Below are 56709 nucleotides of genomic sequence, written 5' to 3'. Positions count from 1 at the left end.
CGGGGAGGGATCATGACGACGACCGGCACACCGACAGGACGGGCGCATCCCTGGGGCCGCCGGGGCCGACACCGCCGGCCGCGGCCCCGCAAGGTGCTGCTGGCCGCGGGCGGCCTGGCGTTCGCGGCCGGCGCCCTGAGCCTCGTGCGCCTGCTGCCCGGGCCGGGCGGCGACGCGGGCGGCTACGGCGCCGAGGCCGCGCCGCGCGTGGACCCGGGCGGCGGCGGGGAGACCGCGAGGGACCGGGCGGGGACGCCGGGCGCCGCCCGCACCGCCGGTCCGTCCGACGTGAGCCCTTCGGCGACGTCCGCCATGGGCGGCCTGAGCGGCTCCGCGGCGGGCGGACCGATACCGGCCCCGTCCACGCCCCACCCCGCGGCCTCGTCCTCGTCCTCGTCCTCCGGTACGACGACCGTCCCCGACGCTCCGAACCCGCCCGAAGACCGCGCCGACGCCGGCGCCACGGCCGCGCCGCACACTCCACGGCCGCCCGGCTCCACCCACGCCCCACGGCCCCCGCGCTCCGACGCCCCGCGCCCCGCGCCGACCTCGCCCCCGGACCGCGGCACACCGTCGGCACCCGCCCCGGAACCCCACGATCCGGGGCTGTGCGTGCCGGTCATCGGCCTCTGCGTGGACCTGCTCGGCGACGACTGACGGCCGCCGGACGGCCTCCTCGGGCCCTAACCCTCGTCGCCGTCGTCGCCCCGGCGGGTGAGCAGCCAGGGCTCGACCACGCCGAGACCGCGCACCGGGCGCTGCCACATCGGCTGGAGCGCGAAGCGGTACGACGGCGGGTCCTCGCCCGCCTTCTCCGCGGCGGCGGCCTCCTCGGCCGCGACCGCCTCCGAGGCCGGCGCGTCCTGCGTGCGGATCAGCTCCTCCGCGAGCGCGGCGTCGACGAGGACGGCGTCGCGGGGAGCTATCGAGGTCAGCCGGGAGGCCAGGTTCACGGTCGAACCGAAGACGTCGCCCATCCGGGTGGTGACCGTGCCGAAGGCGATGCCGACGCGCAGTTCCGGCATGGTCTCGTCGTTCGCCATCGTCTCGACGAGGAGCAGCGCGATCTCCGCGGCCGTTCCGGCGTCGTCGGCGGCGTAGAGCACCTCGTCGCCGAGGGTCTTGATCAGGCGCCCGCCGCGCGCGGCGACCAGGTCGGCGGCGGTGGTCTCGAATGCCTCGACCAGCTCGCCGAGTTCCTCCTCCTCCATCCGGCGGGTCAGCCGGGTGAAGCCGACCAGGTCGGCGAAGCCGACCGCGAGCCGCCGGTCCACCATCTCCTCGTCGTCGGCGGCCTGCACGACCCGGCCCGCCGAGGCGGCGAGCTGGCGGCGCCAGACGTAGACGAGAAACTCCTGCAGCTCGGGCAGGAGCAGCTCGACGATCGGGTACGTCACCTCGGTGCGCGTCATCCCGGGCTCGGGGGGCTCGGTCAGGCCCTCCAGGAAGGAGTCGATCTGCCACTCGGCCAACCGGGCGGTGGTCTGCCCGGTGGACCGGGCCACCTGCACGGCCATCGCCTCGCTGAGCAGGCCCGCCTCCACCAGACCGGCCAGCCGCCGCAGGGCGAGGACGTCGGCCTCGGTGAGCGCCCTGGCCTGGCCTATGTCGGCGAAGCCCATGGCCCGCCAGAACCGGGACGCCAGCTCCATGGAGACGCCCGCGCTGCGGGCGGCCTGGAAGGGGGTGTAGCGGCGCTCGGCGCCCAGGATGAGCCCTTCGAGGCGCAGCGCGAGCGGGTCCTCGCCGGAGTCGGCGGAGTCCGGGGCGGGCTCGGGGTCCACCCGGCCGTCCCCGTCCGCGCCGGAGCCCGTGTCGTCGACGCTCAAGCCTGCTGCCCTTCCGATCTGCCGCGGTCAGATATCGACCGGCCACAACTTTACGTCAGGTGTGCCCCAGCTCACTGCCGTGCGGCCGCACTCCGAGTCCGCCGTCCCCGGGCCCGGCCCGCACCGCGGATCCCGCACGAAGGCCACCGCTCTCCCACTCGGCGCAAGCCCAGCCGCCCCTCTCCGTACGACCACGGGCCGGAGCCCGCACCGAACCCTGTTCGCCCGAGCCTGCGCCCCGAACCGCGCTCACGCCACCCGCGGCCGCACGCGGTCCCCCGCCCTCACGGACTCCCGCGTCCCCGGCCCTCGTCCTGCAGCCGGCGCGCTCCCGCGCGGTGGAAGCCCGACCTCGCCCCGGACCCGAGCGTGCCCCTGACCGAGGGGCACACCAACGGCAGGCGCACGATGCCCCGCCCCACGGGCTCCCGCGCCCCGCCCTGCAAACCAGCGCTCCCGTACGCCCGCGGGCCCGACCCCGCCCCGGACCGTGCCCGCCCCGTCCGGCCTCGCGCCGAGCTCCGCTCACGCCAGCCGCAGGTGCACGATGTCCCCCGCCCCCACCGGCTCCTGCACCCCCGCGCCCGTGGCCAGTACCAGCCGTCCGTCGCCGTCCACGGCCACCGCCTCCCCGACCAGTGACCGGTCACCCGGCAGCTCGGCCCGGACCACGCGTCCGAGCGTCGCGCAGCCCGCCGCGTACGTCTCCTGGAGTCCGCTGGCCAGCGGGTCGCCCTCCGCCGACCGCCACCGCCCGTACCAGTCCTCCAGCGACCGCAGCACGCCCCGCAGCAGCGGGTCCCGGTCGGTGTTCGCGGCGCCGGCCAGCGCCAGTGAGCCGGCCTGCGGGACGGGCAGCTCGTCGGCCCGGAGAGTGACGTTGACGCCTACGCCGACGACGACCCCGTCGCCGGCCCGCTCGGCGAGGATGCCGCCGGCCTTGCGCTCCTCGTCGCCGACGGTCACCAGCAGGTCGTTGGGCCACTTCAGCGCCGTGTCGACGCCCGCCACCCGGGAGAGCCCGGTCGCCACGGCCACGCCGGTCAGCAGCGGCAGCCAGCCCCAGCGGGCCACCGGCACCTCGGTGGGGCGCAGCAGCACGGAGAAGAAGAGCCCGGAGCGGGGCGGTGCCGTCCACTGCCGGTCCAGGCGGCCCCGGGCGGCGGTCTGCTCCTCGGCGACCAGGACGGCCCCCTCCCCCAGCTCCTCCTCGGCGGCGCGGGCCACGAGGTCGGAGTTGGTGGAGCCGGTCCGCTGCACCACGTCCACCCGCCGCCACAGCCCTCCCTGCCGCACCAGCGCCCGGCGCAGCGCCGTGCCGTCGAGGGGCGGCCGGTCCAGGTCGGACCAGCGGTTGTTCGGGGAGCCAGAGGCATCGCGCGGCGTCATGCAACCCACCCTAGGTGTGGGAAAGACCGCACTGCCGAACGGAAGACCCCCTACTACTCTACGAACGAGTAACCGTCCCCCCTTTTGAGCAGGCAGGGAGCCGCATCCCGATGTCCGAGCCGGAAGAGCAGCAGCCCGACATCCACACGACCGCGGGCAAGCTCGCGGATCTGACGCGCCGTATCGAGGAGGCGACGCACGCCGGTTCCTCACGTGCCGTGGAGAAGCAGCACGCCAAGGGCAAGCTGACGGCCCGTGAGCGTATCGACCTCCTGCTCGACGAGGGCTCCTTCGTCGAGCTGGACGAGTTCGCCCGGCACCGCTCCACCAACTTCGGCCTGGACGCCAACCGCCCCTACGGCGACGGCGTCGTCACCGGCTACGGCACCGTCGACGGCCGCCCCGTCGCCGTGTTCTCCCAGGACTTCACCGTCTTCGGCGGCGCCCTGGGCGAGGTCTACGGCCAGAAGATCGTCAAGGTCATGGACTTCGCGCTGAAGACCGGCTGCCCGGTCATCGGCATCAACGACTCCGGCGGCGCCCGCATCCAGGAGGGCGTCGCCTCGCTCGGCGCCTACGGCGAGATCTTCCGCCGCAACACCCACGCCTCCGGCGTCATCCCGCAGATCAGCCTGGTCGTGGGCCCCTGCGCGGGCGGCGCGGTCTACTCCCCCGCGATCACCGACTTCACGGTCATGGTCGACCAGACCTCGCACATGTTCATCACCGGGCCCGACGTCATCAAGACCGTCACCGGCGAGGACGTCGGCTTCGAGGAGCTGGGCGGCGCCCGCACCCACAACTCCACCTCGGGCGTGGCGCACCACATGGCGGGCGACGAGAAGGACGCCATCGAGTACGTCAAGCAGCTGCTGTCGTACCTGCCGTCCAACAACCTGTCCGAGCCCCCCGCCTTCCCGGAGGAGGCCGACCTCGCGGTCACGGACGAGGACGCCGAACTGGACGTGATCGTCCCGGACTCGGCGAACCAGCCGTACGACATGCACACGGTCATCGAGCACGTCCTCGACGACGCGGAGTTCTTCGAGACCCAGGCCCTGTTCGCGCCGAACATCCTGACCGGCTTCGGCCGGGTCGAGGGCCGCCCGGTCGGCATCGTCGCCAACCAGCCGATGCAGTTCGCCGGCTGCCTGGACATCACCGCGTCCGAGAAGGCGGCCCGCTTCGTCCGCACCTGCGACGCCTTCAACGTCCCCGTGATCACCTTCGTGGACGTCCCCGGCTTCCTGCCCGGCGTCGACCAGGAGCACGACGGCATCATCCGCCGCGGCGCCAAGCTGATCTACGCCTACGCCGAGGCCACCGTCCCCCTCATCACGGTCATCACCCGCAAGGCCTTCGGCGGCGCCTACGACGTCATGGGCTCCAAGCACCTGGGCGCCGACCTCAACCTGGCCTGGCCGACCGCCCAGATCGCCGTCATGGGCGCCCAGGGCGCGGTCAACATCCTGCACCGTCGCACGATCGCCGAGGCCGGTGACGACGCCGAGACCACCCGCGCCCGCCTGATCCAGGAGTACGAGGACGCCCTCCTCAACCCCTACACGGCGGCCGAACGCGGCTACGTCGACGCGGTGATCATGCCGTCCGACACCCGCCGCCACATCGTCCGCGGCCTGCGCCAACTGCGCACCAAGCGCGAATCGCTCCCCCCGAAGAAGCACGGCAACATCCCCCTGTAAGGAGCCGCTGTGATCAAGGTCGTACGGGGCAACCCGACCCCGGAGGAACTGGCCGCGGCGCTCGCGGTGGTCCGGGCCCGCGCGGTGGCGGCGGAAGCGGCGCCCGCGGCCGCGCCGGGCGGCAGGGACGCGTGGTCCGACCCTGCCCGTATCGCCGCCCACCGATTGCCCCAGCCGGGCCCGGCGACATGGGGCCGCACCTACTGGCCCGCCTGAGGGTGAACGCCCAGGGGCGCGAGGAACCGCGCACGGCGGCGGAACCCCGCGCCCCGATCTAGGTACCCGTACTCAAGCGCCGCCTCCTCCCGAGGCCGCACGCTGGTGCCATGCTCTGGTCCGACCCGAAGAACGAGCCGCCCGAGGAACTGCGCGACATGCAGCACAGGCTGCGGCGACTGGGCGTCTTCCTGGCGCTGGCGATGGTTCTCGCGATGCTGGTCGCCGGCCTGCACTGAGCGCGCCCGGCGATCCCCCGCGCCGCCGATACCCTGGTCCCATGACCGACCAGCAGCCGCGTCGCCGACTCGTCCTCGCCTCCCAGTCCCCGGCCCGACTGGGCCTGCTCCGCCAGGCCGGCCTGGCTCCCGAGGTCCTCGTGAGCGGGGTCGACGAGGACGCCGTCACCGCCCCCACCCCCGCCGAGCTGGCCCTCGCCCTGGCCGAGGCCAAGGCCTCCGTCGTGGCCGCGAAGCCCGAGGTGCACGGTGCCCTGGTGATCGGCTGCGACTCGGTGCTCGACCTGGACGGCCAGGCCCTCGGCAAGCCGGCGGACGCCGAGGAGGCGACCGCCCGCTGGAAGGCGATGCGCGGCCGGGCGGGCACTCTGCAGACCGGCCACTGCGTGTGGGACACCGCCTCCGGCCGCCACGTCTCGGCCACCGCCTCCACCGTCGTCCGCTTCGGCGAGCCGACCGACGAGGAGATCGCGGCCTACGTGGCCTCCGGAGAGCCGCTGTACGTCGCCGGGGCGTTCACCCTGGACGGCCGCTCCGCCCCGTTCATCGACGGCATCGACGGGGACCACGGCAACGTCATCGGCCTGAGCCTGCCCCTGCTGCGGCGGCTGCTCGCCGAGCTGGGGACCGGCATCACGGAGTTGTGGGCGCCGGCGGCGGGCTGACCGGCGTACCGTCGTCGCCCGTGCCGCCCTCGGGCCGCGTCGCGGGCGCGGGCCGCTCGTGGGCGTCGTAGGTCATCAGCAGCAGCACGATGAGACCGAGTACGACGATCATGAAGACGAAGGCGCCGGGGCCCACCAGTCCCCAGGTGAAGGCCCCGAGCAGCCCGTGCACCACGGCCGCGCTGATCAGCAGGACCCGGCCGAGCCCGGCCGGCGCGCGGTCGCGGAGCGCCACCAGCAGGGCGACCAGCCCGCACAGCGCGAAGTAGAGCCCGAAGACCACTCCGCCGATCTTCGACGACACGGACATCGCGTCCGGATCGAGACCGGCCAGGGACATGTCCTGCCGGTCGACGACGATCCCCAGGAACCAGTTCAGCGCCGCGACGCCGACCGCCTCCAGGAAGAGCACGATCGCCACGATCCACGCCACCGGCCTGCGCACTGACACCGGTCCCCACCCACTTTCGACCGCTGCCGCACAGGACAGCTGTTACCCCAAGTACGTTCGAGACAGCCAGAACGCTACTAACGGGTAAACCTCGCGACAAGGGGTCTGCCGCGAGCAAAGAATCATTGGGCCATTAGTAGGGACTCGACAAAGAAACGGAGTGGCCCGCAGCACGCTCTTACAGAGACCTTGACCACACGGGAGAGCTAGGGTTTCCCCCATGAGTCCTGCGTAGCGCGGTACTACAAGGGCTTTCGCGGGTCGAGCGAGCCTCGAATCACGCTCCGTGTGGGCAAGCTCACCATTGGGGACGGGTCGAAGTGCCGTGTCGGCAGTCCCTAAAATCGGCTTGTTTCAAGGAGGGAGCCTCAATCGTGCGCAAGGTGCTCATCGCCAATCGTGGCGAAATCGCTGTCCGTGTGGCCCGGGCCTGCCGGGACGCGGGGATCGCGAGCGTGGCCGTCTACGCGGACCCGGACCGGGACGCTCTGCACGTCCGTGCCGCTGATGAGGCGTTCGCCCTGGGTGGTGACACCCCCGGCACCAGCTATCTGGACATCGACAAGGTCCTCAAGGCCGCGCGGGAGTCGGGCGCGGACGCCATCCACCCCGGCTACGGATTCCTTTCCGAGAACGCCGAGTTCGCCCAGGCGGTCCTGGACGCGGATCTGATCTGGATCGGTCCGCCCCCGCACGCCATCCGCGACCTGGGCGACAAGGTCGCGGCCCGGCACATCGCGCAGCGCGCGGGCGCCCCGCTGGTCGCGGGCACCCCCGACCCGGTCTCCGGCGCGGACGAGGTCGTCGCGTTCGCCGAGGAGCACGGCCTGCCGATCGCGATCAAGGCGGCCTTCGGCGGCGGCGGACGCGGTCTGAAGGTCGCCCGCACCCTGGACGAGGTCCCCGAGCTGTACGAGTCCGCCGTCCGTGAGGCGGTGGCCGCGTTCGGCCGCGGCGAGTGCTTCGTCGAGCGCTACCTCGACAAGCCCCGCCACGTGGAGACCCAGTGCCTGGCCGACCAGCACGGCAACGTGGTCGTCGTCTCCACCCGTGACTGCTCGCTGCAGCGCCGCCACCAGAAGCTGGTCGAGGAAGCCCCCGCCCCGTTCCTGTCGCAGGCGCAGATGGACGAGCTGTACTCGTCCTCCAAGGCGATCCTGAAGGAGGCCGGCTACGTCGGCGCCGGAACCGTGGAGTTCCTCGTCGGCATGGACGGCACGATCTCCTTCCTGGAGGTCAACACCCGCCTGCAGGTCGAGCACCCGGTCACCGAGGAGGTCGCCGGCATCGACCTGGTCCGCGAGATGTTCCGCATCGCCGACGGCGAGAAGCTCGGCTACGACGACCCGGAGCTGCGCGGCCACTCCTTCGAGTTCCGCATCAACGGCGAGGACCCGGGCCGCGGCTTCCTGCCCGCCCCCGGCACCGTCACCCTCTTCGACGCGCCCACCGGCCCCGGTGTCCGCCTCGACGCCGGCGTCGAGTCCGGCAGCATGATCGGCCCGGCGTGGGACTCCCTGCTGGCCAAGCTCATCGTCACCGGCCGCACCCGCAAGGAGGCCCTCCAGCGCGCCGCCCGCGCCCTGGACGAGTTCACCGTGGAGGGCATGGCCACGGCCATCCCGTTCCACCGCACGGTCGTGCGTGACGCGGCGTTCGCACCGGAGCTGACCGGCTCCAGCGACCCCTTCACGGTCCACACCCGGTGGATCGAGACGGAGTTCGTCAACGACATCAAGCCCTTCAACGCGCCCGCCGACACCGAGGCGGACGAGGAGTCGGGCCGCGAGACGGTCGTCGTCGAGGTCGGCGGCAAGCGCCTGGAGGTCTCCCTGCCCTCCAGCCTGGGCATGTCCCTGGCCCGCACCGGACTGGCGGCCGGCGCCCGGCCCAAGCGCCGCGCGGCGAAGAAGTCCGGCCCCGCGGCCTCCGGCGACACCCTCGCCTCGCCGATGCAGGGCACCATCGTCAAGATCGCCGTCGAGGAGGGCCAGGAGGTTCAGGAGGGCGACCTGATCGTCGTACTCGAGGCGATGAAGATGGAGCAGCCCCTCAACGCGCACAAGGCCGGCACCATCAAGGGCCTGGGCGCCGAGATCGGAGCCTCGGTGACCTCCGGCGCGGCGATCTGCGAGATCAAGGACTGAGGCACTCGAAGTAAGCATCCGGGGCGCCCGGCGGACCGAAGCAAACGGTCCCGCCGGGCGCCCCCACCGTTCTCGGGGGCGCGACCGGGACCGGCGACGGCGGCCGGGATCGTACGACGGCGGCCGGGACGGTACGGCGGCCGCCGGGGCCGTACGACGGCTAACGTCGGCGCATGTCGGCGACGCGCGCCCGTTCCGGTCCGGCCGGCTGTTCACCCAGGGCGGTCGCCGAGCGCAGCCCCGTCGCCGCGCCGGGAACCTGTCGGCGCGGCCCCGGAAGCGGCACGTCGCGGCGCTGCTGACGCGCCGGGACGGCTTCACCCCCCGGGGCCCCGGTGCCCCCCGGACCGGAGGCCGCACCGCCGGACGCCCCCGCCACGGCGATCTGCACCCCTTGGTCGGCAAGGGCCTGCAGCTCGGTGGCGGCACGGTCGTCGTGGGCCGGCGCCTCGTCGGTGACCAGGCGGGTGATGAGGTCCGTGGGCACGGTCTGGAACATGGTGTCCGTGCCCAGCTTGGAGTGGTCGGCGAGGACGACGACCTCGGCGGCGGCCTGCACCAGGGCGCGGTCGACGGACGCCGACAGCATGTTGGAGGTGGACAGCCCCCGTTCGGCGGTCAGCCCGCTCCCGGACAGGAAGGCCTTGGAGACCCGCAGCCCTTGCAGGGACTGCTCGGCACCCGACCCGACCAGGGCGTAGTTGGACCCGCGGAGCGTGCCGCCGGTCATCACGACCTCGACCCGGTTGGCGTGCGCGAGGGCCTGGGCCACCAGCAGCGAGTTGGTGACGACGGTCAGCCCGGGCACCCGCGCGAGCCGGCGGGCCAGCTCCTGGGTGGTCGTCCCGGCACCCACCACGATGGCCTCGCCCTCTTCGACGAAGCCCGCGGCGAGATCGGCGATGGCCGTCTTCTCGGCGGTCGCGAGATGGGACTTCTGCGGGAAGCCGGACTCTCGCGTGAACCCGCCCGGCAGTACCGCACCGCCGTGTCGGCGGTCGAGGAGTCCTTCTGCCTCCAGTGCGCGCACGTCCCGCCGTACGGTCACTTCGGAGGTCTGGACGACGCGGGCGAGCTCACGGAGCGACACGGCCCCGTTCGCGCGCACCATTTCGAGGATCAATTGGCGACGTTCTGCAGCGAACACGAAACTGACAGTAACCCCAACGACCGTCTGCTTTCAGCAGTATGCGCCGAATAACAGAAGTTGTTCGCAAGGCAGTACCAGAAGTGGTATAAGCGCCTACTCTGCCCGCCTATGCCACCCGCAAGCGCCACAACTCCCCGTGACCAGCGGGGAGTCGATTCCAGCCGCGCCCCGGCCCTAGCCTTCGCCGCCCGCCTTCCGCGTGTGCAACTGCCGGGCGACCTCCGCGATCGAGCCCGAGAGTGACGGATACACGGTGAAGGCGTTGGCGATCTGTTCGACCGTCAGGTTGTTGTCGACGGCGAGGGAGATGGGGTGGATCAGCTCCGAGGCACGCGGCGCCACGACGACACCGCCCACCACGATCTCGGTACCGGGCCGGCAGAAGATCTTGACGAAGCCGTCCCGGATGCCCTGCATCTTGGCGCGCGGGTTGCGCAGCAGCGGCAGCTTCACCACGCGGGCGTCGATCTTGCCGGCGTCGACGTCGGCCTGGGAGTAGCCGACGGTGGCGATCTCGGGGTCGGTGAAGACGTTGGCGGAGACGGTCTTGAGGTTCAGCGGAGTGACCGCGTCCCCGAGGAAGTGGTACATGGCGATGCGCCCCTGCATCGCCGCCACCGAAGCCAGCGCGAAGACCCCGGTGACGTCACCGGCGGCGTACACACCGGGAGCCGAGGTCCGCGACACGCGGTCGGTGCGGATGTGCCCGGAGTCCTTGAGCTTGACCCCGGCCTCCTCCAGCCCCATCCCGTCGGTGTTGGGGATGGCGCCGACGGCCACCAGGCAGTGCGACCCGGTGATGACCCGTCCGTCGGCGAGCGTGACCTCCACCCGGTCCCCCACCCGTTTGGCGGACTGGGCCCGGGACCGCGACATGACGTTCATGCCGCGCCGCCGGAAGACGTCCTCGAGCACGGCGGCGGCGTCGGGGTCCTCACCGGGCAGCACCCGGTCCCGCGACGACACGAGGGTGACCCGCGACCCGAGCGCCTGGTAGGCACCGGCGAACTCGGCACCGGTCACACCGGACCCGACCACGATCAGCTCTTCCGGCAGCTCGTCCAGGTCGTACACCTGGGTCCAGTTCAGGATGCGCTCCCCGTCGGGCCGCGCGTCCGGCAGCTCCCGCGGGTGCCCGCCGGTGGCGATCAGCACGGCGTCCGCGGTGAGCGTCTCCTCGCTCCCGTCGGCGGCGCGCACGATCACCTTCCGGGACCCGTCGAGCGCCTGCATCCCCTCCAGCCGCCCGCGCCCGCGCATGACCCGCGCGCCGGCCCGCGTCACGGAGGCGGTGATGTCGTGCGACTGGGCGAGCGCGAGCCGCTTGACCCGTCGGTTGACCTTCCCGAGGTCGACGCCCACGACCCGGGCGGCCTGCTCCATGGGCGGGGTGTCGTCGGCGACGATGATCCCCAGCTCCTCGTAGGAGGAGTCGAAGGTGGTCATCACCTCGGCGGTGGCGATGAGGGTCTTGGACGGCACGCAGTCGGTCAGCACCGACGCCCCGCCCAGACCGTCGCAGTCGACGACGGTCACCTCCGCACCGAGTTGCGCGGCCACCAGCGCCGCTTCGTATCCGCCGGGTCCGCCGCCAATGATCACGATCCGAGTCACGTACTCCATTGTCCCGCACCCTTCAACGGGCGGCTGCCCGGGGGCACCACCGTTACGAACGTGATGCGCGTGACGCCTGTCGTACCCTTCCCCCATGTCGCTCTACGCCGCTTATGCCGGCAACCTCGACGCGCGGCTCATGACCCGCCGCGCCCCGCACTCGCCGCTGCGCGCGACCGGCTGGCTGAACGGGTGGCGGCTGACCTTCGGGGGCGAGCACATGGGCTGGGAGGGCGCGCTGGCGACCCTGGTCGAGGACCCGATCTCGCAGGTCTTCGTGGCGCTCTACGACGTCGCCCCGATGGACGAGGACTCGCTCGACCGCTGGGAGGGCGTGGGTCTGGACATCTACCGCCGCACCCGGGTGCGCGTCCACACCCTGGAGGGCGAGGAGAAGGCCTGGACGTACGTCCTGAACGCCTACGAGGGCGGCCTGCCCTCCGCCCGCTACCTGGGCGAGGTGGCGGACGCGGCGGAATCGGCCGGCGCCCCCCACGACTACGTGATGGAACTCCGCAAGCGCCCCTGCTGACGCCCCCCTGTCGGATCCTCCAACCCAACAATCACCATCCCGTGACCTCTGTCATCTACGCGCGTAGGCGGAAACCGGATACCCTCTTCGGCGTGAACGCATCTCTTCTTCCGGACGACATCCAGGGCGCCACCCCAGTTGACCCGGGGGTCGCCGCCGACGCCGCCGCGGCCCGCCTGCGCGAACTCACCGGCGCCGAGACCCACGACGTCGCCCTCGTGATGGGCTCCGGCTGGGCACCGGCCGTGGACGCCCTGGGCGCGCCTGAGGCCGATCTCCAGGTCACCGACCTGCCGGGCTTCCCCAAGCCCGCGGTGGAGGGTCACGGCGGCAAGATCCGCTCGTACTCGATCGGCGACAAGCGCGCACTGGTCTTCCTGGGCCGCACCCACTACTACGAGGGCCACGGCGTCGCCGCCGTCTCCCACGGCGTCCGCACCGCGGTGGCGGCCGGCGCCAAGACGATCATCCTGACCAACGGCTGCGGCGGCCTGCGCGAGGGCATGCGCCCCGGCCAGCCGGTCCTGATCAGCGACCACATCAACCTCACCGCCACCTCCCCCGTCATCGGCGCCAATTTCGTCGACCTCACCGACCTCTACTCCCCCCGCCTGCGGGCCCTGTGCAAGGAGGTCGACCCCACGCTGGAGGAGGGCGTCTACGCCCAGTTCCCCGGCCCGCACTACGAGACCCCGGCCGAGATCCGCATGGCCCGCGTCATCGGGGCCGACCTGGTGGGCATGTCGACGGTCCTGGAGGCGATCGCCGCGCGCGAGGCCGGCGCGGAGGTACTGGGCATCTCCCTGGTCACCAACCTCGCCGCGGGCATGACGGGCGAGCCCCTCAACCACGAGGAGGTCCTCCAGGCAGGCCGCGACTCCGCCACCCGGATGGGCGCGCTGCTGACGCAGGTCCTGGGCCGCCTGTAGGACCCGGCGTTCCCGTGGGCACCCGGCGCGGGGGCGGGCCCGGAGACGGGTGTCGCGGCCCGGCGTAGCGGGGTGCCGCCGCGCCCCCCGTGCCGCCCCGGCGGCACGGGGGCCCGCAGCTACGCGGGAGAGCCGCGTACGGCGAGAAGGGGTCGTGTCGGGGGGGGGGCCGCCCGCAGCGGTTGGCGCGTCAACGAACGTCACTTCTGCGGCCGACCGATTCCGCGCCGTTCCGAGGACGGACACCCCCCGGCGCGACCCCGCCCACAACGCAACGCACCGCGCTACGCGCACCCCCACCCATCCCGCACAGGCCGCCGCAGGCACCCCACCCCCCAGAACCACCGACACACGAGAGGCTGACCGACGTGCAAGACGACCTCCTCGCACGGGCCAAGGCATGGCTGGCCGAGGACCCCGACGCGGACACCCGCGCCGAACTCGCCAAGCTCATCGACGCCGAGGACCACGCAGAGCTCACCGCACGCTTCTCCGGCACCCTCCAGTTCGGCACCGCGGGCCTCCGCGGCGAGCTAGGCGCCGGCCCGATGCGCATGAACCGCTCCGTGGTCATCCGCGCCGCAGCGGGCCTCGCCGCCTACCTCAAGAAGCAGGGAACCCCCCACGGGGACGACACGGCCGGCCTCGTCGTCATCGGCTACGACGCCCGCCACAAGTCACGGGACTTCGCGGCGGACACCGCCGCGGTCATGACCGGCGCCGGCCTCAGGGCGGCCGTCCTCCCCCGCCCCCTCCCCACCCCCGTGCTCGCCTTCGCCATCCGCCACCTCGGCGCGGTCGCCGGCGTGGAGGTCACGGCCAGCCACAACCCGCCCCGGGACAACGGCTACAAGGTGTACCTGGGCGACGGCTCCCAGATCGTGCCCCCCGCGGACGCCGGCATCGCCGCGGAGATCGACGCCGTGGCCTCCCTGCACGACGTCCCCCGCCCCACCACCGGCTGGCAGACCCTCGGCGACGACGTCCTCGACGCCTACCTCGCCCGCACGGACGCGGTCCTCTCCCCAGGCTCCCCCCGCACGGCCCGCACGGTCTACACCGCGATGCACGGCGTCGGCAAGGACACCCTCCTCGCCGCCTTCGCCCGGGCCGGCTTCCCCACCCCCGCCCTCGTCACCGAGCAGGCGGACCCCGACCCGGACTTCCCCACCGTCGCCTTCCCCAACCCGGAGGAGCCCGGCGCGATGGACCTCGCCTTCGCGAGGGCCCGCGAGACCGCCCCCGACCTGATCATCGCCAACGATCCGGACGCCGACCGCCTCGCGGTGGCGGTACAGGACGCCACGGACGACTGGCGCATGCTCCGCGGCGACGAGGTCGGCGCCCTCCTCGCCGCCCACCTGGTCACCCGCGGAGCGCAGGGCACGTTCGCGGAGTCGATCGTGTCGTCGTCCCTCCTCGGCCGCATCGCCGAGAAGGCGAACCGCCCGCACGTCGAGACCCTCACCGGCTTCAAGTGGATCGCGCGCGTCGACGGCATCCGCTACGGCTACGAGGAGGCCCTCGGCTACTGCGTGGACCCGGAGGGCGTCCGCGACAAGGACGGCATCACCGCCGCGCTCCTGATCACGGAGCTGGCCTCCACGCTCAAGGAGGACGGCCGCACCCTCCTCGACCTCCTCGACGACCTGGCCGTGGAGCACGGCCTGCACGCCACCGACCAGCTCTCGGTCCGCGTGGAGGACCTGTCCCTCATCTCGGCCGCGATGGACCGGCTGCGCCGGCAGCCCCCGGCCCACCTCGCGGGCCTGCCGGTCACGGACGCCGAGGACCTCACCCGGGGCACGGCCACGCTCCCGCCCACGGACGGCCTGCGCTACACCCTGGACGGCGCACGCGTCATCGTCCGCCCCAGCGGCACGGAACCGAAGCTGAAGTGCTACCTGGAGGTGGTCGTCCCGGTCGGCGAGCACGCCGACCTCCCCGCGGCCCGCACGAAGGCGACGGACCTGCTGACGACGCTCAAGCGCGACCTCTCGGCAGCGGCAGGCATCTGACCCACCCGGGGGGTGCGACGACGCACCCCCCGGCCGGCCCTCAAGACCACCGGGCCACCCGGGCGAGCCGACCTCCCGGCCACCCGGCCACCCGGCCACCCGGCAAATTGACCTCCCGGCGACCCGGCCACCCACTCACCCAGTCCCCAGCAGCACCGCCAGCCCCACGGCCCCCACCACCACCGGCACCACAACCTCCCAGGCCCACCGCACAGCCACCTCACCCCGCGAGGTCTCGGCGTCCTTCCGCGCCTCCCACAGCTCCCGCAGCTCGTCCATGACCTTGTCGGCCTCGGCCCGCACCGGCGCTCCGTCCACGGCCCCGCCGGAACCGGCCCCCCGGCCGCCCCCGAGCAGACCGCCCCGCCCCCGGCCACCCCCGGCCACCCGCCGGGACTCCTGCCGCGCCGCCTTCTTGCGCCCGCGCAGCGAGACCGGAAGGGCCCACAGCTGGTACTTGTCGCCGGCCTCGCTGAAGACCTCGTTGGAGTAGGCGGACCGGAACGACTCGACCTGCCCCCAGGGCAGCACGATCACGCGGAAGGGATTGCGCACCCGCATCCGGTCCTCGCCGGCGAAGACGGCGGGCCGCACCGTGTAGGCGGCGATCAGCGGTACCAGGAAGAGCAGCGCCGCGGCAGCCGTCCACGGAGTGCGCCCCTCGCCCGCGACGACGGCGTCGATACCGAGCCACAGGGCGAGCGCGAGCAGCAGCACGCCACCGGCGATGCCCGCGGGCGAGCGGTAGACGCGGTCCTTGGACGCGGGCACCGGAGGCTGCGGCGAGGGGGACTGGGGATCCGGGGTCGTCATGCTGCCGATTGTGCACGACCGGTTGTCGCCGACGGCCGCCGGGACGCTCATGGGCGATGCCGTCAGGACGAATGAGCGCCCGGGACTGTACAGCCGCTACGCGCGTAGATATGCTCGCCTGGTGACCATGCCCACCACTGCACCTGCTGCATCCGCACACGGACTCGCCGACGTCACCGCGTCCGACAGCACGCTGCGCCGCTTCCTCCACGGACTGCCCGGCGTCGACACGGTCGGCCTGGAGGCGCGCGCCGCCTCGCTCGGCACCCGTTCCATCAAGACCACCGCGAAGGCGTACGCCCTCGACCTCGCCATCTCGATGGTCGACCTGACGACGCTGGAAGGCGCGGACACCCCCGGCAAGGTCCGGGCGCTCGGCGCGAAGGCGGTCCGCCCCGACCCGACCGACCGCACGGCCCCCGCCACGGCGGCCGTCTGCGTCTATCCCGACATGGTGCCCGCCGCGAAGGCGGCCGTCGCCGGCTCGGACGTGAAGGTCGCCTCGGTCGCCACCGCGTTCCCGGCGGGCCGCGCCTCGCTGGCCGTCAAGCTGGCCGACGTGCGCGAGGCCGTGGCTGCGGGCGCGGACGAGGTCGACATGGTCATCGACCGCGGGGCGTTCCTCGCGGGGCACTACATGAAGGTGTACGACGAGATCACCGCCGTACGGGAGGCCTGCGGGACGTCCGCCCGCCTCAAGGTCATCTTCGAGACCGGCGAGCTGTCGACGTACGACAACATCCGGCGCGCCAGCTGGCTCGGCATGCTGGCCGGGGCGGACTTCATCAAGACCTCGACCGGCAAGGTCGCGGTCAACGCCACGCCCTCCAACACCCTCCTGATGCTGGAGGCGGTCCGCGACTTCCGCGCGCAGACCGGCGTCCAGGTCGGCGTGAAGCCGGCCGGCGGCATCCGCACCGCCAAGGACGCGATCAAGTTCCTGGTCCTGGTCAACGAGACCGCGGGCGAGGACTGGCTGGACAACCACTGGTTCCGCTTCGGCGCCTCCTCGCTGCTGAACGACCTGCTGATGCAGCGCCAGAAGCTGGCCACCGGCCGTTACAGCGGCCCCGACTACGTGACGGTGGACTGAGACCCCATGACCATGGAAACGCAGACACCCGCATTCGAGTACGCACCGGCGCCGGAGTCGCGCGCGGTCGTCGACATCGCCCCGTCGTACGGCCTGTTCATCGACGGGGAGTTCACCGAGGCCGCCGACGGCAAGGTCTTCAAGACGGTCTCCCCCTCGACCGAGGAGGTCCTCTCCGAGGTCGCCGAGGCCGGCGAGGCGGACGTGGACCGGGCCGTCAAGGCCGCCCGCAAGGCCTTCGAGACGTGGTCGGCGCTCCCCGGCGCCGAGCGCGCGAAGTACCTCTTCCGCATCGCCCGGATCATCCAGGAGCGCAGCCGCGAGCTGGCCGTCCTGGAGACCCTGGACAACGGCAAGCCGATCAGGGAGACGCGCGACGCGGACCTCCCCCTGGTCGCCGCGCACTTCTTCTACTACGCGGGCTGGGCCGACAAGCTCGACCACGCCGGCTACGGTGCGAACCCGCGCCCGCTGGGCGTCGCGGGCCAGGTCATCCCCTGGAACTTCCCGCTCCTGATGCTGGCGTGGAAGATCGCCCCGGCCCTGGCGACCGGCAACACGGTCGTCCTCAAGCCCGCCGAGACGACCCCGCTCTCCGCCCTGTTCTTCGCGGACATCTGCCGTCAGGCGGGCCTGCCCCGGGGCGTCGTCAACATCGTCACCGGCGACGGCCGCGCCGGCGCCGCGCTGATCGCCCACCCCGACGTGAACAAGGTCGCCTTCACCGGCTCCACGGCCGTCGGCAAGGAGATCGCGCGCACGGTCGCGGGCACCCGCAAGAAGCTCACCCTCGAACTGGGCGGCAAGGGCGCCAACATCGTCTTCGACGACGCCCCCATCGACCAGGCCGTCGAGGGCATCGTGAGCGGCATCTTCTTCAACCAGGGCCAGGTCTGCTGCGCGGGTTCCCGCCTGCTGGTCCAGGAGTCGATCCACGACGAGCTGCTCGACTCCCTCAAGCGCCGCCTGGCCACCCTGCGCCTGGGCGACCCGCTGGACAAGAACACCGACATCGGCGCGATCAACTCGGCCGAGCAGCTGGCCCGGATCACCGCGCTGGCGGACCAGGGCGAGGCGGAGGGCGCCGAGCGCTGGTCCCCGGCCTGCGAACTGCCCTCCTCCGGATACTGGTTCGCGCCGACGCTCTTCACCAACGTCACCCAGGCGCACACCGTCGCCCGCGACGAGATCTTCGGCCCGGTCCTGTCGGTCCTCACGTTCCGCACCCCGGACGAGGCGGTCGCCAAGGCCAACAACACGCCGTACGGCCTGTCCGCGGGCATCTGGACGGAGAAGGGCTCGCGCATCCTGGCGGTCGCGAACAAGCTCCGCGCGGGTGTGATCTGGTCCAACACGTTCAACAAGTTCGACCCGACGTCGCCCTTCGGCGGCTACAAGGAGTCGGGCTTCGGCCGCGAGGGCGGCCGCCACGGCCTGGAGGCGTACCTCGATGTCTGAGCGACTCAACGTGCTGAAGACCTACAAGCTGTACGTCGGCGGGAAGTTCCCGCGTTCCGAGAGCGGCCGGGTGTACGAGGTGACCGACGCAAAGGGCAAGTGGCTGGCGAACGCCCCGCTCTCCTCCCGCAAGGACGCCCGTGACGCGGTGGTCGCCGCGCGCAAGGCGTTCGGCGGCTGGTCCGGCGCGACGGCGTACAACCGCGGCCAGATCCTCTACCGCGTCGCCGAGATGCTGGAGGGCCGCCGCGAGCAGTACGTCGCGGAGGTCGCCGGCGCCGAGGGCCTGTCGAAGTCGAAGGCGGCGGCGCAGGTGGACGCGGCGATCGACCGCTGGGTCTGGTACGCGGGCTGGACCGACAAGATCGCCCAGGTGGTGGGCGGCGGCAATCCGGTCGCGGGCCCGTTCTTCAACCTGTCCTCGCCGGAGCCGACGGGCGTCGTCGCCGTCCTGGCCCCGCAGGAGTCGTCCTTCCTGGGCCTGGTCTCGGTCCTCGCCCCGGTCATCGCGACGGGCAACACCGCGGTCGTGATCGCGAGCGAGAAGTCCCCGCTCCCCGCCCTCTCCCTCGGCGAGGTGCTGGCCACCTCCGACCTCCCCGGCGGCGTGGTCAACGTCCTCTCCGGCCGTACGGCGGAGATCGCCACCCCGCTCGCCGCCCACCAGGACGTCAACGCGATCGACCTCGCGGGGGCCGACGAGGCGCTGGCGAAGGAGCTGGAGATCGCGGCGGCGGACAACCTCAAGCGCGTCCTGCGTCCACAGGCTGTGGACAACGCGGACTGGTCCGCGGCACCGGGCACCGACCGCATGACGGCGTTCCTGGAGACGAAGACGGTCTGGCACCCGACGGGCGCGCTGGGCGCGTCCGGGTCGTCGTACTGAAACAGCCGCGCCACCGCGCGCACCGAGAGCGAGCCGCGCCCTCCCTCCGTCCGGGGAAGGCGCGGCTCTTCGCGTGCGGGCGCGTCAGCCCAGCAGTTCCGTCGCCTGCCCCAGCACCGGCACGGCGCCCAGCGACTCGGCCTGGGCGACGGGGCCCGTCAGGGCCGTGGAGGTCAGCGGCTGGAAGTCGGCGACCTTCGTGCCGACGCCGTTGTCCAGCGGGTCGACGCCCGTGCCGGCCAGCGGGTTGGGCTTGAGGTCGGAGACCGGCCCGGTGACGTAACCCACGGTTCCGGTCAGGGCCTCGGCCCCGGCCTGCGGATCGATGTTGCCCAGCGAGGTGGGGCGGGTGTGGGCCAGGCCGGCGATCGTCTCACCGCTGTCCGCGGAAGCCGTCGCCGCTCCTGCCGCCAGGGCGGCCCCGGCGGTCGCGAGGGCGACCAGGGCGCGCTGTGCGTGCGGGGTGCGGGGGGACGCGTGTCGGGCCATCGCTGCTGCCACCTCTTGGTGTGGATTGCTACGGACTGCCCTGATAACAGCGCACACCGCGATCAGGTCACCGCACAACGCAACCGAGATGTGACGCGCACTGCAAAGTCCACCCGCGGGGTCGTACGGCGGTCGGGGGATGCCTCAGACTGGTGTCCCGTGAGCTCCCATCCGTTCATACCGACCCGAGTCGTGCTGCTCTGCGGCCCCTCCGGCTCCGGCAAGTCCCTCCTCGCGGCCCGCTCCGGTCTCCCGGTGCTGCGCCTCGACGACTTCTACAAGGAGGGGACCGACCCGACGCTGCCGACGGTGCCCCAGAGCTCCGACATCGACTGGGACCATCCCGGGTCGTGGGACGCGGACGCGGCCGTCGCCGCCATCGCGGAGCTGTGCCGCACGGGCCGCACCCGGGTGCCCGTCTACGACCTCTCGCTGAGCGCCCGCACCGGCGCGGAGGCGGTCGACATCGGGCGGACGCCGCTGTTCCTCGCGGAGGGCATCTTCGCCGCCGAGCTGGTGACGCGCTGCCGGGAACTGGGCGTGCTGGCCGACGCCCTGTGCCTGAGCCGCGGGCCGGTGACCACCTTCCGCCGCCGCTTCGTGCGGGATCTGCTCGAGGGGCGCAAGTCCGTGCCGTTCCTGCTGCGCAGGGGCTGGCGGCTGATGCGGCAGGAGCGGTCGGTCATCGCCCGGCAGACGACGCTGGGCGCCTACGCGTGCGACCGCGACGAGGCGATGGGGCGGCTGGCGGACGCCGCGGCCGGACGGTGCGCGACGGCGCGTACGGCCGCGTAGGCGCCCGCGCGCACGCCCGGACGGCACGCACGCACGGACGGACGGCACGCACGCACGCACGCACGCACGGACAAACGGAAGAGCGGGACTGGACGGACCCCCCGGCCCTCCAGTCCCGCTCATTTCCCACTCCCCCGTGGGTCCCCCGTATCCCCCGTGACCCCGTGGTTCCGTTCCCCCGTGTCCCCCCGGAGCGGCCCCCCGTTGTTCCCCCGTGGTGCCTCCCCGTGAGTAAGAGCCCGGCATCCTCCCCCTGATACACCCCGGCTCGTACTTTTTTTCGCGGGCCCCCCGGCCCCCCAGCCCCGCTGCCTTCAGGCGACGAGTTCGCCGAAGGCGTCCTCCCGGTCACGGCCGAAGCTGAGGACCTCGTCCTCGCGCAGCCGGCGCAGCGAGCGCCAGATGCTGGACTTCACCGTGCCGACACTGATGTCGAGGATGTCCGCGATCTCCGGGTCCGTGCGGCCCTCGTAGTAGCGCAGGACCAGCATGGTGCGCTGGAGTTCGGGCAGCCGGGCGAGCGCCTGCCACAGGACCGTGCGCAGCTCGGTGCCGCGCATCGCGTCCATGTCGCCGGGCGTCTCCGGCAGTTCCTCGGTCGGGTACTCGTTGAGCTTGCGGCGCCGCCAGGCGCTGATGTGCAGGTTGGTCATGGTGCGGCGGAGGTAGCCGCCGACCGCCGCCTTGTCACTGATCCGGTCCCACGCCCGGTAGGTCGAGAACAGCGCGCTCTGCAGCAGGTCCTCGGCCTCGAAGCGGTCGCCGGTCAGGTGGTAGGCGGTGGCGAACAGGGAGGCGCGGCGCTCCTGGACGTAGGCGGTGAACGCCGCTTCGGCATCCACGGCCTCCGACAGGGAGCGACGCTCCCCCTCTGCCTCCCCGTGCGCGGTTCCCCCGTGTGTCTCCCCCGGGCGGGCGTCGACCACCGTCATGTACCCGGTGTGCTGACGCCCGGCGCCGCGAGCGCACCCCCGCCCGCTCACAACGCCGGACTTCTCTGAACCCCGGTGTCCGTGCACGTCGTGCAGACGCGTGACCACTGCGCTGGTGGTGCCCTTCAGCGTGTTCATCTCGCGCCCCCCGTCGTGGACTTCCGGTGTTCGGCTCACTGTGCTGACCAAAAGCCTGCCGGGGCGACTTCATGGCCGTGTCCGTCGACTGTCACAGACCTGTCACAGGGGTCCGTCACGTCTGGATCACCGTTCCTTCACAGGGTCCGGCGGCGCGCTGGGCCCGCTTCCGCACCCACAGGTCGAACACCGGCCCCTCCATGGGCCAGAATGAGCCCGTGCCTTCCCTGTTGCTGATCGAGGACGACGACGCCATCCGCACGGCCCTGGAGCTCTCGCTGAGCCGCCAGGGCCACCGGGTGGCCACGGCTGCCAGCGGTGAGGACGGTCTGAAGCTGCTGCGCGAGCAGCGGCCGGACCTGATCGTGCTGGACGTGATGCTGCCCGGCATCGACGGCTTCGAGGTGTGCCGTCGCATCCGGCGCACCGACCAGCTGCCGATCATCCTGCTGACCGCGCGCAACGACGACATCGACGTGGTCGTGGGCCTCGAGTCGGGCGCCGACGACTACGTCGTCAAACCGGTCCAGGGCCGGGTCCTCGACGCCCGGATCCGGGCCGTGCTGCGGCGCGGGGAACGGGAGTCCAGCGATTCGGCGAGCTTCGGCGGCCTGGTCATCGACCGTTCGGCGATGACCGTGACGAAGAACGGCGAGGACCTCCAGCTGACGCCGACCGAGCTGCGGCTGCTCCTGGAGCTGAGCCGGCGGCCGGGGCAGGCGCTGTCCCGTCAGCAGTTGCTGCGGCTGGTGTGGGAGCACGACTACCTCGGTGACTCCCGGCTGGTGGACGCCTGCGTGCAGCGGCTGCGCGCCAAGGTCGAGGACGTACCGTCGTCCCCGACCCTGATCCGTACCGTGCGGGGTGTCGGCTACCGGCTGGACCCGCCTCAGTGACGGAGGAACACCAGGGGGGTTCACGCGGCTGGACCGCGGCTCGCAAGGGAGTCTGGTCCTGGCTGCGCTTCACCAGCCTGCGGCTGCGGCTGGTCCTCGTCTTCGGACTGGTCGCGCTGACCGCCGCCGTGTCCGCGTCCGGCATCGCCTACTGGCTGAACCGGGAGGCGGTGCTCACCCGCACCCAGGACGCCGTGCTGCGCGACTTCGAGCAGGAGATGCAGAACCGGGCGGGCGCGCTCTCCGAGCACCCCACGCAGGACGAGTTGCAGCACACCGCCGGGCAGATGGCCAACAGCAGCCAGCGGTTCGGCGTCCTGCTGGTCGCCGAGAACGCCGACGGGGACACCGTGTACGGCAGTTCCGGCGGCCTGGACGGCTTCGCGCTGTCCGACGTGCCCGAGTCGCTGCGCACCGCGGTGAACAAGGAGCAGAAGCTCACCTCCGCCAACAAGCACCCGTACCACCTGTACTGGCAGCGGATCACCGATGACGACACCCCGTATCTGGTGGCCGGCACGAAGGTGATCGGCGGCGGGCCGACCGGCTACATGCTCAAGTCGCTGGAACCGGAGGCCAAGGACCTGAACTCGCTGGCCTGGTCGCTGGGGATCGCCACCGCGCTCGCCCTGCTCGGCTCCGCGCTGCTGGCGCAGGCGCTGGCGACGACCGTGCTCAAGCCCGTGCACCGGCTGGGGGTCGCGGCGCGGCGCCTGGGCGAGGGCAGGCTGGACACCCGGCTGCGGGTGTCCGGCACCGACGAACTGGCCGATCTGTCGCGGACGTTCAACAGCGCCGCCGAGAACCTGGAGAAGCGGGTCGCGGACATGGCGGGCCGCGAGCAGGCCTCCCGCCGCTTCGTCGCGGACATGAGCCACGAGCTGCGTACGCCGCTGACGGCGCTCACCGCCGTGACGGAGGTCCTGGAGGAGGAGCTGGAGTTCGAGGGCGAGGGCGGGAGTTTCGACCCGATGGTCGAGCCCGCGGTCCGGCTGGTGGTGAGCGAGACCCGGCGGCTCAACGACCTGGTGGAGAACCTGATGGAGGTCACCCGCTTCGACGCGGGCACCGCCCGGCTGGTCCTGGACGACGTCGACGTCGCCGACCAGATCACCGCCTGCATCGACGCCCGCGCCTGGCTGGACGCCGTCGACCTGGACGCCGAGCGCGGCATCCACGCCCGTCTCGACCCGCGCCGGCTGGACGTGATCCTGGCCAACCTGATCGGCAACGCGCTCAAGCACGGCGGTTCGCCGGTCAGGGTTTCGGTGACACGGGCGGACGACGAGATCGTCATCCGGGTGCGGGACCACGGACCCGGCATCCCCGAGGACGTCCTGCCGCACGTCTTCGACCGCTTCTACAAGGCGAGCGCCTCCCGGCCGCGGTCCGAGGGCAGCGGGCTCGGCCTGTCGATCGCCCTGGAGAACGCGCACATCCACGGCGGTGGGATCACTGCCGAGAACTCGCCCGAGGGGGGTGCGGTGTTCGTACTGCGGCTGCCGCAGGACCCGTCGCCGCCCACGGACGAGGACGCCGGCGACGGCGACGACGGCGGCACCGGGGGCGTCCCGGACGACGGGAGCAGGGGCAAGGACGCGAAGGGACAGGTCTGATGACCGTACGCCGCCTGCCGGCACGGCCCGGGCTCGCGGTGCTGGCCGCGCTGACCGCACTGCTCGCCGGGTGCGGCATCCGCGCCACGGAGGTGCCCACGGACTACGGTCCGGCGCCGTCGCGGGTGCGCTGCTCGCTCGCCGAGCCGGACGGGTCGGCGCAGGACGCGACCGGCGTACCGGCCCAGGTGTTCCTGCTGTGCGGCTCGTCGCTGGTGGCGGTGGACCGCACGGTGCGGGTGCCGGACGGCACGTCCGACTCGGGGCGGCGGGTGCTGGTGGCGCAGGGGCTGCTCGACCAGCTCGCGGCGTCGCCGTCGGCCGCCGAGAAGGAGGCCGGATACACGACGGACGTCCGTCGCGGGATCGCCGTGACCGGCCCGCGCTCCGGCGACCCCGACGACACGCTGCGGCTGAGCACCGCGCCCGACGACCTGACCTCGTACGCCCTCGCCCAGGTCGTCTGCACGTTCTCCGACTCGGCGGCGGCCGAGGGGGACGGCTCGGTCGTCCTGGCCGGGCCCGACGACCGGCCCGCACGCCGCTACGCCTGCACGGACGAGGTGCGCGCCCGGCCGGGCAGCAACGAGCCGCCGGCCACCGAGGTCAAGGACGGCTGACCGCCCCGCGTGGGGGCCGTGTGGCGCAAGCCTCATCCTCGCGTGGGAGAGACCGGAACCGCGCGTGGCGGAGGCCGCGTCTAGGGGGACGTGCAGCGTCATGGGTTCCTCGGCGGCAGCGCCGCGCTCCGCATCCGTGTGACAGGAAGTGTTCTCCTGGTCGCACATCTCGCGTTCGTCGCCTGGTACACGCTGCGCCCGCTGGACGTCCCCTGGGTACTGCCGCCCAACCTGCGCCCGTTCGACGGGATCCGCGCCGACGTGGCGCTGGGCTGGCCCGGGGCGGCCCGTTCGCTCGGCGGGGCGCTCGCGCTGCTGGCGCCGCTCGGCGCACTGCTGCCGATGGCCGGGGGGCGTCTTACCGGTTCGCCGCTGGCCTCGCTCCTGCGCACCACGGCCGCGGCCATCCTGCTGTCGCTGGGCATCGAGCTGCTGCAGACCGGGGTGCCCGGGCAGGTCGTCGACGTCGACTCGCTGCTGCTGAACACGGCGGGCGTGGCCCTCGTGCACCTGGCCGTCGTTCCGGCGGGCCGCGCCCGGCTCCGCCGCAGGTACCGGCGGGAGGGCCGGGAGGACGTCCCCCGGGAGGAGCCCGCTCAGGGTCGGACCCCGACGATTCCCAGGGTCGGGATCGCCCCGTAGAGCGACGCTATGTTCTGTTCGTCCCCGTAGCGTGGAGGGCAGATGAAGGGGAAGCCGAACGGCAGCCCCACCCACACGCTCACGAAGGAGCCGCGATGTCCCGCCTCGCCCGCCCCACCCACGGCCGCATGATCGGCGGAGTGTGCGCCGCGCTGGCCCGGCGCTTCGGCACCTCCACCACCACGATGCGGGTGATCTTCGTGGTCTCCTGCCTGCTGCCCGGCCCGCAGTTCCTGCTGTACCTGGCCCTGTGGCTGCTGCTTCCCTCCGAGGAGAAGGCGGCGCGCACGGCCTGGTGATGTACACACCTCCCTTCTGGTACGCCGACGGGGCGCACCCGGTGTCGCCGGGTGCGCCCCGTCGGCGCGTGCGGGGAGGGCGGGACTCAGCCGCCGAGCGGGAGGCCGTTGACCGGCAGGCCCTTGGTGGGCAGTCCCTGCACCGGGACCCCGCCGAGCTGCTTGGCGACCGGCTCGGTCGGGCCCTCGGCGAGCTGCTCGGCGACCACCTGCTCGACGACCGGCTGCGCGGCGGTCAGGCCGGTGCCGGAGACGCGACGGCCCTGCTCCAGCACGTTGCCCGTGCCGGGTGCCACCTGTGAGACGGTCTCCGCGGGGAGGGTGCGGGCGACGGAGTCCACCGTTTGCGCGGTGTTGGGGAGCTCGGGGGCCGCGGTGGCCGCGCCGGCACCGGCGGCGGCGAAGACGGCGCCGAGTGCGGCGACACCGAGGGTCTTGACAGCAGACTGCTTCATGAAATGCGTCCTCGTATTGCGGGGATGTGAGCGGTGCTCGACCGTAAACACGCCCTGCCCCGCGCGGCAAACATCGAAATGCGGACGGATTGTGAACGCCGGTCCGCTCTCCCGTATTACCGTGCGGCCCCGTTCAGCGCTCATCCTCCGAATAGTCGCTGGTCGAAGCGGTCTGCCGGAACAGCCATTCGGACTTCAGCTCGGCATATCCGGGCTTGACGACGTCATTGATCATGGCCAGTCGTTCATCGAAAGGAATGAACGCTGATTTCATCGCATTGACGGAGAACCACTGCATGTCGTCGAGCGTGTAACCGAATGCGTCGACCAGGTGCTCGAATTCCCGGCTCATACTCGTGTGGGACATCAGCCGGTTGTCGGTGTTGACGGTGGCGCGGAAGTGCAGCCGGCGCAGCAGGCCGATGGGGTGTTCGGCGTAGGAGTCCGCGGCGCCGGTCTGGAGGTTGGAGCTGGGGCACAGCTCCAGCGGGATGCGCTTGTCCCGCACGTACGAGGCGAGCCGTCCGAGCTTGACCGTGCCGTCCCCGTGGACCTGGATGTCGTCGATGATGCGCACGCCGTGGCCGAGCCGGTCGGCGCCGCACCACTGGAGGGCCTGCCAGATGGACGGCAGCCCGAAGGCCTCGCCGGCGTGGATGGTGAAGTGGTTGTTCTCGCGCTTGAGGTACTCGAAGGCGTCCAGGTGCCGGGTGGGCGGGTAGCCGGCCTCGGCGCCGGCGATGTCGAAGCCGACGACACCCAGGTCGCGGTAGCGGTTGGCGAGTTCGGCGATCTCCAGGGAGCGGGCGGCGTGCCGCATCGCGGTGAGCAGGGCGCCGACGCGGATGCGGTGGCCGTTCTCCCGGGCGCGCCGCTCGCCCTCCCGGAAGCCCTCGTTGACGGCCTCGACGACCTCTTCCAGGGTGAGCCCGCCCTCCAGGTGCTGCTCGGGGGCGTACCGCACCTCGGCGTAGACGACGCCGTCCTCGGCGAGGTCCTCGGCGCACTCGGCGGCGACCCGGACCAGGGCGTCGCGGGTCTGCATGACGCCGACGGTGTGCGAGAAGGTCTCCAGGTACCGCTCCAGCGACCCGGAGTCGGCGGCCTGCCGGAACCAGGTCCCGAGCAGGTCGGGGTCGGTCTCGGGCAGGTCCGGGTACCCGGTCGCCCGGGCGAGGTCGAGGACCGTGCCGGGACGCAGCCCGCCGTCGAGATGGTCGTGCAGCAGAACCTTCGGCGCCCGGCGGATCTGGTCCGGCGTCGGCGCCTTCCCTGCCTTCGCGGTGTTCGCCGCGGCGCTCTGCGCGGTGTTCTGGCTCGTCATTTCCGCACTCTAACTCCTACGCGCGTAGAACGCGGGGCGAACGCACAGGAACGTGAATGCGGGCGGAACGCGGCGCCCCGGTGTACAGCTCCGCCGATATGTAACGGTGATTGCACGGACAGGTGGCGTACACCCGGTCTTCTGAGAATGTTCTGCCATGGCACAGCAAGCGACGCCGGTCCGACAGGCCCGGCTGGGGCGGACGCTCGGCCCGGAGGGGACGGCGGTGAGCGGAGTGGTGCTGCTGCTCCCCGGCGGCGACGAGGTGTCCGGCCGCAGACCCTCTCCGCTGCTGGCGGCCGCGTCCGTACGGGCGTTGGGGCGCCGGGTGGCGCGGGCGGGGCGGGTCGAGGGGCTGGCCGCGCATGTCGTGCACTACCGCTACCGCGGCTGGAACGGCACCGAGGCGCACCTCGCCCGGGACGCCGACTGGGCCGCCGAAGAGGCGGTACGGCGCTACGGCGACGTACCCGTCTGCCTGGCCGGCATCGGCATGGGCGGCCGGGCGGCCCTGCGCGCGGCGGGGCACGAGGCCGTCAACTCGGTGCTGGCGATCGCTCCTTGGCTGCCGGAGGAGGACGTGGCCGCACCGCCCGAACCGGTGAAGCAGCTGGTCGGCCGGCAGGTGCTGATCGTGCACGGCACGAACGACGAACGCAGCGACCCCGAGCTGTCGTTCCGGCTGGCCTCGCGGGCGAAGAAGGCCAACCGCGCGGTGTGCCGCTTCGAAGTGCACTCCGACGGCCACGGATTGCGCCAGTACCGGGAGGAAGTCGCCGCGCTGGCGGAGGACTTCGTGATGGGCACCCTCTTCGGGCAGTCCTTCTCGCGCCCGGTGGAGGACGCGCTGGCCGCTCCGCCGCCGCTGGGGCTGCGGATGCCGCTGGCGGTGGGGTTCGGCAAGTCGTTACTGCGGTAGGGCGAGCGCAGGGTGTCGGATGCCGGATGCCGGGTGCCGGGTACTGGATGCCGGGTGCCTGGGTCAGGACGGCAGCAGGCTCCCCCTCCTGGAGAGCAGGAACCTCTTGAACGCGGCCACGGGCGGGGTGTCCGCGCGGCCCGCCAGCCAGGCCACGCCGATCTCCCGGGCCGCGCGCGGGGCGGTGACCGTCAACTCGACCACGCCGGGTCGGGGAACGGCGGGCGGGGGCAGCAGGGCGACGCCGAGCCCCGCCGCGACCAGGCCGCGCAGCGTCTCGGCCTCCTCCCCCTCGAAGGCGACCTTGGGGCGGAACCCGGCCTCCGCGCACAGGGCGTCGGTGATCCGGCGCAGGCCGTAGCCGGGCTCCAGGGTCACGAAGTTCTCGTCGGCCGCCTCGGCGAGGCGGATGCGCCTGCGGGCGGCCAGGGGGTGGTCGGCCGGGACGACCAGGCGCAGCTTCTGCTCGTCGAGGCGGCGGGCGACCAGGTCGGGGGCGTCCGGGACCGGAGAGGTGAGGCAGAGGTCGAGCTCACCGGCGCGCAGGCGCTCCAGCATGGCCTCGCCGTAGTTCTGGACGAGGCTGAAGCGGACGCGGGGGTGGTCGGCGCGGAAGGCGTGCAGCAGGCCGGGGACCGTCTCGGCGCCCATGGTGTGCAGGAAGCCGAAGGCGACCTTGCCGGTGGCCGGGTCGGCGTCCGCGCGGACCTCCTCGGCGGCGCGCTCGACCTCGGCGAGGGCGCGTTCGACGGAGCCGAGGAAGGTGCGGCCGGCGACGGTCAGCGCGAGGGTGCGGCCGTGGCGGACGAAGAGGTCGACGCCCAGGTCGGCTTCGAGGCGGACCAGGGCGCGGGAGAGGGTCGACTGGGGGACGTTCATCTCCTGCGCGGCCCGGGTCACGTGCTCGGTGCGGGCGACCCCGGCGAAGTGCGCGAGGCGGGGCGCGAGCAGCGCGACGATGTCTTCTGTGTCACCGGACCGTGACAGGCGAGCCTGTGAGCTTTGCTGATGCAGCATGGGAACGATTATGGCCATTCCATGCATTGGACGGATGAGTCACGGGCTCCGTACGGTCACGGTATGACTCCCGCCGATACCGGGGCGTCCACCACCGTGGGCGCCGCATCCGCAGTCTCCGTCCCCGACACCTCCGACGCGCGCATGGCCCCGGGCGGCCCCGGCTACCGCCGGATGAGCCTCGCCCTCTTCCTCGCGGGCGTCGCGACCTTCGCGCTGCTGTACTCCACGCAGGCGCTGCTCCCGCTGATCTCGGGCGACATGGGCGTCACGGCGAGCGACGCGAGCTGGACGGTGGCCGCCGCGACCGGTGGTCTGGCGGTGTTCGTGCTGCCGATGAGCGCGCTCTCGGAGCGTTTCGGGCGGCGTACGGTCATGACGGCGTCGCTGGCGGTCGCGGTGACCGTCGGGCTGCTGGTCCCCTTCGCCCCCTCGCTGCCGGCGCTGGTCGCGCTGCGCGCGGTGCAGGGCGCGGCACTGGCGGGGCTGCCGGCCTCGGCGACGGCGTACCTCGCGGAGGAGGTCACGCCGCGGGCGCTGGTCACCGCGATCGGCCTGTTCGTCGCGGGCAACAGCGTCGGCGGGATGAGCGGCCGGGTGATCACCGGCTGGGTGGCCCAGGAGTGGGGCTGGCGGGTCGCCGTCGGCGTGATCGGCGTCGTGGCGGTGGCGTGCGCGGTCGCCTTCCGGCTGCTGCTGCCGGCGCCGAAGCACTTCAGGGCCGGTTCGCTGCGCCCACGCGTCCTGGTCCGCACGGTCCGCGACCACCTCGCCAACCCGTTGCTGCGGCGCCTGTACGCGATCGGCGCGCTGTTCATGACGGTCTTCGGCGGCGTCTACACGGTGATCGGCTACCGGCTGGCGGAGGCGCCGTTCTCCCTCCCGCAGGGCCTCATCGGCTCGATCTTCCTGGTGTACCTGGTCGGTACGGTCTCGGCCTCGACGGCGGGCCGTCTGGTGGGCCGCCTCGGCCGGCGCGGCGCGCTGTACCTGGGCGGCGGCACGACGGCGGCGGGCCTGCTGCTGTCCCTCGCCCCCTCCCTGCCCCTGGTCCTGCTGGGCCTGGTGCTGATCACGGCGGGCTTCTTCGCCGGCCACGCGGTGGCCTCCTCGGCGGTGGGCAAGACCGCCCAGCACGGCCGCGCGCAGGCCTCGGCCCTGTACCAGTCCGCCTACTACGTCGGCTCCAGCGCGGGCAGCACGGTCGGCGCGGTCGCCTTCCACGCGGGCGGCTGGACCGGAACGGTCGGCATCGGCCTGCTGGCGGTACTGGGCGTCGTGGCGATCACGGTGACGGGCTCGGTGGCGGCACGGCGCACCGCGGGGGCGGTCGCGGCGGGCGCCTGAGGGTCCCGGGGGCCGGGGGGAACAGGTCGGGGCCGGACTGCAAGGGCCGCCTCGACCTGCGGTTTCATTCGCTGCACAGGCCATTGTCAGTCCCCTGCGGTAGCTTCCGAAGTGCGGGGCGCGAAGACGCGCACGACGGGACGGCCACAGGGGTGGGTGGACGATGACCAACGGCACCATGACGACGGAGCTGGACTCCGCGCTGGAGAAGCACCGGACCGAGCTGACCGGGTACTGCTACCGGATGCTCGGCTCCTCCTTCGAGGCCGAGGACGCGGTGCAGGACACCCTGGTCCGCGCCTGGCGCAGCTACGACAAGTTCGAGGGACGCTCCAGTCTCCGCTCCTGGCTCTACCGGATCGCGACCAACGTCTGCCTGGACATGCTGACCGCGGGCAACAAGCGGGCCCGCCCGATGGACCTGACCGAGTCCACGCCGCTCGCCCAGGCCGCCCTGTCCCCCCGCCCGGACCACACCTGGCTGGAGCCGATGCCCGACGCCCGCGTGCTGCCCTCGACCGCGGACCCGGCCGAGGCCGCGGTCGCCAAGGAGTCCGTGCGGCTCGCCTTCATGGCCGCCCTCCAGCAGCTGCCGCCCAAGCAGCGCGCGGTGCTCATCCTGCGCGAGGTGCTGGCCTGGAAGGCGAGCGAGGTCGCCGAGCTGCTCGGCACCTCGGTCCCCTCGGTCAACAGCGCCCTCCAGCGCGCCCGCGCCACCCTCGCCGACCGGGCGGACCGCGGGGACGGTGCGGCCGTCTCCGACCCGCTGGACGAGGAGCAGCAGAAGCTCCTCGACCGCTACGTCGCCGCCTTCGAGGGCTACGACATGACGGCGCTCACGGCGCTGCTGCACGAGGACGCGGTCATGACGATGCCGCCGTTCGACCTCTGGCTGGCCGGTCCCGAGGACATCACCGGCTTCATGACGACGCTCGGCGCGGCCTGCGCGGATTCCCGGCTGGTGCGGGTGGAGGCCAACGGACTGCCCGCCTTCGCGCACTACAAGCCGGACCCCGAGGCGGGCGGGTACACGCCGTGGGCGGTCCAGGTGCTGGAGATCTCAGACGGCCGGATCACCGGGTTCCACTGCTTCCTCGACACGAAGCGGTGGTTCCCGCTGTTCGACCTGCCCCTCCGTCTCGAAGCGGAGGCCGACCAGGTCCAGTAGCGCGTACAGGGCGGGGTCGGGGTCCCGCAGCCGTATCCGGCCCCCCACCCGCCGGGCGGTGAGCTCCAGGCGGGCCAGCAGGTCCACGACCGCCAGCCCCGGCGGTCCGAGGCCCCCGACGTCGCAGACGATCACCCCGGCGCGGGTGGCTTCCAGCAGCGCGCGTGCCTCGTCGCAGAGCCGGGGTGTCTCCCCTCGGGAGACGGGCCCCGGCAGCACGAGCACGGCGGGTGTCACGGCGTCCACGTGCGGTAGACCCGGCATGCGCCCCGAACTCATCGGTGTCCGCGGGCAGAGATCACATTGACCTGCGCATGCCCTCCGCCGGAGGGTTTGCTGTATGCCCCATGCATCGCCGTGCCCCGCCGTGCCTCCGGACGTGCCCGTCCTCGCCGAGGAGGCGTCGCCGTGCAGGGGGTGCTGACCGGGTTCGCGGTCATCGCGGTCGTCATCGCCGTCGGCTACGTACTGGGGCTGCGCGGCCACCTCGGGCCGCAGGGGCGCGAGGTGCTGACCAAGCTGGCCTTCCACGTGGCGTCCCCCGCCCTGCTGTTCACCACCCTCGCGACGGCCGACCTGTCGGTGGTCTTCTCCAGCCGGCTCCTGGTGACGGCGCTGTCCACGGTGGCGGTGGCCGGGGTCTTCGTCGCGGTGGGCGTCGTACGCGGCTGGGGCGTGGGCCGGACCACGATCGGCGCGCTCTGTTCCGGCTACGTCAACTCCGGCAACCTCGGCATCCCGATCGCCGTGTACGTACTGGGCGACGCCTCGCTGGTGGCGCCGGTGCTGCTGTTCCAGCTGGTGCTGGTGACACCGGTGGCGGTGACGATCCTGGACCTGTCCGGCGGGGGTGCGCGGGGCCCGCTGTGGCGGCGACTGCTGACGCCGCTGCGCAACCCGATCGCGCTGGGCTCCCTCGCCGGCGTCGCGGTCGCCGCGACCGGGCTGCGGGTGCCGGACCCGGTCATGGACCCGCTGACGCTCATCGGCAACATGTCGGTGCCGGCGGTCCTGCTCGCCTTCGGCATCTCGCTGTGCGGCTCCACGATGCCCATGCGGGGCGCGGACCGCGAACCGGTGCTGCTGGCGGTGGCGTTGAAGGCGGTCGGCCAGCCCGCGGTGGCCTGGGCGCTGGCGTCGGGGGTGTTCGGGCTGCGGGGCGCCCAACTCCTGGACGTGGTGGTGACGTCGGCACTCCCCGCCGCGCAGAACCTGTACACGTACGCGTCGACGTACGAGGTCGGCGAGCGCCTGGCCCGGGACGCGATCCTGGTGTCGACGCTGGTCTCGGTGCCGGTGCTGGTGGGGGTGGCGGCGGTACTGGGGTGAGTCAGGCTTCGGGGAACTCGCCGGTGTCGAGGGTCAGGTCGAAGGGCGCGGGGAGGGTGAGGGGGTCGCCGAACTTGGCGGCGCCCAGCACCCGGTAGACGTCGCCCTTCGGTTCACCGTAGAGCGTCGCGGTGGGTCCGCCGGGGGCCCAGCGGTCGACGAGGAGGTAGAGCGGGATGCCGGCGGTGGCGTAGGCGGCGGGCTTGCTGATGCGGTCGTGGCGCGCGTTGGACTTCGAGGTGACCTCCACGACGAGCTGCGCGAGAGCGGCGGGGATGTGGGTGTCGGACTCGGTGTGGTCGGGCAGTTGCGCCACCACGATGTCCGGGATCAGCATGCCCAGGCGGGACGGCACCGCGAGGGCGAGCGTCTGGTAGACCCCCCACTCACCAGGAATCACCGAATACAAGCGGCGCTGGATTCGTTCGGCGATGGCGTTGTGCGGCAGTCCCGGAGCAGGTGACACGGTGATGATCCCCTCGATGATCTCCACCTTGCTGCCCTCGGGCCATTCCATCTCCTCCCAGAACCGGACGAGGTCGTCCCAGTTCCGGTCGGGCTCCTGGCTCACAGTGAGTGCGCTCAGTCGGGTAGCCGGAGGGCGTTGCCGCCCTCCGGCCCCCTCAGAACCGGACGTGCGGCTGTTCACCGCATCCGGCTCAAGCGGGCCCCTGGAGTCACGCGGGTCGGTCATCTTGCTTGGCCCTTCTGTGGTCGCCGGCGTGGTGCTGGCGATGGCAGTCGGCGTGTACGAGGCGAAGATTCGTCCGCTCGTCCGAGCCGCCGTCGCGCCGGTAGATGAAGTGGTGCTTGTGCAGCGGCTTCATCGATGCCGAGAACCACGCGGCCCACTCGCGGGGGTTGTCCGGTGTGTACTCGGCGTCGGGGATCAACGGCTGTTTGCACAGCGGGCAGATCCCCTTCTGGCGGGATGCGAGAGTGATGGTCCACCTGTCGGCGGTCCCGGGCACCCTTTTGCGTCGGCGGCTCGCCCAGTAGTCGGCCAGCGAGGGGTCGTCAGGGGAGTTGCCCTCCTTGACGATCACGTGCCGGACGATTCTGGTCCAGTTGAACTTGTAGAGATAGGTGCCGGTGTCCCGGTCACCGAAGACCCACTGGTCCTTCCGGGTCGAGTTGAAGACGCCGTAGTGCTTGGCCAGTCGCCAGCTCTTCGGCTTGTTCGGGTGGGAGTGCTTGACCCACTTCTGCGTGAGCGTCCACACGTAGAAGTCCAGGGACTTGAAGGTCTCCTTGGACACCACCGTCCGGTAGTAGGTGGCCCACCCCTTGATGATCGGGTTGAGCCTCCTCACCACGGCTCCAGCGTTCGCCCCTCGCAGGCCGATCACTTCACTGCGGAGCCGCTCCCGGACCCTCTTCACAGCCGCCTTGCTCGGCTTGATCAGCAGAGTCCCGCTGTACCGCCGGATGTTGAACCCGAGGAAGTCGAAGCCTTCTTCAAGGTGGAGGACCGATGTCTTCTCCTCGTTGAAGGCGCCCCCGCGCGGGGCCATCCAGACAGCCAGCTGCTCCTTGACCCGGTGCGCTTCGTCTTCGCTGTGGCAGAACACCGCGAAGTCATCTGCGTACCGGACCAGGACCGGAACGTCTCTTCGGGACTTGTGGGAACGTCCCTCTGTGAGGTGCCCGGCCGCCGTTTCCATGCCGTGCAAGGCCACGTTGAGCAGCAGCGGGCTGATCACACCACCCTGAGGGGTTCCCTCATCGGTGGGTGAAAACCGTCCGCAGTCCATCACTCCCGCCTTGAGCCACCCCCGGATCGCTTCCCGCGCTGGGAAGGTACCGATGAGGCTCATCAGGTGGTCGTGCGAAATACGGTCGAACGCCGCTGTCAGATCAGCGTCGAGCACCCATAGCCGCTTGGCCCGTTTCTGGCCTGCGATATTGAAGATGGCGCCGATCGCGTCATGACAGCCCCGGCCGGGGCGGAAGCCGTAACTCCGCTGTTCGAACCGGGCTTCCCACTCGGGTTCCAGTGCGTTCTTGACGCGGGCCTGGCGGACCCGGTCACGGATGACTGGAATGCCCAAGGGGCGCTGCCTTCCGTTGGCTTTGGGAATGTACACACGCCGGACGGGCAAGGGTTTTCCAGGCGAGCGTTCCGCTGTGATCTCAGCGGCCAGCCGTCCTCGCGCGTTCGGAGTGAGCGCACGTTCCTGGTCGATCCCGGCCGTCCGACGGCCTGTGCTCTGCTGCGTCACCCGCTTCACGCTTACGAGCGTGTTCGAGTGGGAGCGCAGCATGAGCTTCTGCAAGTTTCGGACCTTCTTCAGGTCCCCTTCCTGCGCGGCTGTGAAGATGCGCTGCCTCAGTCGCCGTACCGACGCCTCTGCCTTGGCCCAGTCGATGCTGTGCCAGGTCTGGGCGTGGTCCTCCGGTCCGTTCGCCGTCGTGGGAGGCATCGCCGCCACGGCGGTCACTGCCACACCTTCCTTCGGCATCCAACTTGCCCTTCGGTTCGGGTCTCTTCGCAGTTCTTCTTCACGGGCCTACCTGATCCGCGTGGGCTCCCTTTCGGGCCGAGGCATCACCTCGTGTCCGACGAGTTATGGGACGCGGCTGAGGTCTCCACGTCCTTTTCCTCTGGGCTTTCGCCCTGTCGGCGTTCGCTTCTCGGATCATCCTGTCCCGCTGGAGGATTGGTCCTTCGTTGCCTCCGGCTTACCGGGATCACTCCCGGACTCCAACGGGGTTTCCACGTTCCGCTCCCACAAGATGCGACCGGGGTGGGCTCCCTCTTAATCCCGGGCCCGACGGTGTCCTCCCCCTTCGGCGCCAATCCTCTGGGGTCGTCGTGCGCTCTTCCGCGCCAGGGCCTGTCTGCCGCCGACAGCTCACCATCGACGCGGCACAGGAGTTACGAGATGTCGTCAAGGGTTCATTTTCATTAGCCCGTCCGGCCTTCCCCTCGCCTGTTGCGGTCCGATGGCCGTGCCGCTCTTGGGCTTGCGCTTCCGGCTTCACACCCCGCCGTTACCAGCGACGCATGCGGAAGTGGGGACGGACCTTGGACACTGGTCCGAGATGGCCTGCTCATGACCTCTTTTCCTCACACAGACCATCTACTTGGGTGGAGCGACTTCGTGTCGCACTGGCGGTTCTCCCATCGGTGCGTCACCGATCCCAGCATGCCGAACGGGACCGGCAGAGGTCTACCGATCCCGTTCACCCGAATGGGGAAATGCCTGGTCAGGCGATACGTTCCAGCACCACCGGCGACGCCGTGAAGTCCGTGCCCGTCGGGGCGACGTCGTAGGAGCCGTCGATCGCCGCGAGGGCGTACTCGAAGCGGTCCGGGGTGTCCGTGTGGAGGGTCAGGAGGGGCTGGCCGGCCGTGACCGCGTCGCCGGGCTTCGCGTGCAGCTCGACGCCCGCGGCGGCCTGCACCGGGTCCTCCTTGCGGGCGCGGCCCGCGCCGAGGCGCCAGGCGGCGACGCCGATGTCGTAGGCGTCGAGGCGGGTCAGGACGCCCGAGGAGGCGGCCTTCACCACGTGCTGCTCCTTCGACGTGGGCAGGGCCGCGTCCGGGTCGCCGCCCTGGGCCGCGATCATGCGCCGCCAGACGTCCATCGCGGAGCCGTCGGCCAGCGCCTTCGCCGGGTCGGCGTCCGGCAGGCCCGCGGCGGCCAGCATCTCGCGGGCCAGGGCGAGGGTCAGCTCCACCACGTCGGAGGGACCGCCGCCGGCCAGGACCTCGACCGACTCGCGGACCTCCAGGGCGTTGCCCGCGGTGAGGCCGAGCGGAGTCGCCATGTCGGTGAGCAGGGCGACCGTCTTCACGCCGTGGTCGGTACCGAGGCCGACCATCGTGGACGCCAGCTCGCGCGCGTCCTCGATCGTCTTCATGAAGGCGCCCGAGCCGACCTTGACGTCCAGGACCAGGGAGCCCGTGCCCTCGGCGATCTTCTTGGACATGATGGAGGAGGCGATGAGCGGGATCGCCTCCACCGTGCCGGTGACGTCCCGGAGGGCGTACAGCTTCTTGTCGGCGGGTGCCAGGCCGTCACCCGCCGCGCAGATCACCGCGCCGGTGGTGTCCAGGACGTTCAGCATCTCCTCGTTGGAGAGGAGGGCGCGCCAGCCCGGGATGGACTCCAGCTTGTCCAGCGTGCCTCCGGTGTGGCCGAGGCCGCGGCCGGAGAGCTGCGGGACGGCCGCGCCGCACGCCGCCACCAGGGGCGCCAGCGGCAGCGTGATCTTGTCGCCGACGCCGCCCGTGGAGTGCTTGTCGGCGGTGGGGCGGGACAGGGACGAGAACTCCATCCGCTCGCCGGAGGCGATCATCGCGGCCGTCCAGCGGGCGATCTCGCCGCGGTTCATGCCGTTGAGCAGGATCGCCATCGCCAGCGACGACATCTGCTCGTCGGCCACCTCGCCGCGCGTGTAGGCGTCGATGACCCAGTCGATCTGCTCGCCGCTGAGTTCGCCGCGGTCCCGCTTGGTGCGGATGACGGAGATGACGTCCATGCCCATGTATGGCTTTCCTAACGGGATTGCGGGAGTTACTTGGTGAGGTGGTCCGGGCCGAAGGCCTGCGGGAGCATCTCCGACAGGGGGACGATCCCGGCCGGGGTGTCGAGCAGCAGCTCCGGGCCGCCGAACTCGTGCAGCAGCTGGCGGCAGCGCCCGCACGGGACGAGGACCGCGCCCTCGCCGTCGACGCAGACGAAGTGCGTCAAGCGGCCGCCGCCGCTCAGCCGGAGCTGGGAGACGAGCCCGCACTCGGCGCACAGGGAGATGCCGTAGCTGGCGTTCTCCACGTTGCAGCCGGTCACCGTGCGGCCGTCGTCGACCAGGGCGGCGGCGCCGACGGCGTATCCGGAGTAGGGGGCGTACGCCCGGGACATCGCGTCCCGGGCGGCCGCGCGCAGTCCGTCCCAGTCGGCGGCCGTCACTTGCCCTGCCCCTTCCGGTACGGCATGCCGTTCGCCCTGGGCATCCGCAGCCGCTGGGCGGAGAGCGCGAGGACGACGAGGGTGACGACGTACGGCGTGGCGGAGACGACCTGGTTGGGGACGTCGTCGGTGCCGGCGTACCAGGCGAAGACCAGGGCGCCGACGAGCACCGTGATCGCGGCCTTGACGTACTTCTTGCGGATCGCGAGCCAGATGGCGCCGGCCACCAGCAGCAGCGCGCCGAGCAGCAGCAGGGCGTGCACGTTGGCGGAGCCGCCGCGCAGGTTGAGGCTGTCGGTGTAGCCGAACAGCCCGGCGCCGATGGCGAGTCCGCCCGGCATCCAGTTGCCGAAGATCATCGCCGCGAGGCCGATGTAGCCGCGGCCGCTGGTCTGGCCCTCCAGGTAGAAGGGGTTGGCCACGATGGAGAGGAAGACGCCGCCGAGGCCGGCCAGACCGCCGGAGATGATCACGGCCAGGTACTTGTACTTGTAGACGTTGACGCCCAGCGACTCGGCCGCGATCGGGTTCTCGCCGCAGGAGCGCAGGCGCAGGCCGAACGAGGTGCGCCACAGGATGTACCAGGTGGCGGGGATCAGCGCGACGGCGATCAGCGTGAGCCAGGAGACGTTGGTGACCAGACCGCCGAGCAGGCCCGCGATGTCCGAGATCAGGAACCAGTGCCGGTCGTTCAGGTTCACCAGCCCGTCGGAGAGGCCCGGCACCGTGAAGTGCCCGAGGGAGTCCACCGGCGGGGACTGCTTGGCCGAGCCGCCCTGGTGTCCCTCGAAGGCCAGCGGGGCGAGGTAACGGGTGGCGCCGAGGGCGAGGATGTTGATGGCCACGCCGGAGACGATGTGGTTGACGTTGAAGGTGATCGTCACGATGGCGTGCAGCAGGCCGCCGAGCGCGCCGCCGACGATGCCGACGAGGACACCGGTCCACGGGCCCCACTGGAAGCCGGCCCAGGCACCGAACCAGGTGCCGAGGATCATCATGCCCTCGAGGCCGATGTTGACCACGCCCGCGCGCTCGGCCCACAGACCGCCGAGACCGGCGAGGCCGATCGGCACGGCGAGCTGGAGCGCGGTGGACATCTGGCTGACGTTGGTGATGCCGTTGGCGCCGGTGATGAGGCGGACGATGGAGGTCAGCGCCAGGGCGCCGGCGATGACCAGCATCAGGACCCCCAGCGAGATCCGGCGGCCGGCCGGCGCCCCGTGCTCCAGCGTGGGCTGGTTGAGGTCGGTTGCGGTGGTCATCGGCCAGCCACCTCCTTCTTGGTGTTGTCGGTGGCGCCGAGGACGTGTCCGGCGGCCAGCTCGGCGCCGACCCGGCGCTGCTGGCGGCGCAGACCCCACTCGCGGACGGCCTCGTAGGAGACGACGACCGAGAGGACGATCAGGCCCTGCATGATGACCGCGATCTCCTTGTCGTAACCGTGGAAGTCCAGTTCGGGCGAGGCCTTGTCGAGCCAGGCCCACAGCAGGGCGGCGAAGGCGATGCCGACCGGGCTGTTGCGGCCGAGCAGCGCGATGCCGATGCCGAGGAAGCCGATGCCGGTGGGGAAGTTGAGGCTGTAGGTGTGGGTGTCGCCGAGCAGGATCGGCAGGCCCGCGAGACCGGCGAGGCCGCCGGAGAGGAGCATCGCGGTGAGCACCATGCGCTTGGGGTCGACACCGCTGGCCGCGGCGGCGGACTCGGAGGCGCCGGAGGCGCGCAGGTCGAAGCCGAATCGGGTGCGGTTGAGGACGACCCAGTAGGCGATGCCGAGGAGCACGGCGAGGACGACCAGGCCGTAGATCTCGCCGGCCGCGCCCATGTCGATGCCGGGGACCCAGCCGGACTCGTGCATCTCGCCGGTGGTGTTGTTGTTGCCGATCTTGACGCCGAAGACGTCAGGCAGCCACAGGTAGCCGATGACGGAGGTGGCGATGGCGTTCAGCATGATCGTCGCGACGACCTCGCTGACGCCGCGGGTGACCTTAAGGACACCGGCGATGCCGGACCAGAAGGCGCCGGTGCACACGGCGGTCAGGAGGAGCAGCGGGATCTGGAGGAACGCCGGCAGGTTGGCGTGCGCGCCGACGATCGCGGCCATCATGGCGGCGAGCTGGTACTGGCCGTCGACGCCGATGTTGAACAGGTTCATCCGGAAGCCGATGGCGACCGCCAGGGCGGCGATGTAGTACATCGACGCCTGGTTGATGATCAGGACCTGGATGTCGGAGAATCCGGCCTGCTCGAACATCAGGGCGAACGGTTCGACCGGGTTCTTGCCCGAGGCGATCAGGACGATCGCGCTGAGCACGAAGGCCACGGCGAGCGCGATGACCGGTCCGGCCACCGCGAGGAGCACGCGCTCCTTGTCGAACTTCTTCATCAGCGGGCCTCGTCTTCCGGAGCCTCGGGGGACGGGGACTTGGGAGACTTGCGGATCTCAGGGGTCCCGGAGGGCTCGGGAGTCCCGCCGGTCCCCCCGGCCCCGTCGGTCCCGTCGGTCCCGTCGGTCTCTTCGTGTTCCAGGTGGCCGCTCGCGGCGCCGGTCATCGCCGACCCCAGCTCCTCGGGCGTGATGGAGGCCGGGTCGGCGTCCGCGACGAGCCTGCCGTCGTAGATCACCCGGAGGGTGTCGGACAGGCCGATCAGCTCGTCCAGGTCGGCGGAGATCAGCAGGACGGCGAGTCCCTCGCGGCGGGCCTCCCGGATGTGGTCCCAGATCGCGGCCTGCGCGCCGACGTCCACACCGCGGGTGGGGTGGGCGGCGATCAGGAAGCGCGGCTTGTGGCTCATCTCGCGGCCGACGATCAGCTTCTGCTGGTTGCCGCCGGAGAGCGAGGCGGCGGTGACGTCGATGCCGGGGGTGCGGACGTCGTACGTCTCGACGATGCGGCGGGTGTCCTCCTGGGAGCCCTTCGGGTCCAGCCAGACGCCCTTGCTGTTGGGCTTCTCGGTGACGTGGCCGAGGATGCGGTTCTCCCAGAGGGGCGCTTCCAGGAGCAGGCCGTGGCGGTGGCGGTCCTCGGGGATGTACCCGACGCCCTGCTCGCGGCGCTTGCGGGTGGGCAGCGCGGTGATGTCCTCGTCGAGGAAGCGAATGCTGCCGGAGTCCGCGTGGCGCAGGCCGATGAGCGCGTCGACCAGCTCGGTCTGGCCGTTGCCCTCGACGCCGGCGATGCCCAGCACCTCACCGGCGTGGATGGTGAAGGAGATGTCGTCCAGCAGGGCCTTGCCGCCCGGGGCCGCCAGGCGCAGCGTGTCGACGGTGAGGACCGGGCGGTCGGTGACCGTGGACTCGGCGGTCTCCGGGGTGGGCAGCTCACTGCCGACCATCAGCTCGGCGAGCTGGCGCGGGGTGGTCTCGGCGGGGACGGCGGTGCCGACCGTGGTGCCCCGGCGGATGACGGTGATCTCGTCAGCGACCGACAGGACCTCGCCCAGCTTGTGGGAGATGAAGATGACGGACAGCCCCTCGGCCTTCAGCCCGCGCAGGTTGTCGAAGAGGGCGTCCACCTCCTGCGGCACGAGCACGGCGGTCGGCTCGTCCAGGATCAGCGTGCGGGCGCCGCGGTAGAGGACCTTGAGGATCTCCACCCGCTGCCGGGCGGCGACGCCCAGCTCCTCGACGAGGAGGTCGGGCTTGACGCCGAGGCCGTACCGCTCGGAGATCTCCTTGATCTTCCGGCGGGCCTTGGCGCCGATGCCGTACAGCTTCTCGCTGCCGAGGACCACGTTCTCCAGGACCGTGAGGTTGTCGGCGAGCATGAAGTGCTGGTGGACCATGCCGATGCCGCGGGCGATGGCGTCGGCGGGCGAGGAGAAGGCCACCTTCTCGCCGTCGACCGCGATGGTGCCCTCGTCCGGCTTCTGCATGCCGTAGAGGATCTTCATCAGCGTCGACTTGCCGGCGCCGTTCTCGCCGACGAGGGCGTGCACGGTGCCCTTGCGGACGGTGAGGTGGATGTCGTGATTGGCCACGACGCCGGGGAAGCGCTTGGTGATCCCGGCGAGTTCGACGGCGGTCACCGGTTCGTTGACCGCCACTTCGGCCGGAGGGCTGCTGGACGCGTTGATGGCGCACACTCCTGGGGACGGGGGCCGTCTACGCGCGTAGCGCCCCTACGGCATCTAAAAGCGGCGGCGGCACATCGACACGACGGGGTACGAGGAGGGCCGGAAGCTCCCTCCCCGTACCCCGCCGAGCGGTGCGACCGGCGCGGTTACACGCTGTTCGAGGTATTGCTGGTCGGCTGCTCGGTGCTCAGCTGCTCTTGACCTTGATCTCGCCGCTGATGATCTTCTCCTTGGCCGTCTTGATGGCTGCCTGGAGCTCGGCGTCGTCCGCGAACTTCGGGTTGGAGTCCGAGAGACCGACCTCGCCGGACTTCAGATCGCCCCGAACGATACCGGTCTCCGGCTTGCCGTCCTCGACGGACTTCGCGAGGTTGTATACGGCCTTGGCGACGTCCTTGGTGGCCGAAGTCAGGATGTAGTCCTTGTACTTGGCGAGGGCTTCCTGCTTGTACTGGTCGGAGTCGACGCCGATCGCCCAGACCTTCTTGGCGGCGGCGGCCTCGATCACGCCCTGGCCGGAGAGGCCGGCGGCCGCGTAGACCACGTCGGCCTTCTTCTCCATCTGGCCCTCGGCGGCGGTCTTGCCCTTGTCGGGGCTGGAGAAGCCGCCCTCCTCCGCGGTCTGCGTGAGGTACTGGGAGAGGACCTTGACCTTGGGGTCGGTGTCCTTGACGCCCTGCGCGAAGCCGGCCTGGAACTTGTGGATCAGCGGGATGTCCACGCCGCCCACGAAGCCGACCGTGTCGGTCTTGGTGGTCTTGGCCGCGGCGACACCGGCGAGGTAGGAGGCCTGCTCCTCGTTGAAGACCAGGTCAGCCACGTTCTTCGACTCGATCGTGGCGTCGTCCACGATGCCGAAGGTGGTGTCCGGGTACTTCTCGGCGGCGTTCTTGATCGCGGCGGCGTACGCGTAGCCGACACCGACGACCGGGTTGTGACCCTGCTTGGCCAGGGAGACCAGGCGCTGCTCCTTGTCGGCGTCGGTCTCGCCGTCGGTGGGCTCGACGTCGGCGGTCTCGTAGCCGAACTCCTTCTTCGCCTGCTCCAGACCGGCGTACGCGGCGTCGTTGAAGGACTGGTCGCCCTTGCCGCCGACGTCGTAGGCGATGGCGAGGCCCTTGTCGCCGTCGGAGTCCGACCCGGAGGAGGTCGAGGTACCACCGCAGGCGGAGAGCGCGAGGGCGAGGGAGGCGGTCGCTGCGCCTGCGACCGTGATCCGGGAAATCCGGCGCATGTCTGGTGCTCCTGTCGTACAAGCGCCTGGGACGGTTCGGCTGCGGCGCTGGTTTCGCCGCAGATTAACGCGCGTAGACCTGCCTGAAAACCCCTTCTGTCCACCTTGTTATCCGCCCGTGAGCTAGGGGGCCGGAGGAACGGGAAAGTCTTGCCGGACGCAAACGGAGGGTGGCGGAGTGTGACGCCGCGGGCGGTGCCGGGAGCCCGGTCGGGGCATGCCGAAGCGGGCGGGCGCCCGGGGCGCCCGCCCGCTTCAGGAAGTGCCGTGGAGGCCCCCGCTACTCGGTCTTCACCTTGATCGAGCCGCTGGTGATGCCCTCCTTGGCCTTGGCCACGGCGTCCTTGGCGCCCGGGACCTCGGCGAACTTCGGGTTGCTGTCGGACAGGCCCACCCCGTCCGACTTCAGGTCGAAGGTCTGGGTGCCGGTCAGCGGCTTGTCGTCCTCGACGGACTTGGCCAGCGCGTAGACCGCCCCGTTGATGTCCTTGAGGGCGGAGGTCAGGATGTGGTCCTTGTAGGCCGCGAGGGCCTCCTGCTCGTACTGGTCCGAGTCGACGCCGATCGCCCAGACCTTCGCCTTGGCGGCCGCCTCGATCACGCCCTGCCCGGACAGCCCGGCCGCCTGGTAGACCACGTCGGCCTTCTTCTCGATCTGCCCCTCGGCCGCCGCGCGACCCTTGTCGGGGCTGGAGAAGCCGCCCTCCTCGGCGGTCTGCGTCAGGTACTGCGAGATGACCTTGACCTTGGGGTCGGTGTCCTTGACGCCCTGCTCGTAGCCCGCCTCGAACTTGTGGATCAGCGGGACGTCCACACCGCCCACGAAGCCCACCGTCTTGGTCTTGGTGGCCTTGGCGGCGGCGACGCCGGCGAGGTAGGACGCCTCGTTCTCGGCGAAGACGAGGGAGGCCACGTTCTTGCCCTCGACCACCGAGTCGACGATGCCGAAGGTGGTGTCCGGGTACTTGGCGGCGACCGCCTTCATCGCCGGGCCGTAGGCGAAGCCGACGCCGATGACGGGGTTGTAGCCCTGCTTGGCCAGGGAGGTCAGACGCTGTTCCTTGTCGGCGTCCGTCTCACCGTCGGTGGGCTCGATGTCGGCGGTCTTGTAGCCGAACTCCTTCTTCGCCCGCTCCAGACCGGCGTACGCGGCGTCGTTGAAGGACTGGTCGCCCTTGCCGCCGATGTCGTACGCGATGGCGAGGCCCTTGTCGTCCTTGCCGTCTCCGCTGTCGCTGCTGGTGCCTCCGCAGGCCGTGGCGGCGAGTGCGAGCGACGCGGCCCCCACCGCGACGCGGGTGAGTCTCGATATCCGACGCATCTGAAGTTCCCCATTCTCCAAAGCCCCGCAGCGGGCGCTCGGTTCGGCGCAGATTAACGCGCGTAGAAACTCCTGGGAACGGGGTTCCGCGTGGCCGTTACCCATTCGTGCCGCTGGCCGGTTACGACCTTGTGAACGACCGCATCAGGCTGCCCCGGCCCGCCGCGGCCGGGGCCGCGACGGGCTCGGTGGACGGGTGCGCTCAGTTGACGGCGTCGATGAGCGCCGCCGCGGTGAACATCTCCACGCCGACGGTGATGGCGTGCTCGTCCACGTCGAAGTCGCCCTGATGCAGGTCGCGGACGGTGCGCTCGCCGGGCGGGCGGACGCCGAGGCGGGCCATGGCGCCGGGCACGTGCTCCAGGTACCAGGAGAAGTCCTCGCCGCCCAGGCTCTGCTCGGTGCTCTCCACGGAGTCCGTGCCCAGCCGGGTGATCATGGCGGTCTGGAGGAGTTCGACGCTGGTCACCTCGTTGACGACCGGCGGGACGCCCCGTACGTAGGTGATCTCGGACTTCGCCCGGTACAGGTTGGCGATCTCGTCGATGGCGCCCACCACCAGGTCGGGGGCCTGGCGCCAGGCGTCGAGGTCGAGGCAGCGGACCGTCCCGGCGAGTTCGGCGTGCTGGGGGATGACGTTCGGGGCGTGGCCGGACTCGACCCGGCCCCAGGTCAGGGCGAGGCCGCTGCGGCTGTCCACGCGCCGGGCGACGAGCGAGGGCACGTCGGTGACCACTCGCGCGGCGGCGGTGACCAGGTCGGTCGTCAGGTGCGGGCGGGCGGTGTGGCCGCCGGGGCCGTTGAGGGCGATCTCCAGCCGGTCGCAGGCGGAGGTGATGGGCCCCACCCGCAGTCCGATCCGCCCGGCGTCCACCCGGGGGTCGCAGTGCACGGCCAGGATCCGGCGCACCCCGTCGAGCGCCCCGCCCTCGATCGCGTCGGCGGCACCGCCGGGCAGCACCTCCTCGGCGGGCTGGAAGACCAGCCGCACGGGCCGGGGCAGCAGCCCCCGCTCGTGCAGCGCGGCGAGGACCAGTCCGGTGCCGAGGACGACGGTGGTGTGCACGTCGTGGCCGCAGGCGTGGGCGCGGTCCGGCACCCGCGAGTGGTACGGGCAGTCGCTCTTGGTGTCCGGAATGGGCAGGGCGTCGATGTCGGCCCGCAGGGCGAGCATGCGCGGCCCGCCCGCCCACTGTCCCGAGTCGGTGTTGGTGCCGATGTCGCAGACGAGCCCGGTTCCGACCGGAAGCACGCGCGGCTTGAGGCCGGCTCGTTCGAGCCGTTCCTTGATGGCGGCGGTGGTGCGGAACTCCTGGTTGCCCAGCTCGGGGTGCATGTGCAGGTCGCGGCGGAAGGCCACGAGTTCTGCGCGCAACGCCTCCGGCAACGTACCGGGAAGTTGCGCTTCCCCTGACGGATCGGCCTCGGTCTCACGGGACATCAGTTGCTTCACCCTCTGAAGGGTAGGACGCCGGGGTGGTCAACTGTCCCGCGATCAACAAAATTTCAGCCCGTTAGGCGAAGAAAGTTGGCCGCTCGGCGCATGGCTCTCAACGGGGGTGGGTACACTCACCCGCTTCTGGCCTCGGCACCCGGCTCCGTCTTTCCTGTTCACTTGCTCCTCTCACGCATACCACGGTACGGCCGAGCCACGCTGGACCGTCCACGTGAGATGTCCTATCCCGCGTGCGCCACCGCCGACAGCCGGTGGACGTCCCGGGCCGAGCCCGTGACCCCGGACAGGAAGCCCCGGGCCCGCGGTGAGGCGTGCTGGGTGAGCCAGGCGGGGTCGATGTCGCAGACCGCGACGCGGACCTCGGTGCCGGCCAGGGCCAGCGGCAGGGTGTGGACGACGGTGGACGGGAAACTGAGAACCGTTCGGCCGATCGGGCCGCGGCGGGCGATCAGCTCCAGCGGGAGGTCGGGGCGGACGATCTGCAGGCCCGTCTCCACGGCCAGCCGGTGCAGCTTCTCGGCGCTCTCGCGGCGGTGGGCGAAGTAGCGGGCCGCCCCGTGCGTCCTCGCCAGGCCGCGTACGGCGTCCAGGTAGCGGTCGGCCTCGACCACACCCGTCTCGACCAGGGAGGTGCCGACCATGTCGGCGCCCTTGGTGATGCGCGGCGGACCGAAGCGGGCGCGGGTCCAGGCGAAGTCGTTCGCGGTGACGGTGACGCCGTCCGGGACGTCCTCGATCGGCATGGAGGAGAAGACCGAGACCTGCCGGTCGGGGGTCGGGGTCAGGCGGTGCCGGGCGGACCGGGAGACGGGCGCGAAGAGCAGGTCGCGCGGGCCGGGCCGGCTGCCCTTGCGGTGCCAGCGCACCAGGCGTTCGCCCTGGGCGAGCTGGGTGACGAACTCCATCGTGGCCGTGCCGTCGTCCACGACGACGAGGTCGTGGGCGCGGGTGATGGTCAGGAGCAGTTGGACGTAGCGGGAGAAGGGGTCGCCCATCACGACCCGTTCGGCCTGGCGCAGGGCGGTGGTGAGGCCGCCCACGGTGCGGAAGGGTGCCGTGGCACCGCCCCGGGCCTCCTCCCAGCGGATCGCGTGGCCCTCCTTGCGGGCCAGTTCCGCCATGCGGCGCAGCTGACCGCGGGTCATCGGGTCCACGGGGGACAGCACCACGAGGGTGAGCTCCGCGCCGGGTGCGCGGGTGTGCGCCCACTCCAGCACGTTCAGCAGTTGTACCGGGCTCTCGACGAAGGCGAGAGTGCGGGGGCCGGCATTCCCGGCGCGGGGGCTCATCGGCGTACGACCGTCCCGTGGTGAGGGCCTTGTGGGGTGGTGGGGCCTGGTGTCAGACGGTGACGGGCTCGCCCGCGGCGTCGGCGATCTCCGCCTCGGCGACGACACCGGTGACGCGGCGCAGCTTCTTCATCGGGCCCAGCTCGGACTCGTAGACCTTCTTGACGCCGTCGCCGAGGGAGGCCTCGATGGTGCGGATGTCGCGCACCAGGCGGGTCAGGCCCTGCGGCTCGACGGAGGCGGCCTGGTCGGAGCCCCACATGGCGCGGTCGAGGGTGATGTGGCGCTCGACGAAGGTGGCGCCGAGGGCGACGGCGGCGAGCGTGGTCTGCAGGCCGGTCTCGTGGCCGGAGTAGCCGATCGGGACGTTCGGGTACTCCTGCTGGAGGGTGTGGATGACGCGGAGGTTCAGCTCCTCGGCCTGCGCCGGGTACGTCGACGTGGCGTGGCACATGAGGATGTTGTCGCTGCCCAGGACCTCGACCGCGTGGCGGATCTGCTTCGGGGTGGACATGCCGGTGGAGAGGATGACGGTGCGGCCGGTGGCGCGCAGGGCGCGCAGCAGCTCGTCGTCGGTCAGCGAGGCGGAGGCGACCTTATGGGCGGGGACGTCGAACTTCTCCAGGAAGGCGACGGCCTCGGTGTCCCACGGGGAGGCGAACCAGGCGATGTTCTTGCTCTTGCAGTACTCGTCGATCTGGCGGTACTCGTCCTCGCCGAACTCCACGCGGTGGCGGTAGTCGATGTACGTCATCCGGCCCCAGGGGGTGTCCCGCTCGATGTCCCACTGGTCGCGCGGGGTGCAGATCTCGGGGGTGCGCTTCTGGAACTTGACGGCGTCGCAGCCGGCCTCGGCGGCGGCGTCGATCAGCTTGAAGGCGTTCTCCAGCTCGCCGTTGTGGTTGATGCCGATCTCACCGGTGACGTAGACGGGGCGGCCGGGGCCGGCCTCGCGGGTACCGAAGGTGCGGATGCGGGAGTTGGTGCTCATGGCAGTGGTTCCTTACCTGGACTGGGTGATCGTGGGGGATTCGAAGGAGTCGGGGGTGTCGTGGGAGTCGAGCGAGGGGCCGAGGAGCCAGCTCGCGATCTCCCGGACGGCGCCGTCGCCGCCGGGGACGGTGGTGACCGCGCGGGCCGCGCCGCGTACGGCGTCGTGGGCGCTGGCGACCGCCACGGGCCAGCCGACGAGGGCGAAGCACGGGAGGTCGTTGACGTCGTTGCCGACGTAGAGCACGCGTTCGGGCGCGATGCCCTGTTCCTCGCACCACTGCTTGAGCGCGAGGTCCTTGCGGTCGATGCCGTGCAGCACGGGGAGCTTGAGCTTGCGCGCGCGGGCGGCGACGACCGGGTTCACCTCCGTGGACAGGATCAGCATCGTCAGGCCGCTGCGGCGCAGGGCCGCGATGCCGAGTCCGTCGCCGCGGTGCACGGAGACGAACTCCCGTCCGTCGGAGTCGATCAGCACCCGGTCGTCGGTCTGGGTGCCGTCGAAGTCGAGGACGACCGCGTCGATGTCCCGCGCGGTCGGGAGGGCGCCGGGCCGGGTGGCGTCGAAGTGCGGCGCCAGGGCCCGGGCGCGGGCGAGGTCGTGCGGGTCGTCGATCTCCAGGACGCGGGCCGGGTCGGTGCGGACCAGTTCGGTGCGGCCGAAGAAGCGGTGCCCGTGCTTGCGGAAGCCGGGGGCGGCCATGGCGTAGGCGGCGCCGGTCTCCAGCAGGTCCTGGGGGCGGTCCTGGCGGCGGGGGCGGTACGACTTGTCGTGGTTGACGCCGTAGCCGCCCTCGGTGCCGTCGGCACCTTCGCTCTCGTTCCCGCCGTCGCGCCACACGAACCCGTGGAACGGCGCCACGGTCACCGCGGTGTCGGCGCCGGCCTCGGCCACCGCGCCGGCCACCCCGTCGATGTCCTCACGGACGATGAAGGGGCTGGTGCACTGCACGAGCAGCACCACGTCGACGGCGGAGCCGTGCAGGGCCTCGTGGGCGTCCATGGCGTGCAGCACGGCGGCCTCGGAGGTGGCCGTGTCCCCCGCGATGGCGGCGGGCCGCAGGACGACCTCGGCGCCGGCCTCCCGGGCCGCCGCGGCGATGGTCTGGTCGTCGGTGGAGACGACGACGTCCGTCACCAGACGGGCGGCCCGGCATTCGCGCACCGCGCGGGCCACGAGCGGGACGCCGCCGACGGGGGCGAGGTTCTTCGCGGGCACTCCCTTGGAGCCACCGCGTGCCGGAATCACCGCGAGCACCCGGCGCACCGAAGCGCCCTGGCCCGCTTGCGGGTTGGACATGGGGTCTGCTCCTTGCGCAGGGATGTGGGCGGGGATCTGGGCGGAGGTGGAGGTCCGGGGGGCGGTCACAGCTCCCCCATGCGTCGGATCACCGGGGCGACCCGCTGGACGCCGTGGCGGTAGGCGCCGCGTGCCGCCCTGCGCACGACCTGGCGGACGGGGCCGGGCTCGCGGTCGGCGGCCGGGGCGCCGGGCAGCGGGGTGCCGTCGGGGGCGAGGTGGTGGCGGGCGAGGATGCCGGGCAGGTAGCCGGGGGCGGTGACGGGTGTGTAGTACGGGGTGAGCGGCGGCAGTCCGCCGGACCGGCCGAGCAGGGCGGCGATGCGGTCGCGGGCCTCGTCGAAGGCGGTCGCGTACTCCCCGTCCGCCGCGACGCCCTGCCGCGCGACCCACTCGGCGTCGGGTGCCGGGCGGTGGCCCTCGTCGAGCTGGTCCCAGGAGGCGAGGCAGCCGGAGCCGACGAAGTGGTGGTTGCCGAGCGCCTCGCGCACACCGAGGTCGGTGAGGACGACGGTGGGGATGCGGCGGTGCAGGGATTCGAGGGCCGCGGTGGAGCTGATGGTGACCAGCAGGTCGGTGCGGTCCAGGACCTCGCCCATGTGCCCGTAGACCAGGCGGAAGTTGGGCGGCGGATCGGCCCGCTGCACCAGCTTCTGGTACGGCAGCTCCTCGATGTGCGTGGTGTGCTCGCCGGGCTTGGAGCGCAGCTTGAGCAGCACCTCGCGCTCGGGGTGCCGGCGGGCGTGCCGGATCAGCCGTTCGAGGAGGTACGTACGGTCCTTGCGGCTGTCCGGCACGGAGGGCTGGGCGGCGAAGACGACCGTGTAGGGGCGGTCGGTGCCGTCGGGCTCGCCCGTGTACCCCGCGCCGCCGAGGAAGGGCAGGGCCACCTCGGTCACGGCGGCGGCGTCGGCGCCGACTCCCTCGTACACGGACCGGAAACGCTCCGCGTCCTGGCGGGAGTTGGCGAGGACGAGGTCGGCGCCGTGCCGCAGCAGCAGGCCGTCGGCGAGCTTCTCGTAGACGACGCCGACGTAGCCGGTGACGACCACGGGCCGGTCGGCGCGGTCCCGCCAGGCGCGGCCGAGTCCGTGCAGCATCGCCTGGACGCCGCCGCCGACCAGGGCGAGGACGAGGACGTCGTAGGACTCCTCGCCCTTCGCCGCCTCCATGGCGCGCAGGAACTCGACGGCGGTCACCTCGCGGAGCGAGTCCGCGGTGACGCCGACCTCCCGCAACTGGCGGGCGGTGGGGGTGGCTCGGCCGCGCAGGAGGTAGCCGTCGAGGCGGATGTCCTCCGGTTCCGCGGGGGAGATCCGGGTCGCGGTGAGCGCGCCCCATTTCCACCGGGTGTCGGAGTCCGCCAGTACGGCGACTCTCAGGGCCTTCGTTGCACTTGCTGGCACGTCTTAGACGCTAGGAAGCCATTGCTAGGAACCGCCCAACCGGAATCCAACAAATGGTGAACAGCACATCGCCGACAGGGGAATCAGCTCGCCCGGCATCCGTAAAAATGTTCGCTTCACTGCTTCGCCACGCCGCGTTCACCTCACATCAAGGCGGCGGTCAAACCGAATGCCGGGCCGGCGCATAACGTCGCTCACGTGCCCAAGCTCTCCGTCATCGTGCCGTTCTACAACGTTCGGCAGTACGCACCAGACACCCTGAGGAGTCTGCGCGCAAACGCGCGGGACGACTTCGAATTCATTCTCGTCGACGACTGCTCGACCGACGGGACCGTGGACCTCCTCGCCCGTGCCGAGCGCGAGCTGCCGGGGGCGGTGCTGCTCATACACGAGAAGAACGGCGGCCTGGCGACCGCCCGCAACACCGGCATCGACCGGGCGCGCGGCGAGTACGTCGCCTTCCTGGACGGCGACGACTGGCTGGCGCCCGGCCACTGCGCCCGGCTGGTGGCCGCGATCGAGGAGCTGGACGTCGACTTCGTGCGCACCGATCACGTGCAGTGCACGGGGCGGGCCCGCACGCTGCACCGCGTCCCGCACGGCCGCCGCAACGTGGCGCTGCGTCCGCGCGACGCGATCCTGCCCGCGCACCGCTCGACCTCCGTGGACTACGCGTTCGCGTGGGCGGGGATCTACCACCGGCGGCTGGCCGAGCGCGGTCTGCTGCACTTCACCGACGGGCTGCGCACGGCCGAGGACCGGCCGTGGATCTGGAAGCTGCACCGGGAGGCGGAATCCTTCGCGGTGACCGGGCTGCTCGGTGCCTTCTACCGGCGCGGGGTGGCGTCCTCGCTCACCCAGATCGGGGACGTCCGCCAGCTCGACTTCATCCGCGCGTTCGACGAGGTCGTCGCGGGGGCGGCGGGTGACGCGGAGGCGGAGCTGCTGCTGCCCAAGGCCGTGCGGACGTACTGCGCGATCATTTCCCACCATCTCGGTTCCATCGAAAGGTTCGAGCCTGCCGTGGCGCGGAAACTCAAGGAGATGAGCGCGGCGGCGCTGCGGCGGATGCCGCAGGACGCGCTCGACGTCGCGCTCGGGTCGATGGACGCCGAGCGCGCCACGCGACTGCGCCGGCTGCGCCGGCGTGCGGGGACGGGGGCGGCGGCATGACCACGCAGATCTTCCTGGCGTCGACGCTGTACGGCACGGCGACGCTCGCGGCGGCCCTGGACACCGGCTGCTTCGCCCCGGCCGACCGGCGGATCCTGCTGGTCTCCAACAACGCGGCGACGCCCGAGACGGCCCCGTCCGTCGACCGGATGCCGGGATTCGAGCGGCTGCGCGACCGGTTCGACGACGTGGTGTCGTGGAACGAGGCGATCTTCCCCTTCCACCCCGGCGGCTGGTCGCCGCGGCTGGACGACGTACCGATGTGGGAGCGGCATCTGCGGCTGGCCTGGGGCATCGGCGACGACGACGTCGCGCTGGCCGTGGAGTCGATCCAGGTGCACCCCGCGCTCGGCGTGGCGCAGATCTTCACCGACGCGCCGCTGACCGTCTACGCGGACGGGCTGATGACCTACGGGCCCACCCGCACCAAGCTGGCCCCCCTGGTCGGCACGCGCGTCGAACGGCTGCTCCACCTGGACCTGGTGCCGGGGCTCGCGCCGCTGCTGCTGACGGAGTTCGGCGTCGAGCCCGAGATCGTGCCGACCCCGGCGTTCACGAAGGTGCTGGCCGAGCTGGCGGAGACCGGCGCGGGTCTGCCGGACGTGGAGCGGCCCGCGGTGCTGCTCGGCCAGTACCTCTCGGCGCTGGGGGTGCTCTCCGCCGAGGAGGAGGAAGACCTGCACGTACGGATGCTGACCGGCGCGGCGGCGCTCGGGCACACCCGCGTGGTGTTCAAGTCCCACCCGACCGCGCCGGCGCGGTTCACGAGGACGCTGGAGCGGGAGGCCGGGAAGCTCGGCGTCGAGCTGCACGTGGTGGAGACGCCGGTCCTCGCGGAGGTGCTGTTCCAGCGGACCCGCCCGGCGCTGGTCGTCGGCTGCTTCTCCACGGCGCTGCTCACCGCGTCGACGCTGTACGGGCTCCCGGTGGCACGGCTCGGCACCGAGGCGCTGCTGGACCGGCTGACGCCGTACGAGAACAGCAACCGCGTCCCCGCGACCCTCGTGGACGCGCTGCTGCCGGACCTGTCCGACGCCGCCGCGGTCGCCGAGGGCCGGCCCGCCACGGACGCCGTCGCCCTCACCGCGCTGCTGCGGACCGTCGGGTTCGCGATGCAGCCGAAGGTCCTCCCGGAACTCCGCCCCGCCGCCGAGGCCTACCTCCGCACCAGCCTGACCCCCCACACCCGGCGCTACTTCAAGAAGCGCCGCCTCACGTCCCTGGGCCTCCCCGGCGGCATCCCGTCCCGCCTGGGCTTCCTGCCACACAACTCGACGGCCCGGAGGGTCGTGCGCCGGGCACGGGCGATTCGGCGGACCTTGGGGCGTTGAGGCGGGCGGTGGGGGCCCCGGGCACCCCGCAGTGAGGGCGTGGCGGGTCTTCGCGGGAGGGCGAGTGTTCACGCGGTGTCCGTCCTCCGGACACCCGCGGAGCGTTGGGCTGCGGCACATTCGGGCTCCGGTCGGAGAACGGTGGAGCGCATGACGAAACCCCTGGCGGGATTGTTCAAGGCACGGCAGAAGGACGCCGCCAGGCCGGTGCTGTACGCGCGGAGCATGCGTCTGTGCGGTGAGCACCTCGCCGGGGAGGGCGACGGGGCGGGCGTCCCGCAGGTGCGGCTCAACCGGGCGATCGGCGTGTTCGCGGCCTCGCTGGACAGCCCGTCGGCCGACCCCTTCGACGCCCTGCTCCAGGTCGGCGAGCGCGCGCTGGAGGCGGGTGGGGAGCGCGGGCTGGGCCTGGCGCTCGGGCTCGCCGAGTCGTCGGCCGGGATCCGGCAGCGCTCCAAGGGCGCCTGGCGGCTGCGCGGCCTGGCGCTGGACGGGCTCGGCCGCGGGGACGAGGCGCTCCAGTGCTACGAGCGCTACGTCACGCTCCTCGGCGGCGGCGCCCCGGCGCCCGAGGTCGCCCGCAGGATGGACACCCTGCGCCGCCGCCGGGCCTGCGTCGAAGCGGCCGTGGCGCTCTTCCCCGAGGCGGGCGCCGGTCTCGCCGCCCTGCTCCGCGAGCCCACCACGACCACCGCGGTCGTCGAACCCCGGTTCGCCTCCTTCGTACGGGAGCGGCTGGCCGAGCACGGCCCGGGCGACCCGGCGGTGCGGCGCCTGCTGGAGCTGCACGGCCGTCACCGGCGCCTCGTCGAGCAGGGCGCCGTACCCGAACCGCTGCTCGGCGGCGCCACCCCGGTCGGCGTGGCCGGTCTGCGGGGCCTGATCGCGGGGCGGACGGTGTGCCTGGTCGCCAACGCCGGGGACGTCGCCGCGAGCACCCTGGGCGCGGAGATCGACCGCTACGACCTGGTGGTGCGCTGCGACGGCTACCGCGTCCGCGCCGAGGGCACCGGCGAGCGCACCGGCCTGCACGCCGTCACGCTGCGGGGCGGTGCCCCCTGGGAGGAGCCCGCCTGGACGCGGCCGGCCGGCATCCGGCTGGTGTTCGGCGATCCGGCCGCCGACTGGCGCCGCGCCGTACGGACCCGGCTGGCGCCCGGGGCGCAGGAGCACGTCGGCGACGCCTCCCTGCGCCGCCCGCTCGCCGACCCTGCCCTGCTGGGCGAGGGCGGCTGGGAGCCGGCGACGACCACCGCCTTCACCGTGCTCAGGCTCCTGGACTTCCTGGACGCGAGCCCCCGCCTCGACCTGATCGGCTTCACCCTGCCCGGGCGGCTGCGGCCGAGGGAGGCCGAGTGGGTCATGGACCGCGCGACGCACGTCGACGACAGCAAGATGAGGATCGCCCTGCGATGACCCACTCCCCCGCCTCCGCGGACGACCGGAGCACCGTCACCGGCAGACGCCGGATCGCCTTCGCCGTCCACACCGACCGGGACGGCCTGTCCCGCCTCCCCACCCTGATACGCAGCCTGGCGCTGACCAACCCGGGGGTGTGCGAGGACTTCGTGGTCCTCCACCCCGGTCTGCCCGACGACGCGTTCGACGCGCTGCGGCCGCTGCACCCGCGCCTCGTCACCCGCCGCGCGGAGGCCGGCCGCGGGGACGTCTTCCGGCTGGAGGGGTACGACACCGTCGTCGCCCTCGACCCCGGCATGGTCGTCCTGGGCGACCTCGGCGAGCTGCTGCGGATGCGCCACGGGGTGGCCGCCGTACCGCAGTCGCCGCCCACCGGACGGCACGCCGGACAGCAGGACGGGGAGCGGCCGGTGGTGCTGCCCGGCGGGCTGTTCGTCGTCCAGCGCGCGGACGTGGACGACGCCTTGGCGACCCGGCTCGCCGCCGCGTCCGGCTCCGGCGAGGGCGTGGCGCCCGACGGCATCCTCACCCCGCTCGACGCGCGGTACGACTTCCCCGCCCGCCGCCTGCACGACGACCTGCCGGTGCCCGAGGACGTCGTCGTCCTGCGCTTCACGGGACCGTCCGACACCCCCGGGCACGGCCCGGCGGCCGAGGCGAGGCGCCGTTTCGAGCTGGGCGACGAGGAGTTCCGGGCCGCCTTCCGCGCCCTGCGCGGCCGCAAGCACCCCGACCTGCTGGCGCACTACGCCCCGCCCCTGCTGAAGGCCCGCCCCTCGCTGGACCTGGCCCGCACGGTCGCCGACGTGTACCGCGGGCAGGGCCGGTACGACGAGGCGGTCGAGGTCCTGGCGCCCGTCGTGGCGGACCGGCTGGACGCGCCGCGCTGCCACGAGACCCTGGGCGTCTGCCTGATGGCACTGTCCCGCTACGACGAGGCCGAGGCCCATCTGCTGCTGGCGGCCGCCTCTCCCGACGTCGCCCCGCGCGCCTTCGCGCAGCTCGCCCGGCTGGCCTGGCTCCGCGGCCGGGAGGCGGACGCGCACGCCTACGCCCGCGAGGGCCTGGACGCCGACCCGACCGACGCGGGCTGCCACGCCTGGTACGTCCGCACCCGGGCGGACGGCCCGGACTCCGACGGCACGGCCGGCGATGCCCGCGGCCCGGAGCCGGACCCCTCCGAACAGCTCGCGCACGTGGCGCTGTTCGCCGAGGGCGACGAGAACGCCGGGGACAAGGTCCTGCCCGAGGCCGTACGCCTGTGCTTCGGCACCGACACGGGCCCCCGCCACTGGTACCCGCAGCCGGTGCACCGGCTGGTCGACGAGGCGGCCCTGGAGCGGCTGAACGCGCGCCGCGGGGTGGTCGTGGGCGGCGGCGGGCTCTTCCTCCCGGACACCTCCCCCAACGGCAACAGCCACTGGCAGTGGAACGTGCCGGACGACCTGCTGGCCCGCGTCACCGCGCCGCTCGCGGTGTTCGCGGTCGGCTACAACGTCTTCGACGGGCAGCTGTACCGGCGGCGCCGGTTCGCCGAGAGCCTGCGCGTCCTCGTGGAGCGGTCGGCGTTCTTCGGGCTGCGCAACCACGGCTCCATCGACCGGGTCCGCGAGCTGCTCCCCGCCCCGCTGCGCGACCGGGTGCGCTACCAGCCCTGCCCGACCACGGTGGCCCGGCAGCTG

52 protein-coding genes (1 of these 52 cut by a window edge) are annotated in these 56709 nt (G+C 72.1%); 26 read left to right on the top strand and 26 right to left on the bottom strand.

All coding sequences use genetic code 11. The annotated features are described in order from the left end of the window. Positions 1 to 12: 12 nt before the first annotated feature. Positions 13 to 657 carry a hypothetical protein gene (locus OIE75_RS23770; RefSeq protein ID WP_307014805.1) on the top strand — a complete coding sequence of 215 codons (645 nt, stop codon included), beginning with the start codon at positions 13 to 15 and terminating at the stop codon, positions 655 to 657. Positions 658 to 683: 26 nt separating this feature from the next. Here the strand turns inward: OIE75_RS23770 and OIE75_RS23765 are convergent, their stop codons facing one another. Continuing rightward, positions 684 to 1829, bottom strand: a complete 1146-nt coding sequence (locus OIE75_RS23765; RefSeq protein WP_329472074.1) for an adenylate/guanylate cyclase domain-containing protein — start codon at positions 1827 to 1829, stop codon at positions 684 to 686. Between the two features lie 525 nt (positions 1830 to 2354). After that, a complete protein-coding gene (locus OIE75_RS23760) occupies positions 2355 to 3218 on the bottom strand; it encodes a biotin--[acetyl-CoA-carboxylase] ligase (RefSeq protein WP_329472073.1) in 864 nt (287 codons plus the stop codon). A 110-nt stretch (positions 3219 to 3328) separates the two neighbouring features. Here OIE75_RS23760 and OIE75_RS23755 point away from each other — a divergent pair, with 110 nt between their 5' ends. The 4 genes from OIE75_RS23755 to OIE75_RS23740 all read left to right on the top strand — a co-directional run bounded on the left by OIE75_RS23755 (position 3329) and on the right by OIE75_RS23740 (position 6041). Further along, positions 3329 to 4921 (top strand): acyl-CoA carboxylase subunit beta, encoded by a 1593-nt coding sequence (locus OIE75_RS23755; RefSeq protein ID WP_307014801.1) that lies wholly within the window; start codon positions 3329 to 3331, stop codon positions 4919 to 4921. 9 nt (positions 4922 to 4930) lie between these two features. Continuing rightward, complete coding sequence (locus OIE75_RS23750; protein ID WP_307014800.1) at positions 4931 to 5137, top strand: acyl-CoA carboxylase epsilon subunit; 207 nt, start codon at positions 4931 to 4933, stop codon at positions 5135 to 5137. 110 nt (positions 5138 to 5247) lie between these two features. Further along, on the top strand, positions 5248 to 5376 hold the full coding sequence (mmpB, locus tag OIE75_RS23745) for a morphogenic membrane protein MmpB (protein WP_272924142.1): 129 nt from the start codon (positions 5248 to 5250) through the stop codon (positions 5374 to 5376). Positions 5377 to 5417: 41 nt separating this feature from the next. Further along, entirely contained in the window at positions 5418 to 6041 is a 624-nt protein-coding gene (locus OIE75_RS23740) for a nucleoside triphosphate pyrophosphatase (protein WP_234955118.1), read from the top strand. On the opposite strand, the gene OIE75_RS23735 is transcribed toward OIE75_RS23740, so the two are convergent. Further along, positions 6010 to 6492 (bottom strand): hypothetical protein, encoded by a 483-nt coding sequence (locus tag OIE75_RS23735; RefSeq protein ID WP_329472072.1) that lies wholly within the window; start codon positions 6490 to 6492, stop codon positions 6010 to 6012. The genes OIE75_RS23740 and OIE75_RS23735 overlap by 32 nt on opposite strands. A 374-nt stretch (positions 6493 to 6866) precedes the next feature. On the opposite strand from OIE75_RS23735, the gene OIE75_RS23730 reads away from it, so the two are divergent. Further along, positions 6867 to 8639 carry an acetyl/propionyl/methylcrotonyl-CoA carboxylase subunit alpha gene (locus tag OIE75_RS23730; protein WP_329472071.1) on the top strand — a complete coding sequence of 591 codons (1773 nt, stop codon included), beginning with the start codon at positions 6867 to 6869 and terminating at the stop codon, positions 8637 to 8639. Positions 8640 to 8799: 160 nt separating this feature from the next. Here the strand turns inward: OIE75_RS23730 and OIE75_RS23725 are convergent, their stop codons facing one another. Next, positions 8800 to 9786, bottom strand: coding sequence for a DeoR/GlpR family DNA-binding transcription regulator (locus OIE75_RS23725; RefSeq protein WP_329472070.1), 987 nt, complete (start codon positions 9784 to 9786; stop codon positions 8800 to 8802). Between the two features lie 177 nt (positions 9787 to 9963). Next, the gene (locus OIE75_RS23720) at positions 9964 to 11412 is read right to left on the bottom strand and encodes an NAD(P)H-quinone dehydrogenase (protein ID WP_163015764.1); all 1449 of its coding nucleotides are present in this window, start codon (positions 11410 to 11412) and stop codon (positions 9964 to 9966) included. An 85-nt stretch (positions 11413 to 11497) separates the two neighbouring features. Here OIE75_RS23720 and OIE75_RS23715 point away from each other — a divergent pair, with 85 nt between their 5' ends. From OIE75_RS23715 to OIE75_RS23705, 3 genes are all read left to right on the top strand, one after another. Beyond that, the gene (locus OIE75_RS23715; protein WP_125495169.1) at positions 11498 to 11935 is read left to right on the top strand and encodes a gamma-glutamylcyclotransferase; all 438 of its coding nucleotides are present in this window, start codon (positions 11498 to 11500) and stop codon (positions 11933 to 11935) included. 92 nt (positions 11936 to 12027) lie between these two features. Beyond that, on the top strand, positions 12028 to 12864 hold the full coding sequence (locus OIE75_RS23710; protein ID WP_307014795.1) for a purine-nucleoside phosphorylase: 837 nt from the start codon (positions 12028 to 12030) through the stop codon (positions 12862 to 12864). Positions 12865 to 13232: 368 nt separating this feature from the next. After that, positions 13233 to 14882, top strand: a complete 1650-nt coding sequence (locus OIE75_RS23705) for a phospho-sugar mutase (RefSeq protein ID WP_329472069.1) — start codon at positions 13233 to 13235, stop codon at positions 14880 to 14882. 135 nt (positions 14883 to 15017) lie between these two features. Here the strand turns inward: OIE75_RS23705 and OIE75_RS23700 are convergent, their stop codons facing one another. Beyond that, entirely contained in the window at positions 15018 to 15695 is a 678-nt protein-coding gene (locus OIE75_RS23700) for a PH domain-containing protein (protein WP_307014792.1), read from the bottom strand. A 127-nt stretch (positions 15696 to 15822) separates the two neighbouring features. On the opposite strand from OIE75_RS23700, the gene deoC reads away from it, so the two are divergent. From deoC to OIE75_RS23685, 3 genes are read left to right on the top strand one after another with little or no spacing between them, the layout of a single operon-like run. Next, positions 15823 to 16788, top strand: coding sequence for a deoxyribose-phosphate aldolase (gene deoC / locus OIE75_RS23695; protein ID WP_329472068.1), 966 nt, complete (start codon positions 15823 to 15825; stop codon positions 16786 to 16788). 12 nt (positions 16789 to 16800) lie between these two features. Next, the gene (locus OIE75_RS23690; protein ID WP_329474045.1) at positions 16801 to 18246 is read left to right on the top strand and encodes an aldehyde dehydrogenase family protein; all 1446 of its coding nucleotides are present in this window, start codon (positions 16801 to 16803) and stop codon (positions 18244 to 18246) included. Beyond that, on the top strand, positions 18239 to 19132 hold the full coding sequence (locus OIE75_RS23685; RefSeq protein ID WP_329472067.1) for an aldehyde dehydrogenase family protein: 894 nt from the start codon (positions 18239 to 18241) through the stop codon (positions 19130 to 19132). The genes OIE75_RS23690 and OIE75_RS23685 overlap by 8 nt, the downstream gene beginning before the upstream one ends. Positions 19133 to 19216: 84 nt before the next feature. On the opposite strand, the gene OIE75_RS23680 is transcribed toward OIE75_RS23685, so the two are convergent. After that, positions 19217 to 19621 (bottom strand): hypothetical protein, encoded by a 405-nt coding sequence (locus OIE75_RS23680; RefSeq protein WP_307014788.1) that lies wholly within the window; start codon positions 19619 to 19621, stop codon positions 19217 to 19219. Between the two features lie 192 nt (positions 19622 to 19813). On the opposite strand from OIE75_RS23680, the gene OIE75_RS23675 reads away from it, so the two are divergent. Continuing rightward, positions 19814 to 20416, top strand: coding sequence for a uridine kinase (locus tag OIE75_RS23675; RefSeq protein ID WP_329474044.1), 603 nt, complete (start codon positions 19814 to 19816; stop codon positions 20414 to 20416). Between the two features lie 314 nt (positions 20417 to 20730). On the opposite strand, the gene OIE75_RS23670 is transcribed toward OIE75_RS23675, so the two are convergent. Further along, positions 20731 to 21486, bottom strand: a complete 756-nt coding sequence (locus OIE75_RS23670) for a SigE family RNA polymerase sigma factor (protein WP_307014787.1) — start codon at positions 21484 to 21486, stop codon at positions 20731 to 20733. A gap of 218 nt (positions 21487 to 21704) precedes the next feature. On the opposite strand from OIE75_RS23670, the gene afsQ1 reads away from it, so the two are divergent. The 5 genes from afsQ1 to OIE75_RS23645 all read left to right on the top strand — a co-directional run bounded on the left by afsQ1 (position 21705) and on the right by OIE75_RS23645 (position 25559). After that, positions 21705 to 22382, top strand: a complete 678-nt coding sequence (afsQ1, locus tag OIE75_RS23665) for a two-component system response regulator AfsQ1 (RefSeq protein WP_159394623.1) — start codon at positions 21705 to 21707, stop codon at positions 22380 to 22382. Further along, complete coding sequence (locus OIE75_RS23660; RefSeq protein WP_329472066.1) at positions 22379 to 23998, top strand: HAMP domain-containing sensor histidine kinase; 1620 nt, start codon at positions 22379 to 22381, stop codon at positions 23996 to 23998. The genes afsQ1 and OIE75_RS23660 overlap by 4 nt, the downstream gene beginning before the upstream one ends. Continuing rightward, positions 23998 to 24618 (top strand): hypothetical protein, encoded by a 621-nt coding sequence (locus OIE75_RS23655; protein ID WP_307014783.1) that lies wholly within the window; start codon positions 23998 to 24000, stop codon positions 24616 to 24618. The genes OIE75_RS23660 and OIE75_RS23655 overlap by 1 nt, the downstream gene beginning before the upstream one ends. Positions 24619 to 24708: 90 nt before the next feature. Further along, entirely contained in the window at positions 24709 to 25260 is a 552-nt protein-coding gene (locus OIE75_RS23650; RefSeq protein WP_329472065.1) for a VanZ family protein, read from the top strand. A gap of 95 nt (positions 25261 to 25355) precedes the next feature. Next, a complete protein-coding gene (locus OIE75_RS23645) occupies positions 25356 to 25559 on the top strand; it encodes a PspC domain-containing protein (RefSeq protein WP_064729508.1) in 204 nt (67 codons plus the stop codon). An 86-nt stretch (positions 25560 to 25645) separates the two neighbouring features. On the opposite strand, the gene OIE75_RS23640 is transcribed toward OIE75_RS23645, so the two are convergent. Together OIE75_RS23640 and OIE75_RS23635 are read right to left on the bottom strand one after the other, a co-directional pair. Next, positions 25646 to 26014, bottom strand: a complete 369-nt coding sequence (locus OIE75_RS23640; RefSeq protein ID WP_307014780.1) for an ATP-binding protein — start codon at positions 26012 to 26014, stop codon at positions 25646 to 25648. Between the two features lie 133 nt (positions 26015 to 26147). Further along, on the bottom strand, positions 26148 to 27338 hold the full coding sequence (locus tag OIE75_RS23635; protein ID WP_329472063.1) for an adenosine deaminase: 1191 nt from the start codon (positions 27336 to 27338) through the stop codon (positions 26148 to 26150). Between the two features lie 157 nt (positions 27339 to 27495). On the opposite strand from OIE75_RS23635, the gene OIE75_RS23630 reads away from it, so the two are divergent. Continuing rightward, complete coding sequence (locus tag OIE75_RS23630; protein ID WP_329472062.1) at positions 27496 to 28257, top strand: alpha/beta hydrolase; 762 nt, start codon at positions 27496 to 27498, stop codon at positions 28255 to 28257. Between the two features lie 63 nt (positions 28258 to 28320). Here the strand turns inward: OIE75_RS23630 and OIE75_RS23625 are convergent, their stop codons facing one another. Continuing rightward, positions 28321 to 29274, bottom strand: a complete 954-nt coding sequence (locus OIE75_RS23625; protein ID WP_329472061.1) for a LysR family transcriptional regulator — start codon at positions 29272 to 29274, stop codon at positions 28321 to 28323. 63 nt (positions 29275 to 29337) lie between these two features. On the opposite strand from OIE75_RS23625, the gene OIE75_RS23620 reads away from it, so the two are divergent. Next, on the top strand, positions 29338 to 30621 hold the full coding sequence (locus OIE75_RS23620; protein ID WP_329472060.1) for an MFS transporter: 1284 nt from the start codon (positions 29338 to 29340) through the stop codon (positions 30619 to 30621). A 163-nt stretch (positions 30622 to 30784) separates the two neighbouring features. Continuing rightward, on the top strand, positions 30785 to 31789 hold the full coding sequence (locus tag OIE75_RS23615; RefSeq protein WP_122615909.1) for a sigma-70 family RNA polymerase sigma factor: 1005 nt from the start codon (positions 30785 to 30787) through the stop codon (positions 31787 to 31789). On the opposite strand, the gene OIE75_RS23610 is transcribed toward OIE75_RS23615, so the two are convergent. Continuing rightward, on the bottom strand, positions 31682 to 32053 hold the full coding sequence (locus OIE75_RS23610) for an STAS domain-containing protein (RefSeq protein ID WP_307014775.1): 372 nt from the start codon (positions 32051 to 32053) through the stop codon (positions 31682 to 31684). The genes OIE75_RS23615 and OIE75_RS23610 overlap by 108 nt on opposite strands. 144 nt (positions 32054 to 32197) lie before the next feature. On the opposite strand from OIE75_RS23610, the gene OIE75_RS23605 reads away from it, so the two are divergent. Continuing rightward, complete coding sequence (locus tag OIE75_RS23605) at positions 32198 to 33118, top strand: AEC family transporter (RefSeq protein ID WP_307014773.1); 921 nt, start codon at positions 32198 to 32200, stop codon at positions 33116 to 33118. 1 nt (position 33119) lies between these two features. On the opposite strand, the gene OIE75_RS23600 is transcribed toward OIE75_RS23605, so the two are convergent. The 14 genes from OIE75_RS23600 to OIE75_RS23535 all read right to left on the bottom strand — a co-directional run bounded on the left by OIE75_RS23600 (position 33120) and on the right by OIE75_RS23535 (position 51104). Beyond that, on the bottom strand, positions 33120 to 33704 hold the full coding sequence (locus OIE75_RS23600; protein ID WP_329474043.1) for a Uma2 family endonuclease: 585 nt from the start codon (positions 33702 to 33704) through the stop codon (positions 33120 to 33122). A 91-nt stretch (positions 33705 to 33795) separates the two neighbouring features. Further along, a complete protein-coding gene (gene ltrA, locus OIE75_RS23595; protein WP_329474042.1) occupies positions 33796 to 35541 on the bottom strand; it encodes a group II intron reverse transcriptase/maturase in 1746 nt (581 codons plus the stop codon). Between the two features lie 787 nt (positions 35542 to 36328). Further along, the gene (locus OIE75_RS23590) at positions 36329 to 37612 is read right to left on the bottom strand and encodes a thymidine phosphorylase (protein ID WP_307014772.1); all 1284 of its coding nucleotides are present in this window, start codon (positions 37610 to 37612) and stop codon (positions 36329 to 36331) included. A gap of 29 nt (positions 37613 to 37641) precedes the next feature. Beyond that, positions 37642 to 38034, bottom strand: a complete 393-nt coding sequence (locus tag OIE75_RS23585; RefSeq protein WP_329472059.1) for a cytidine deaminase — start codon at positions 38032 to 38034, stop codon at positions 37642 to 37644. Further along, positions 38031 to 39296, bottom strand: a complete 1266-nt coding sequence (locus tag OIE75_RS23580; protein ID WP_307014769.1) for an ABC transporter permease — start codon at positions 39294 to 39296, stop codon at positions 38031 to 38033. Before OIE75_RS23580 ends, OIE75_RS23585 begins: the two co-directional genes overlap by 4 nt. Continuing rightward, positions 39293 to 40417, bottom strand: a complete 1125-nt coding sequence (locus tag OIE75_RS23575; protein ID WP_307014768.1) for an ABC transporter permease — start codon at positions 40415 to 40417, stop codon at positions 39293 to 39295. Before OIE75_RS23575 ends, OIE75_RS23580 begins: the two co-directional genes overlap by 4 nt. After that, positions 40417 to 42060 carry an ABC transporter ATP-binding protein gene (locus tag OIE75_RS23570; protein WP_329474041.1) on the bottom strand — a complete coding sequence of 548 codons (1644 nt, stop codon included), beginning with the start codon at positions 42058 to 42060 and terminating at the stop codon, positions 40417 to 40419. Before OIE75_RS23570 ends, OIE75_RS23575 begins: the two co-directional genes overlap by 1 nt. Before the next feature lie 235 nt (positions 42061 to 42295). Next, on the bottom strand, positions 42296 to 43342 hold the full coding sequence (locus OIE75_RS23565) for a BMP family lipoprotein (RefSeq protein WP_307014766.1): 1047 nt from the start codon (positions 43340 to 43342) through the stop codon (positions 42296 to 42298). 280 nt (positions 43343 to 43622) lie between these two features. After that, positions 43623 to 44663: a BMP family lipoprotein gene (locus OIE75_RS23560; protein WP_329472058.1), complete on the bottom strand. Its 1041-nt coding sequence runs from the start codon at positions 44661 to 44663 to the stop codon at positions 43623 to 43625. Positions 44664 to 44865: 202 nt separating this feature from the next. Then, a complete protein-coding gene (locus tag OIE75_RS23555; RefSeq protein WP_329474040.1) occupies positions 44866 to 46104 on the bottom strand; it encodes a M20 family metallopeptidase in 1239 nt (412 codons plus the stop codon). A gap of 236 nt (positions 46105 to 46340) precedes the next feature. Continuing rightward, positions 46341 to 47408 carry a hypothetical protein gene (locus OIE75_RS23550; RefSeq protein ID WP_307014764.1) on the bottom strand — a complete coding sequence of 356 codons (1068 nt, stop codon included), beginning with the start codon at positions 47406 to 47408 and terminating at the stop codon, positions 46341 to 46343. Positions 47409 to 47460: 52 nt separating this feature from the next. Next, positions 47461 to 48399: an N-acetylneuraminate synthase family protein gene (locus OIE75_RS23545; RefSeq protein ID WP_329472057.1), complete on the bottom strand. Its 939-nt coding sequence runs from the start codon at positions 48397 to 48399 to the stop codon at positions 47461 to 47463. A gap of 12 nt (positions 48400 to 48411) precedes the next feature. Continuing rightward, complete coding sequence (locus OIE75_RS23540) at positions 48412 to 49698, bottom strand: N-acylneuraminate cytidylyltransferase (RefSeq protein WP_307014762.1); 1287 nt, start codon at positions 49696 to 49698, stop codon at positions 48412 to 48414. Positions 49699 to 49763: 65 nt separating this feature from the next. Next, positions 49764 to 51104, bottom strand: coding sequence for a DUF6716 putative glycosyltransferase (locus OIE75_RS23535; protein ID WP_329472056.1), 1341 nt, complete (start codon positions 51102 to 51104; stop codon positions 49764 to 49766). Positions 51105 to 51302: 198 nt separating this feature from the next. On the opposite strand from OIE75_RS23535, the gene OIE75_RS23530 reads away from it, so the two are divergent. The 4 genes from OIE75_RS23530 to OIE75_RS23515 all read left to right on the top strand — a co-directional run. Next, positions 51303 to 52277, top strand: coding sequence for a glycosyltransferase family 2 protein (locus OIE75_RS23530; RefSeq protein ID WP_329472054.1), 975 nt, complete (start codon positions 51303 to 51305; stop codon positions 52275 to 52277). Further along, on the top strand, positions 52274 to 53608 hold the full coding sequence (locus tag OIE75_RS23525) for a polysialyltransferase family glycosyltransferase (RefSeq protein WP_329472053.1): 1335 nt from the start codon (positions 52274 to 52276) through the stop codon (positions 53606 to 53608). The genes OIE75_RS23530 and OIE75_RS23525 overlap by 4 nt, the downstream gene beginning before the upstream one ends. A 150-nt stretch (positions 53609 to 53758) precedes the next feature. Further along, on the top strand, positions 53759 to 55024 hold the full coding sequence (locus OIE75_RS23520) for a hypothetical protein (RefSeq protein WP_307014757.1): 1266 nt from the start codon (positions 53759 to 53761) through the stop codon (positions 55022 to 55024). Beyond that, positions 55021 to 56709, top strand: the 5' portion of a protein-coding gene (locus OIE75_RS23515) for a polysaccharide pyruvyl transferase family protein (RefSeq protein ID WP_329472052.1). The gene runs 582 nt beyond the window's last position; the window shows 1689 of its 2271 coding nt (coding positions 1–1689); it begins with the start codon at positions 55021 to 55023; the stop codon falls past the right edge of the window. Before OIE75_RS23520 ends, OIE75_RS23515 begins: the two co-directional genes overlap by 4 nt.

It is taken from the genome of Streptomyces sp. NBC_01723 (genome assembly GCF_036246005.1).
GTDB lineage: Bacteria > Actinomycetota > Actinomycetes > Streptomycetales > Streptomycetaceae > Streptomyces.
This window is presented reverse-complemented; position numbering and strand designations above follow the sequence as displayed.

Excerpts from the sequence above, each read along its gene's own strand:
- OIE75_RS23645 (WP_064729508.1), top strand. The coding sequence starts at position 25,356 with ATGTCCCGCCTCGCCCGCCCCACCCACGGCCGCATGATCGGCGGAGTG.
- ltrA (WP_329474042.1), bottom strand. The coding sequence starts at position 35,541 with ATGCCTCCCACGACGGCGAACGGACCGGAGGACCACGCCCAGACCTGG.
- OIE75_RS23555 (WP_329474040.1), bottom strand. The coding sequence starts at position 46,104 with ATGTCCCGTGAGACCGAGGCCGATCCGTCAGGGGAAGCGCAACTTCCC.
- OIE75_RS23755 (WP_307014801.1), top strand. The coding sequence starts at position 3,329 with ATGTCCGAGCCGGAAGAGCAGCAGCCCGACATCCACACGACCGCGGGC.
- OIE75_RS23670 (WP_307014787.1), bottom strand. The coding sequence starts at position 21,486 with ATGAACACGCTGAAGGGCACCACCAGCGCAGTGGTCACGCGTCTGCAC.
- OIE75_RS23525 (WP_329472053.1), top strand. The coding sequence starts at position 52,274 with ATGACCACGCAGATCTTCCTGGCGTCGACGCTGTACGGCACGGCGACG.
- OIE75_RS23720 (WP_163015764.1), bottom strand. The coding sequence starts at position 11,412 with ATGGAGTACGTGACTCGGATCGTGATCATTGGCGGCGGACCCGGCGGA.
- mmpB (WP_272924142.1), top strand. The coding sequence starts at position 5,248 with ATGCTCTGGTCCGACCCGAAGAACGAGCCGCCCGAGGAACTGCGCGAC.
- OIE75_RS23770 (WP_307014805.1), top strand. The coding sequence starts at position 13 with ATGACGACGACCGGCACACCGACAGGACGGGCGCATCCCTGGGGCCGC.
- OIE75_RS23610 (WP_307014775.1), bottom strand. The coding sequence starts at position 32,053 with ATGCCGGGTCTACCGCACGTGGACGCCGTGACACCCGCCGTGCTCGTG.
- OIE75_RS23700 (WP_307014792.1), bottom strand. The coding sequence starts at position 15,695 with ATGACGACCCCGGATCCCCAGTCCCCCTCGCCGCAGCCTCCGGTGCCC.
- deoC (WP_329472068.1), top strand. The coding sequence starts at position 15,823 with ATGCCCACCACTGCACCTGCTGCATCCGCACACGGACTCGCCGACGTC.
- OIE75_RS23565 (WP_307014766.1), bottom strand. The coding sequence starts at position 43,342 with ATGCGCCGGATTTCCCGGATCACGGTCGCAGGCGCAGCGACCGCCTCC.
- OIE75_RS23635 (WP_329472063.1), bottom strand. The coding sequence starts at position 27,338 with ATGACGAGCCAGAACACCGCGCAGAGCGCCGCGGCGAACACCGCGAAG.
- OIE75_RS23590 (WP_307014772.1), bottom strand. The coding sequence starts at position 37,612 with ATGGGCATGGACGTCATCTCCGTCATCCGCACCAAGCGGGACCGCGGC.
- OIE75_RS23760 (WP_329472073.1), bottom strand. The coding sequence starts at position 3,218 with ATGACGCCGCGCGATGCCTCTGGCTCCCCGAACAACCGCTGGTCCGAC.
- OIE75_RS23575 (WP_307014768.1), bottom strand. The coding sequence starts at position 40,417 with ATGAAGAAGTTCGACAAGGAGCGCGTGCTCCTCGCGGTGGCCGGACCG.
- OIE75_RS23615 (WP_122615909.1), top strand. The coding sequence starts at position 30,785 with ATGACCAACGGCACCATGACGACGGAGCTGGACTCCGCGCTGGAGAAG.
- OIE75_RS23620 (WP_329472060.1), top strand. The coding sequence starts at position 29,338 with ATGACTCCCGCCGATACCGGGGCGTCCACCACCGTGGGCGCCGCATCC.
- OIE75_RS23540 (WP_307014762.1), bottom strand. The coding sequence starts at position 49,698 with ATGTCCAACCCGCAAGCGGGCCAGGGCGCTTCGGTGCGCCGGGTGCTC.
- OIE75_RS23640 (WP_307014780.1), bottom strand. The coding sequence starts at position 26,014 with ATGAAGCAGTCTGCTGTCAAGACCCTCGGTGTCGCCGCACTCGGCGCC.
- OIE75_RS23545 (WP_329472057.1), bottom strand. The coding sequence starts at position 48,399 with ATGAGCACCAACTCCCGCATCCGCACCTTCGGTACCCGCGAGGCCGGC.
- OIE75_RS23680 (WP_307014788.1), bottom strand. The coding sequence starts at position 19,621 with ATGGCCCGACACGCGTCCCCCCGCACCCCGCACGCACAGCGCGCCCTG.
- OIE75_RS23685 (WP_329472067.1), top strand. The coding sequence starts at position 18,239 with ATGTCTGAGCGACTCAACGTGCTGAAGACCTACAAGCTGTACGTCGGC.
- OIE75_RS23690 (WP_329474045.1), top strand. The coding sequence starts at position 16,801 with ATGGAAACGCAGACACCCGCATTCGAGTACGCACCGGCGCCGGAGTCG.
- OIE75_RS23580 (WP_307014769.1), bottom strand. The coding sequence starts at position 39,296 with ATGACCACCGCAACCGACCTCAACCAGCCCACGCTGGAGCACGGGGCG.
- OIE75_RS23520 (WP_307014757.1), top strand. The coding sequence starts at position 53,759 with ATGACGAAACCCCTGGCGGGATTGTTCAAGGCACGGCAGAAGGACGCC.
- OIE75_RS23740 (WP_234955118.1), top strand. The coding sequence starts at position 5,418 with ATGACCGACCAGCAGCCGCGTCGCCGACTCGTCCTCGCCTCCCAGTCC.
- OIE75_RS23560 (WP_329472058.1), bottom strand. The coding sequence starts at position 44,663 with ATGCGTCGGATATCGAGACTCACCCGCGTCGCGGTGGGGGCCGCGTCG.
- OIE75_RS23625 (WP_329472061.1), bottom strand. The coding sequence starts at position 29,274 with ATGCTGCATCAGCAAAGCTCACAGGCTCGCCTGTCACGGTCCGGTGAC.
- OIE75_RS23630 (WP_329472062.1), top strand. The coding sequence starts at position 27,496 with ATGGCACAGCAAGCGACGCCGGTCCGACAGGCCCGGCTGGGGCGGACG.
- OIE75_RS23715 (WP_125495169.1), top strand. The coding sequence starts at position 11,498 with ATGTCGCTCTACGCCGCTTATGCCGGCAACCTCGACGCGCGGCTCATG.
- OIE75_RS23655 (WP_307014783.1), top strand. The coding sequence starts at position 23,998 with ATGACCGTACGCCGCCTGCCGGCACGGCCCGGGCTCGCGGTGCTGGCC.
- OIE75_RS23550 (WP_307014764.1), bottom strand. The coding sequence starts at position 47,408 with ATGAGCCCCCGCGCCGGGAATGCCGGCCCCCGCACTCTCGCCTTCGTC.